The 56,442-nt window shown below is 71.7% G+C and carries 54 protein-coding genes (2 of these 54 running past the window's edge); 16 read left to right on the forward strand and 38 right to left on the reverse strand.

Translation table 11 applies throughout. From position 1 onward, the window contains the following. From AB5J73_RS06570 to AB5J73_RS06585, 4 genes are all read right to left on the reverse strand, one after another. Positions 1–953 carry the 5' portion of a DNA cytosine methyltransferase gene (locus AB5J73_RS06570; protein ID WP_370968807.1) on the reverse strand. 166 nt of this gene lie to the left of the window's left edge, so 953 of the gene's 1,119 nt are visible here — the first part of the coding sequence; its start codon is at positions 951–953; its stop codon lies beyond the left edge, outside the window. A 50-nt stretch (positions 954–1,003) separates the two neighbouring features. Further along, entirely contained in the window at positions 1,004–2,014 is a 1,011-nt protein-coding gene (locus tag AB5J73_RS06575; RefSeq protein WP_370968808.1) for a DNA cytosine methyltransferase, read from the reverse strand. A gap of 104 nt (positions 2,015–2,118) precedes the next feature. Beyond that, a complete protein-coding gene (locus tag AB5J73_RS06580) occupies positions 2,119–3,030 on the reverse strand; it encodes a hypothetical protein (RefSeq protein ID WP_370968809.1) in 912 nt (303 codons plus the stop codon). Positions 3,031–3,070: 40 nt separating this feature from the next. Further along, positions 3,071–3,613, reverse strand: a complete 543-nt coding sequence (locus AB5J73_RS06585; protein WP_370968810.1) for a hypothetical protein — start codon at positions 3,611–3,613, stop codon at positions 3,071–3,073. Between the two features lie 199 nt (positions 3,614–3,812). On the opposite strand from AB5J73_RS06585, the gene AB5J73_RS06590 reads away from it, so the two are divergent. Next, positions 3,813–6,704, forward strand: coding sequence for a tetratricopeptide repeat protein (locus AB5J73_RS06590; RefSeq protein ID WP_370968811.1), 2,892 nt, complete (start codon positions 3,813–3,815; stop codon positions 6,702–6,704). Between the two features lie 46 nt (positions 6,705–6,750). Here the strand turns inward: AB5J73_RS06590 and AB5J73_RS06595 are convergent, their stop codons facing one another. Together AB5J73_RS06595 and AB5J73_RS06600 are read right to left on the reverse strand one after the other, a co-directional pair. After that, positions 6,751–6,933 (reverse strand): hypothetical protein, encoded by a 183-nt coding sequence (locus AB5J73_RS06595; protein WP_370968812.1) that lies wholly within the window; start codon positions 6,931–6,933, stop codon positions 6,751–6,753. Between the two features lie 90 nt (positions 6,934–7,023). Next, positions 7,024–8,274, reverse strand: coding sequence for an MFS transporter (locus AB5J73_RS06600; RefSeq protein WP_370968813.1), 1,251 nt, complete (start codon positions 8,272–8,274; stop codon positions 7,024–7,026). 83 nt (positions 8,275–8,357) lie between these two features. Between AB5J73_RS06600 and AB5J73_RS06605 the strand changes: the two genes are divergently transcribed. After that, positions 8,358–9,206 (forward strand): LysR family transcriptional regulator, encoded by an 849-nt coding sequence (locus AB5J73_RS06605; protein ID WP_370968814.1) that lies wholly within the window; start codon positions 8,358–8,360, stop codon positions 9,204–9,206. On the opposite strand, the gene AB5J73_RS06610 is transcribed toward AB5J73_RS06605, so the two are convergent. Together AB5J73_RS06610 and AB5J73_RS06615 are read right to left on the reverse strand one after the other, a co-directional pair. After that, complete coding sequence (locus AB5J73_RS06610; protein ID WP_370968815.1) at positions 9,196–10,401, reverse strand: amidohydrolase family protein; 1,206 nt, start codon at positions 10,399–10,401, stop codon at positions 9,196–9,198. The genes AB5J73_RS06605 and AB5J73_RS06610 overlap by 11 nt on opposite strands. Positions 10,402–10,415: 14 nt before the next feature. After that, entirely contained in the window at positions 10,416–10,931 is a 516-nt protein-coding gene (locus tag AB5J73_RS06615; protein ID WP_370968816.1) for a heme-binding protein, read from the reverse strand. Between the two features lie 155 nt (positions 10,932–11,086). Here AB5J73_RS06615 and AB5J73_RS06620 point away from each other — a divergent pair, with 155 nt between their 5' ends. Then, entirely contained in the window at positions 11,087–12,187 is a 1,101-nt protein-coding gene (locus AB5J73_RS06620) for a sensor histidine kinase (protein WP_370968817.1), read from the forward strand. Continuing rightward, the gene (locus AB5J73_RS06625) at positions 12,184–12,807 is read left to right on the forward strand and encodes a response regulator (protein WP_370968818.1); all 624 of its coding nucleotides are present in this window, start codon (positions 12,184–12,186) and stop codon (positions 12,805–12,807) included. Before AB5J73_RS06620 ends, AB5J73_RS06625 begins: the two co-directional genes overlap by 4 nt. Here the strand turns inward: AB5J73_RS06625 and AB5J73_RS06630 are convergent, their stop codons facing one another. After that, positions 12,808–13,803 (reverse strand): aldo/keto reductase, encoded by a 996-nt coding sequence (locus tag AB5J73_RS06630; RefSeq protein ID WP_370968819.1) that lies wholly within the window; start codon positions 13,801–13,803, stop codon positions 12,808–12,810. Between the two features lie 47 nt (positions 13,804–13,850). Here AB5J73_RS06630 and AB5J73_RS06635 point away from each other — a divergent pair, with 47 nt between their 5' ends. Together AB5J73_RS06635 and AB5J73_RS06640 are read left to right on the forward strand one after the other, a co-directional pair. Beyond that, positions 13,851–15,167, forward strand: a complete 1,317-nt coding sequence (locus AB5J73_RS06635) for a PLP-dependent aminotransferase family protein (protein WP_370968820.1) — start codon at positions 13,851–13,853, stop codon at positions 15,165–15,167. 103 nt (positions 15,168–15,270) lie between these two features. After that, on the forward strand, positions 15,271–18,519 hold the full coding sequence (locus tag AB5J73_RS06640) for a GH92 family glycosyl hydrolase (RefSeq protein ID WP_370968821.1): 3,249 nt from the start codon (positions 15,271–15,273) through the stop codon (positions 18,517–18,519). Between the two features lie 45 nt (positions 18,520–18,564). Here AB5J73_RS06640 and AB5J73_RS06645 read toward each other — a convergent pair whose 3' ends face one another. From AB5J73_RS06645 to AB5J73_RS06665, 5 genes are all read right to left on the reverse strand, one after another. Next, the gene (locus AB5J73_RS06645; protein ID WP_370968822.1) at positions 18,565–19,476 is read right to left on the reverse strand and encodes an RNA polymerase subunit sigma-70; all 912 of its coding nucleotides are present in this window, start codon (positions 19,474–19,476) and stop codon (positions 18,565–18,567) included. 43 nt (positions 19,477–19,519) lie between these two features. Then, complete coding sequence (locus AB5J73_RS06650; protein WP_370968823.1) at positions 19,520–20,056, reverse strand: DUF4231 domain-containing protein; 537 nt, start codon at positions 20,054–20,056, stop codon at positions 19,520–19,522. A 39-nt stretch (positions 20,057–20,095) separates the two neighbouring features. After that, positions 20,096–21,154, reverse strand: coding sequence for a glycosyltransferase family 4 protein (locus tag AB5J73_RS06655; protein WP_370972969.1), 1,059 nt, complete (start codon positions 21,152–21,154; stop codon positions 20,096–20,098). Positions 21,155–21,241: 87 nt separating this feature from the next. Continuing rightward, positions 21,242–22,714 (reverse strand): protein kinase, encoded by a 1,473-nt coding sequence (locus tag AB5J73_RS06660; protein ID WP_370968824.1) that lies wholly within the window; start codon positions 22,712–22,714, stop codon positions 21,242–21,244. 138 nt (positions 22,715–22,852) lie between these two features. Beyond that, positions 22,853–23,653, reverse strand: coding sequence for an inositol monophosphatase (locus AB5J73_RS06665; RefSeq protein ID WP_370968825.1), 801 nt, complete (start codon positions 23,651–23,653; stop codon positions 22,853–22,855). Positions 23,654–23,682: 29 nt separating this feature from the next. Between AB5J73_RS06665 and AB5J73_RS06670 the strand changes: the two genes are divergently transcribed. Next, positions 23,683–24,381, forward strand: a complete 699-nt coding sequence (locus tag AB5J73_RS06670) for a creatininase family protein (protein WP_370968826.1) — start codon at positions 23,683–23,685, stop codon at positions 24,379–24,381. Here AB5J73_RS06670 and ribA read toward each other — a convergent pair. From ribA to AB5J73_RS06700, 6 genes are read right to left on the reverse strand one after another with little or no spacing between them, the layout of a single operon-like run. Continuing rightward, positions 24,370–25,020 carry a GTP cyclohydrolase II gene (ribA, locus tag AB5J73_RS06675; RefSeq protein ID WP_370968827.1) on the reverse strand — a complete coding sequence of 217 codons (651 nt, stop codon included), beginning with the start codon at positions 25,018–25,020 and terminating at the stop codon, positions 24,370–24,372. The two genes, AB5J73_RS06670 and ribA, sit on opposite strands and share 12 nt — an antisense overlap. A gap of 13 nt (positions 25,021–25,033) precedes the next feature. After that, positions 25,034–26,032: a YbhN family protein gene (locus AB5J73_RS06680; RefSeq protein ID WP_370968828.1), complete on the reverse strand. Its 999-nt coding sequence runs from the start codon at positions 26,030–26,032 to the stop codon at positions 25,034–25,036. Further along, positions 26,029–26,859, reverse strand: a complete 831-nt coding sequence (locus AB5J73_RS06685; RefSeq protein ID WP_370968829.1) for a methyltransferase domain-containing protein — start codon at positions 26,857–26,859, stop codon at positions 26,029–26,031. Before AB5J73_RS06685 ends, AB5J73_RS06680 begins: the two co-directional genes overlap by 4 nt. Then, a complete protein-coding gene (locus AB5J73_RS06690) occupies positions 26,856–27,923 on the reverse strand; it encodes a glycosyltransferase family 4 protein (RefSeq protein ID WP_370968830.1) in 1,068 nt (355 codons plus the stop codon). The genes AB5J73_RS06685 and AB5J73_RS06690 overlap by 4 nt, the downstream gene beginning before the upstream one ends. Beyond that, complete coding sequence (locus AB5J73_RS06695) at positions 27,920–28,318, reverse strand: 6-pyruvoyl tetrahydropterin synthase family protein (protein ID WP_370968831.1); 399 nt, start codon at positions 28,316–28,318, stop codon at positions 27,920–27,922. Before AB5J73_RS06695 ends, AB5J73_RS06690 begins: the two co-directional genes overlap by 4 nt. Before the next feature lie 31 nt (positions 28,319–28,349). After that, positions 28,350–29,312: a zinc-binding alcohol dehydrogenase gene (locus AB5J73_RS06700; RefSeq protein ID WP_370968832.1), complete on the reverse strand. Its 963-nt coding sequence runs from the start codon at positions 29,310–29,312 to the stop codon at positions 28,350–28,352. Positions 29,313–29,379: 67 nt separating this feature from the next. Between AB5J73_RS06700 and AB5J73_RS06705 the strand changes: the two genes are divergently transcribed. Next, positions 29,380–30,126 carry a CDP-alcohol phosphatidyltransferase family protein gene (locus AB5J73_RS06705; protein ID WP_370968833.1) on the forward strand — a complete coding sequence of 249 codons (747 nt, stop codon included), beginning with the start codon at positions 29,380–29,382 and terminating at the stop codon, positions 30,124–30,126. A 107-nt stretch (positions 30,127–30,233) separates the two neighbouring features. Here the strand turns inward: AB5J73_RS06705 and ligD are convergent, their stop codons facing one another. The 4 genes from ligD to AB5J73_RS06725 are packed head-to-tail and all read right to left on the reverse strand — an operon-like array spanning position 30,234 to position 34,586. Further along, entirely contained in the window at positions 30,234–31,190 is a 957-nt protein-coding gene (gene ligD, locus AB5J73_RS06710; RefSeq protein ID WP_370968834.1) for a non-homologous end-joining DNA ligase, read from the reverse strand. A 38-nt stretch (positions 31,191–31,228) separates the two neighbouring features. Continuing rightward, a complete protein-coding gene (locus AB5J73_RS06715; protein ID WP_370968835.1) occupies positions 31,229–32,806 on the reverse strand; it encodes a hypothetical protein in 1,578 nt (525 codons plus the stop codon). 49 nt (positions 32,807–32,855) lie between these two features. Next, positions 32,856–33,653, reverse strand: coding sequence for an oxygenase MpaB family protein (locus tag AB5J73_RS06720; RefSeq protein ID WP_370968836.1), 798 nt, complete (start codon positions 33,651–33,653; stop codon positions 32,856–32,858). A gap of 51 nt (positions 33,654–33,704) precedes the next feature. Continuing rightward, positions 33,705–34,586: a LysR family transcriptional regulator gene (locus tag AB5J73_RS06725; protein ID WP_370968837.1), complete on the reverse strand. Its 882-nt coding sequence runs from the start codon at positions 34,584–34,586 to the stop codon at positions 33,705–33,707. A gap of 90 nt (positions 34,587–34,676) precedes the next feature. Between AB5J73_RS06725 and AB5J73_RS06730 the strand changes: the two genes are divergently transcribed. Together AB5J73_RS06730 and AB5J73_RS06735 are read left to right on the forward strand one after the other, a co-directional pair. Then, positions 34,677–35,981: an FAD-binding oxidoreductase gene (locus tag AB5J73_RS06730; protein WP_370968838.1), complete on the forward strand. Its 1,305-nt coding sequence runs from the start codon at positions 34,677–34,679 to the stop codon at positions 35,979–35,981. 58 nt (positions 35,982–36,039) lie between these two features. Beyond that, a complete protein-coding gene (locus AB5J73_RS06735) occupies positions 36,040–37,212 on the forward strand; it encodes an acyltransferase family protein (RefSeq protein WP_370972970.1) in 1,173 nt (390 codons plus the stop codon). On the opposite strand, the gene AB5J73_RS06740 is transcribed toward AB5J73_RS06735, so the two are convergent. After that, positions 37,209–37,631, reverse strand: a complete 423-nt coding sequence (locus AB5J73_RS06740) for a nitroreductase family deazaflavin-dependent oxidoreductase (RefSeq protein ID WP_370968839.1) — start codon at positions 37,629–37,631, stop codon at positions 37,209–37,211. The genes AB5J73_RS06735 and AB5J73_RS06740 overlap by 4 nt on opposite strands. Before the next feature lie 100 nt (positions 37,632–37,731). Here AB5J73_RS06740 and AB5J73_RS06745 point away from each other — a divergent pair, with 100 nt between their 5' ends. Continuing rightward, positions 37,732–38,196, forward strand: coding sequence for a MarR family winged helix-turn-helix transcriptional regulator (locus AB5J73_RS06745; RefSeq protein WP_370968840.1), 465 nt, complete (start codon positions 37,732–37,734; stop codon positions 38,194–38,196). A 91-nt stretch (positions 38,197–38,287) separates the two neighbouring features. On the opposite strand, the gene AB5J73_RS06750 is transcribed toward AB5J73_RS06745, so the two are convergent. From AB5J73_RS06750 to AB5J73_RS06760, 3 genes are read right to left on the reverse strand one after another with little or no spacing between them, the layout of a single operon-like run. Beyond that, positions 38,288–38,647, reverse strand: coding sequence for a PLDc N-terminal domain-containing protein (locus AB5J73_RS06750; protein ID WP_370968841.1), 360 nt, complete (start codon positions 38,645–38,647; stop codon positions 38,288–38,290). Between the two features lie 39 nt (positions 38,648–38,686). Further along, positions 38,687–39,436: a hypothetical protein gene (locus AB5J73_RS06755; RefSeq protein ID WP_370968842.1), complete on the reverse strand. Its 750-nt coding sequence runs from the start codon at positions 39,434–39,436 to the stop codon at positions 38,687–38,689. A 41-nt stretch (positions 39,437–39,477) separates the two neighbouring features. Beyond that, positions 39,478–40,152: a GNAT family N-acetyltransferase gene (locus AB5J73_RS06760; RefSeq protein WP_370968843.1), complete on the reverse strand. Its 675-nt coding sequence runs from the start codon at positions 40,150–40,152 to the stop codon at positions 39,478–39,480. Positions 40,153–40,203: 51 nt separating this feature from the next. Between AB5J73_RS06760 and AB5J73_RS06765 the strand changes: the two genes are divergently transcribed. Next, positions 40,204–41,058, forward strand: a complete 855-nt coding sequence (locus AB5J73_RS06765; protein ID WP_370968844.1) for a PaaX family transcriptional regulator C-terminal domain-containing protein — start codon at positions 40,204–40,206, stop codon at positions 41,056–41,058. Here AB5J73_RS06765 and AB5J73_RS06770 read toward each other — a convergent pair. Beyond that, positions 41,045–41,440: a RidA family protein gene (locus AB5J73_RS06770; protein WP_370968845.1), complete on the reverse strand. Its 396-nt coding sequence runs from the start codon at positions 41,438–41,440 to the stop codon at positions 41,045–41,047. The genes AB5J73_RS06765 and AB5J73_RS06770 overlap by 14 nt on opposite strands. Positions 41,441–41,506: 66 nt before the next feature. Between AB5J73_RS06770 and AB5J73_RS06775 the strand changes: the two genes are divergently transcribed. Both AB5J73_RS06775 and AB5J73_RS06780 read left to right on the forward strand, forming a co-directional pair. After that, entirely contained in the window at positions 41,507–43,849 is a 2,343-nt protein-coding gene (locus AB5J73_RS06775) for a bifunctional salicylyl-CoA 5-hydroxylase/oxidoreductase (protein ID WP_370968846.1), read from the forward strand. Next, positions 43,846–45,009, forward strand: coding sequence for an acyl-CoA dehydrogenase family protein (locus AB5J73_RS06780; RefSeq protein WP_370968847.1), 1,164 nt, complete (start codon positions 43,846–43,848; stop codon positions 45,007–45,009). The genes AB5J73_RS06775 and AB5J73_RS06780 overlap by 4 nt, the downstream gene beginning before the upstream one ends. Here the strand turns inward: AB5J73_RS06780 and AB5J73_RS06785 are convergent. From AB5J73_RS06785 to AB5J73_RS06820, 8 genes are all read right to left on the reverse strand, one after another. Further along, positions 44,960–45,580, reverse strand: a complete 621-nt coding sequence (locus AB5J73_RS06785) for a DUF2306 domain-containing protein (protein ID WP_370972972.1) — start codon at positions 45,578–45,580, stop codon at positions 44,960–44,962. The two genes, AB5J73_RS06780 and AB5J73_RS06785, sit on opposite strands and share 50 nt — an antisense overlap. A gap of 172 nt (positions 45,581–45,752) precedes the next feature. Then, positions 45,753–47,156, reverse strand: a complete 1,404-nt coding sequence (locus AB5J73_RS06790; protein ID WP_370968848.1) for a GH1 family beta-glucosidase — start codon at positions 47,154–47,156, stop codon at positions 45,753–45,755. Between the two features lie 35 nt (positions 47,157–47,191). Beyond that, positions 47,192–48,184 (reverse strand): ABC transporter ATP-binding protein, encoded by a 993-nt coding sequence (locus tag AB5J73_RS06795; protein WP_370968849.1) that lies wholly within the window; start codon positions 48,182–48,184, stop codon positions 47,192–47,194. After that, a complete protein-coding gene (locus AB5J73_RS06800; RefSeq protein ID WP_370968850.1) occupies positions 48,181–49,164 on the reverse strand; it encodes an ABC transporter permease in 984 nt (327 codons plus the stop codon). The genes AB5J73_RS06795 and AB5J73_RS06800 overlap by 4 nt, the downstream gene beginning before the upstream one ends. Position 49,165: 1 nt before the next feature. After that, complete coding sequence (locus tag AB5J73_RS06805) at positions 49,166–50,146, reverse strand: ABC transporter permease (RefSeq protein ID WP_370968851.1); 981 nt, start codon at positions 50,144–50,146, stop codon at positions 49,166–49,168. Beyond that, positions 50,143–51,222 (reverse strand): ABC transporter ATP-binding protein, encoded by a 1,080-nt coding sequence (locus AB5J73_RS06810; RefSeq protein ID WP_370968852.1) that lies wholly within the window; start codon positions 51,220–51,222, stop codon positions 50,143–50,145. The genes AB5J73_RS06805 and AB5J73_RS06810 overlap by 4 nt, the downstream gene beginning before the upstream one ends. A 15-nt stretch (positions 51,223–51,237) precedes the next feature. Next, positions 51,238–52,908 carry an ABC transporter substrate-binding protein gene (locus AB5J73_RS06815; RefSeq protein WP_370968853.1) on the reverse strand — a complete coding sequence of 557 codons (1,671 nt, stop codon included), beginning with the start codon at positions 52,906–52,908 and terminating at the stop codon, positions 51,238–51,240. Between the two features lie 204 nt (positions 52,909–53,112). Next, positions 53,113–54,300 carry an ROK family protein gene (locus AB5J73_RS06820; RefSeq protein WP_370968854.1) on the reverse strand — a complete coding sequence of 396 codons (1,188 nt, stop codon included), beginning with the start codon at positions 54,298–54,300 and terminating at the stop codon, positions 53,113–53,115. 131 nt (positions 54,301–54,431) lie between these two features. Between AB5J73_RS06820 and AB5J73_RS06825 the strand changes: the two genes are divergently transcribed. Then, complete coding sequence (locus AB5J73_RS06825; RefSeq protein WP_370968855.1) at positions 54,432–55,667, forward strand: ROK family protein; 1,236 nt, start codon at positions 54,432–54,434, stop codon at positions 55,665–55,667. Here AB5J73_RS06825 and AB5J73_RS06830 read toward each other — a convergent pair whose 3' ends face one another. Then, complete coding sequence (locus AB5J73_RS06830; protein WP_370968856.1) at positions 55,668–55,820, reverse strand: hypothetical protein; 153 nt, start codon at positions 55,818–55,820, stop codon at positions 55,668–55,670. It lies immediately after the preceding gene. A 442-nt stretch (positions 55,821–56,262) separates the two neighbouring features. Between AB5J73_RS06830 and AB5J73_RS06835 the strand changes: the two genes are divergently transcribed. After that, a protein-coding gene (locus AB5J73_RS06835) for a family 16 glycosylhydrolase (RefSeq protein WP_370968857.1) crosses the window boundary here: on the forward strand, positions 56,263–56,442 show its beginning. 1,035 nt of this gene lie beyond the right edge of the window; the window shows 180 of its 1,215 coding nt (coding positions 1–180); the start codon lies at positions 56,263–56,265; its stop codon lies beyond the right edge, outside the window.

Raw genomic sequence — 56,442 nt, forward strand, 5'->3', positions numbered from 1 at the left:
CCCACCTGTTGTGACACGTCCTTGCCGGACCACGGGTAGTCACGGGGGAAAGTCTGCAGTCGGCCTGCGTCCCAGGGATCGAGGCGCGCGAGGTTTTTTCCGTCGGGTGTCTCGAGGCGGTTGCGGGACACCTTCCCCGTCACGGTCGCCGCCGGCTCGTCGGAATGGCGGCGCCCACGAGCCTTCGGGTCGCCCCCGGTTCCGTAGTTCGAGACGACCACAAAGTCGTCCGTGCGGTCGAGCGCCTCGCCCATGGTCACCCAAAGAGGTAAGTCGTCCGCTCCCGCACGCGGCGCGCTCCCCCTCCGAAAGCGGCGGTGGGTCGCTTTCGGCAACCGGGGCTTTTCGGTCGCGCCGAACCGGGCGATCAGAATCGCCCGACGCCGGGTCTGCGGAACGCCGTACGCTTCCGTGTGCAGGATGCCCGAGGTGGTTTTGTAACCGATCCCCTCGAGCGCTTCCTCCACCGCCTCCCAGACCGGCAACACCGCGGGTACCTGTTCGAGTACGACCGTCCGGTACGGACGCCCCAGGTGGTTGGCTCGCAGCGCCCAACGCAGCGGCTCCAGCACCAGCGCGGTCCGCTCGTCCTCCAGCGTCTTCAGCTCCGACCGGACGTCCTCTCCGGCCGCCATCCTCTTGACGAACCCGAGCACTTGGTCGAGAGCGCGGCGGCCTGCGCCACCGCCCGCGACGGTGTAGGTCTGACACGGCGGACCGCCGGTGAGGATCGTTGCAGCGGGAAAGTCCTCAGGTCCCAGGTCACGGACATCGGCTTGGTGGGTTCTCAGCCCAGCGGCACGGCGGGTCGCGCACGCCCCCGCGTCCCATTCGACACCGTCGGCGACGATGCCCAGCCAGTGAGCAGCGACGTCGAGGCCACCCGGGCCCGCAAACAGGTCGACGAGGTGTGGGCGCTCGCCGAAGTCGAGTTCCTGTTGCCGGGAGGTCATGGCGGGTCAGTCTATAGAGCCGCATCCGACGCCGGGGCTAGGCGCTCCGATCACGCGAGAGCCTTCCGCAAAGCCATTCCCAGCGCTCGCGCGACAGGCGGTGGCGAGGCGTTGCCGACCTGCCGATAGCGAGCCGTCTTCCGACCGGCGAACCGCCAATCCGGCGGGAAGCCCTGGAGACGCGCCGTCTGCTCCACGGTCAGCCTGACGAGCTGTGATCGTTCGAGGTCAGGACGCCACCGGTAGCCGGGGCCCGGTACCTCGTCGGCCAGTGAACCACCGTTGACGCCCATGCGCTGCCAAGCCGCCTTCGTACCCGAAGGTCCCAGATCACCGCCTCCGCGGTTCCACGATCCGCCCACCAGCGTCGGGGCCAGCCGATCGGCGTGAGCGGCCCACTCGGCCGCTTGGGGCCATCCCCGCGCTCCCATGGATTCGCCAAGCGCGTCGCCGACTGTGACCGGCGGTTCCAACACGCGGGCAGGCTCTTCGAAGGCATCCATCCGATCGCCCTTGAGCGCGACGAAGATTCCCTGACGCCGGTCCTGCGGCACTCGGTGGTCCGCAGCATTGAGGACGAACCAGCGACCGTGGTAGCCGAGATGCTCCACCTCTGCCATCACGAAGTCACGCGTCGGCTGGTACCTGTCCCGATCGGCCAGTTCTGCCATGTTCTCCAGCAGCAGCGCCTTCGGCTGCACGGCATGCATGAGCATGATCGTCGCTCGGATCAAAGCGATTTCGACTTCGCTGTCGGCTGGGCCGTTCACGGACGCTGCCGCCGGCACTCGAGGCAGCCCTGCCGAAAGCAGGTCGATGTCGTAAACCTGTTGGTCGTGCACCGGATCGAATTCGAGAAGATCGACACGGCGGACGTCCCAGTCCGGTCGATTCAGGTTCAACGTGTCACACGCTACTTCTCGGTTGTCGATCAGCAGCAAAGGATCGAAACCCGCTTGCTCGAGTCCGAGTGCCAGGCCACCCGCCCCGGCGCAGACATCCAGGAAGCCGAAACGACGGTCCCCGTGATGCGCGCGTCCCTGATCACCGTCGGTATCCACTATCGCCCCTCGCCGATTTTCGCGCACGACCCGAAGGACAAAGCTACGCTTCCTCGCCGGAGCACAGCCGCACACGGTGTCCGGCCTAGCGCTCGTGCGCTCGTTCAGGACCACCGAGCCCCGTACGCCAGGCCTGGGGTGAGGCGCTGGAAGCGCAGGTGGATCTCCCCCGACGAGTCGACCTCGTGCGGACGACCGCGGTAGGCCGGGTCCGACACGTCCCGCTGGAACGCTCCCTCCAGTACCCGGACCTCCGGCCGGCCGCCGAAGCGGACGCGCAGGTCGAACGACTCGCACGGCTGGCGAGGGACGCACACCATGTGCGGGTGCAACGCCGAAGGCGACGTCAGCTGGAACAGCACCGAGGATTCCCAGGACTCTCCTCGAGACAACGGACGCGGCAAGGAGAGGGCGAAGCCCCAGCGATCCGATGCCTCCATTCCGCGGTCCACCAGACGTCCGCCGTAAAGGACTGTCGCCGATACGTCGCGGCGGCCCGCGGGGAGTGAAACCGCCAGGTCCAGGGACGTGAGACCATCACGGTCGGCCACGATTCGGCGTTGCTCGAGGACCAGCGGAGCCTCTTGGTCGAGCACCATAGAGACCGAAAGTGACGTTGTGTGCCAGCTGTCGGGGGACGGCGTAGCCGACGGCGAAGACGAAGCCAGCTCCGCCAGGACCTCGATCGCCTCGTCCACCCGCCGCCGGACTGTCCGCGGGTCTCGGTCCAGGAGGGAAGCCGCCCAGCGGACCCGATCCTGGTACAGCGGCTGGCGGGCCTCCGACGAGATCGCGAAGGCCGCCAGCGCCGCTACGCGGAGGTCCTCCGGGAGGTGCGAAGCCAGCGAAGACAGCCGGCCCGAGACCTTCTCGCGGATCGCCACCATGCCGTCGTCCGCCGACACCGCGCAGGCCGTTCGCAAAGATGGGCCCACGCGGTCCTCCACCCGGCCCGCCAGGCCGCGGCCCTTGCGCAGGGTCTTCAGCTCCTGGATCAGCTCCGCGCGCTCCACCATCGTTCTCCTTCAGTGGGTCTCCATGGCCGGGTCACCCCCTTCAGGACAGCGTGCGGTTGCCCGGTGGACGGGAAGTGGACAGAACGTGCATCACCGAGGCGATCAGGGCTTTTCCCAGGCGGATGCCGTCGCGGCTCAGGTAGCAACGGAACGTGCCGATGCGGCTCAACGCCTCTTCGTCCGCGTCGCCCACGCCGAACGCCACCATTCGGGGGCGGTTGGCCCACGAAAGATCGACGAGCGAAGCGAAGGCCGCGGGCCAGGTCACCGGGTCCGTCGGCTGGCCGTCGGACAGGAAGAACACCAACGGGCGGTGGACCGGCAGGCGGTGGGCCGCCAGCACACGCGCGTCGGACTCGATCGACGTGCGCAGGAACGTGAACACCGGGCCGAAGTCGGTGCCCGCGGACGCCCCCGGTGCCGGGAGGTCGGCCAGCTCGTCCATCGGCAACAGGCGCTGGACCAGGGAAGGCTCGGCGCCGAAGCCGATCACGCTGCAGAGCACCCGGTCCAGCAACGACGCGTGGACCGCGCCGCGGAACTCGCGCAGGCCGGCGTTCAGCTCGTCGATGTGGTCGGCCATCGAAAGTGAGACGTCGCACGCTATGTAACACGGCAACACGTCGGACCCCATACCCGTTTCTCCTTCACCCCTGATTCGACCGGGCGGAGCTTGGCAAGCGCGCGTGTACCGAACGTGGAAAGAATGCGGATTTTCGAAACCCTGACGGCCGATTGCGCGATGTCAAAAGAGGACAGCAAGCTGACAGCGGGGAGGCCGCGTGGAGTTCCGGATGCTCGGCCCGCTCGAGGCGTGGCACGACGGCGCCCCGGTGCCGCTGGGTGACCAGCAGCAGCGGTTCGTCCTCGTCGTGCTGCTCCTGAACGCGAACAAGCCGGTGTCGAGCGCCCGCCTCGCCGAGATCGTCTGGACCGGCCGGGAAACCAAGCCCACCCTGGTACGCAGCTACGTGAAGCGGTTGCGCGACGTCGGCGTGAGCATCGAAACCACCCCCACCGGCTACCTCCTGCGCGTCGGCGAGGACCAGCTCGACACGCTCCGGTTCGACCGGTTGCGCGCCGGCGCCGGGCAGACCGACGACCCGCGCCGGAAGATCGAACTGCTGCGGGAGGCCGTCGAGCTGTGGCGGGGGCGGTTCCTCGAAGACATCGACATCGACCGCGTCGGCGGGCCGGAGGTCGGCTACCCGGAGGAGAGCCTCTCCGACGCCGTCGGCGACCTCGCCGAGCTCGAGCTGGGCGTCGGTGACCACCGTGCGGCGCGCGACCGGCTGCGGCCGCTCGTGCGGACCGACCCGGCCAGCCAGAAGCACGCCGAACTGCTCATGCGCGCCCTGCTCGCCGGCGGTGACCGGGTCGGCGCGCTGCGCGTGTTCCAGAGCACCCGCGACGCACTGGCCGGGCTGCGCATGGAGCCCGGACCGGTGCTGCGCAACCTCGCCGCGCGCGCCGAACACGGCGATCCGCCCAGCTCACTGCCGTCGCGGCCCGGGGCGTTCACCGGCCGGGCCGGGGAGCTCGCCAAGATCGAGACGGCCGCCGCGACCGGCAAGCGCGCCGTCTGGGTGAGCGGCGCGCCCGGTGTCGGCAAGACCGGCCTCGCCATCGAGGCGGCGCACCGGCTGCGCGACCGGTTCCCGGACGGCCAGCTCCTGGCCCGGCTCAACGGGTTCACCCCCGGCGTGCCCGAGACCAGCGTCGGCGACGCGCTCACCGAGCTGCTGATCGAGCTCGGCGTGCCGGCCGAGCAGATCCCGGCCACCGTCGGCCGGAAGGTCACGCTCTACCAGTCGACGCTGTGGGGCACGCGCACACTGGTCGTCCTCGACAACGCCGCGTCGGCGGAGCAGATCCGCCCGCTGCTGCCCGAAGCCGACGGCTGCCTGGCCGTCGTCACCAGCCGGCGGATGGGCGACACCGGCGAACCGGTCCGGCTGTCACCGTTGCCGGCGGACGAGGCCGCCGAGCTGTTCACCGCGCTGACCGACGCGCCGCGGGTGCGCGGGCGGGCGGCCGAAGTCGCGTTGATCGTCAAGCGGTGCGGTTTCCTGCCGATGCCGATCCGGGTGGCGGCGGCGCTGTTCCGGCGCCACGCCGGGTGGCCGCTGGAGCACCTGCTGCACCTGCTCGAACAGGGCGGCCCCTGGGGCGAAGACGACGGCATCGCCGCCGTCCGGGTCTCCTTCCAGCAGCTCGGTGAGCCGCAGCGCGCCATGTTCCGGCTGCTCGGCGGCCTGCCCGGGCCGGACGTCGACGTCGCGGGCGGCGCCGCGCTCGCCGGGTGCGGCGTCGCCGAGGCCCGGCTGCTGCTCGACGACCTGCACGAGGTGAGCCTGCTGGAGGAGGCGGCGCCCGAGCGGTACCAGATGCTGGACCCGCTCAAGGAGTACGCCGCCGTCGAACCGGCGCCCCGGCAGGCCTTGGTGCGGCTGCTCGACTTCTACCTGGTCACGCTCGCGGCCGCGGTCGGTGCCGCGTACCCGTTCGACCGGGCCCAGCTGCCGGCGTCGGACCGGTCCTGCCCGGTGACGCCGGTCTTCGCCGACGAGGCCGCCGGGCTGCGGTGGATCGCCGCCGAGCGGGACAACCTCGTGGCCGCGATCCGCTACGCCGCCCGGCACGACCTGCCCGAGCACACCTGGCGCCTCGCCGTGCTGCTCTGGCGCTACTTCAACACGACCAACCAGTTCGAGGACTGGATCGGCACGCTCGAACTCGCGTGGCAGACCGTGTCGGCCGACCCCGGCAACGACTACGGCCAGGCGCACGTGCTGCTCCGGCTGGCGACCGCGAACGACCGGCGCGGGCAGCTCGCCGAGGCGCTCGAACTCGCCGCGCAGGCGCTGCCGAAGTGGCGCCGCCTCGGTGACGCACGGGGTGAAGCGGCGACGTTGTGCGCGCTCGCCATCCCCACCATGGAGCTGGGCAAGCACGAGCAGGCGATCGCCCACCTCGAGGCCGCGCTGGAAAAGTACGAGCTGAGCGAGGACCGGCGGGGCGAGGCCCACGCGCTGAGCATGCTCGGCTACCTCAACGAACTGCACGGCAACCTCGAAGTCGCGCTGGGCCAGCACGAAGCCGCGGCGCGGATGCTGCGGGAAATCGGGCACGTCCAGGGCATCGCGCACGCGCTCAACAACCTCGGTTCGGTGCAGGAGAACCTCGGGCTGCTCACCGAGGCGCTGGCCAGCTACACCGAAGCGCACGCCCACGCCGCCGAAGTCGGCGACCACTGCGTCGAGGCCTACGCGCTGAACAACATCGGCAACGTGCACCGCCAGCGCGGCAAGTTCCCCGAAGCCGCGCGGTACCACGACAAAGCCAAGGAGGTCGCGGCGAACGTGCCGGACGCCGACCTGCGCACGCAGCTCTACCTCGACCGCGGCGCGACCGCGCTCGCGCGGGGTGCGCACCGGGACGCGCTCCTCGCCGGCCGGGCCGCCTTGGACCTGGCCGTCGGCGACGGGAACCGCACCTACCAGGCCCGCGCGCACCGCCGGGTCGCGGAAACGCTGCACGCGATGGGCGCCCACGACGACGCCGTCACGCATTGGGACGCCGCCGTGGCCGCGTTCACCGAACTCGGTTTGCCCGCCGCCGGTGAATTGCGTGCCGAACGCGCGGATTGGGACTGCGCCTGCGTTTCGCGGTGAAAGCGTTCCGGGCCGGCCGCCCCCGGCCCGGCCGGCCCGGCGTGCGTCAGCCGTGCCAGGGGTTGCCGTCGGTGCCCGCCGGCGGCGGGGTGGTGGTCGTGACCGGCGGCGGCGTGCTGCCGCCACCGTCCGCGAACGCCGTGGTGGAGCCGATCAGCGGCACCGCCGCGACGATGCAGAGGGCGAGCACGGGGCCACCGATTTTGGCCAGCTTTCTGGGCAAGGACATGACGAATCCCTCCTCGGGAATGGTTTTTTCAGGGGATTCCGGAGTGATTTCCGGCCCTGCAACCAGGATTCGTCAACCGGCTTGAACCGACTAGGGGTTTCCCGTTTCACGCAAGAACAGGAAACAGGAAACACCGCCGGCGAAAAGGATGGCGGCCGCGGTGGCCAGCGCGAAAGCCGTCGACGTTCCGGAGGTCAGCACGCCGAGGACGGCGACTCCCAGGACCGCGCCGGTCTGGCGGGACGCGTTCAGCGCGCCGCCCGCGATTCCCGCCAGTTCCGGCGGGGCCGACCCGACCACGGCGGTCAGCAGGGACGGGATCGCCAGCGAGACGCCGAAGCCCAGGGCAGCCAAGGCCAGCACCGAAAGCGCCGCCGGTGGGGCGCACGCTTGGAGCAGCGTTCCCAGTGCCATCAAGGAAAAGCCCGACACCGCGGGGGTTCGCGGGCCGACGCGGGCGACCAGGCGGCCGGTGAAGATCGGGTTGAACGCCGTCGGGACGGTCAGCGGGAGGAACGCCAAGCCCGTCGCCGATGGGGCGTAGCCGCGGGTTTGCTGGAAGTACAGCGACAGGACGAACAGGACGCCCGACAGTCCGAAGTTCACGATCGCGCCCGCCAGGAGACCCCCGGACACGAGCCGTCGCGGGAGCATCGCGTCCGGCCGGCGTTGGGCTCGGACGAACACGAGCGCCGCCACCGCCGCGGGCAGCAGGGCCCAGAAAGCGGCTTCGACCAGGGCATACGTCAATGTCGACAAAGCAATGATCGCCGACAGCTGGCTGACCGGGTCCAGCCGGCGCGGCTTGGGCGGCGTCGACGGCGCGGACCGGGACAGCACCAGCGCGATCAGCGCCACCGGGACGTTGACCACGAAGATCGCGCGCCAGCCGAACGCCTCCGTCAGCACGCCGCCCAGCAGCGGCCCGGCCACCAGGCCCGTTCCGCTCACCGCCGCCCACACGCCCATCGCCCTGGCACGTGCGGAAGGCACGGGGTGGGCTGTCGCGATCAAGGACAGCGACGACGGCACCAGCAGGGCTCCGGCCACGCCCAGCAGGGCGCGGAGGGCGATCAAGAACGCCGGGGACGCGAGCGCGGACAACCCCGACAGCACCGCGAAGGCGACCAAGCCGGTGAAGAACACCCGGCGGGCGCCGAACCGGTCCGACCACGCGCCCGCCGTCAAGAGGAACGCCGCGAACGTCAGCGTGTAGCCGTTCGAAATCCATTGCTGGTCCGCCAACGACGGCGAGAGCGACGGCAGCGCGACCGTCACGATCGTCGTGTCCAGCATGACCAGGAAGTAGCCCAGCGAAAGGCCGGTGAGGAGTCTTGGCACACCTCGAAGCTTGGACGCTCGGTGACACCGGTGGAAGCAGGGAGTTACGATGGGTGGTATCGGGAACTCCGATGGGGGATGCCATGGAACTGCGCCACCTGCGCACCTTCCGCGTGGTCGCGCGGACGCTCAACTTCACCCGCGCCGCCGGGGAACTGCACTACGCGCAGTCCAGCGTCACCGAGCAGATCCAGGCGCTGGAAGCGGAACTCGGGTCGAAGCTGTTCGACCGCGGGCGGCAGCTCCGGCTCACGGGCGCCGGGGAACGCCTGATCGACTACGCCGACCGGATGCTGTCGCTCGCCGAGGAAGCCAAGGCCGCGGTCGAGGAGAACCCGGGCGAACCCGAAGGCGAGCTGACCGTCGGCGCGCTGGAAACCCTGTGCGCGCACTGGATCCCGGAAATCTTCAGCGAATACCGGGCCAAGTGGCCGCGCGTGCGGCTGACGCTGGAAGAAGGCGGCCGCGGCGAGCTGTACCGAGCCGTGCGGCAGTCCGAAGTGGACGTCTGCTTCACCTTCGGCAGCCCGCCGGCCGACCCCGCGTTCGCGAGCGAAGTCCTCGGGGAAGAACCGCTCGTCGTCATCGTCCCGCCCGGACACCCCTTGGCGGAGAAGGAAACCCTGGTGCCCGAGGACCTGCGGGGAGTCGGGTTCCTCGCCACGCCGAAGGGGTGCGGCTTCCGGGAAATGCTGGACCGGCTCGACGGGCCCGTCGTCGAAACCGAGGTCGGCAGCCTCGCCGCGCTCGAGCGGTGCGTGGCCGCCGGGATGGGGTGCGGGCTCGTGCCCGCGCTCGCCGGCCGCGGCGCGGCGGTCGCCGTCCCCCTCGCCGGGGAGACGACCGCCGTCACCATGACCTGGCGCAAGCGGGACGAGCACAAGCCGAACGTCGCCGCGCTGCTCGCCACCGCCGGTCGCGTCAGGGCTTGAGCACCTCGAGACCGTCGGCCACGACGACGCCGTCGTGCAGCACGGTCCGGTCGCGGCCGCGGTCCATCACCGCGCTGGTCGGGGTTTCGCCGTCGACCAGCACCAGGTCCGCCCGGTCGCCGGCGGCCAGGCCCGGCCGGTCGCCGAGGCCGGCCAAGCGGGGGACGTCGTGGCTCATGATGGACGCGCCACCCATCGTCGCGACCGCCAGCGCCAGCTCGATGTCCGCGTCGCGGCGGAACCCGCGGGTGAACGCCAGCTGCCAGGTCCGGTCCAGCAGATCGCAGTTGCCGTACGGGCTCCAGTAATCACGCTGGCCGTCCTCGCCCAGCCCGACCCGCACGCCGGCGGCCACGAGGTCCAAAAGGGACAGCTGCCCGGCGGCGGACGGCGCCACCGTCGTCATCGCGACGTCGAGCTCGGCGAAGTCGTCGATCACCCGGCGGCTGACCGACTCGGAGATCGAGCCGAGGTCGTAGGCGTGGGACATCGTGACCTTGCCCCGCATGTCGAGCGCCCGGACGCGGTCGAGCACCAGGTCCGTCGAGAACAGGCCGAGGTGGCCGGGCTCGTGCAGGTGGATGTCGATCTCCGCCTGGTGCTTCTCGGCCAGGCCGAAGACCGCGTCCAGGTGGCCCTTGGGATCGCGGTCCACAGTGCACGGATCGATGCCGCCGATCACCGTCGCGCCGGACCGCATGGCCGCGTCGAGGACGTCCAGGGTGCCCGGCTCCCGCAGGATGCCCGCCTGCGCGAACGCCATGACGTGCACCTCGGCCTGGCCCGCGAACTTCTCCCGGGCGGCCAGCACGGCGTCGAGCTTCTCGAGCTCGCAGTCGACGTCGACCTGCGCGTAGCTGCGGACCCGGGTCGTGCCGTTGGCGATCATCCGCTCCAGCGTGCCCGCCACCCGCTCGGGCAGCGGGACCTCCGCCGAGCGCCAGTTCTCCCGGTCGTTCGTCATCATCGCCCAGACGCCCGGACCACCGGTGTGCGGCCGGAACGGCAGCCCGATGCGCGTCGAGTCGAGGTGCACGTGGACGTCGCTGAACGCCGGGAACAGCAGGCGGCCCCGGCCTTCGACCGCGCCGGGGACCGGCGCCGGATCGTGCGGGCGGACCGCCGCGATCCGGTCGCCGGTCAGCTCGACGTCACTGCGTTCCCCGCCCCAGGGCCGGACATCTCGGATCCACATGGGAGCCACGCTAGTCACTTGCCGAGCGCGTCCACGCCGGCCTGGGCGAACGACTCGTCCTGCGCGCCGGAGGGCGCACCGGCGACGCCGATCGCCGCGATCGGGGTGGTGCCCGCGGTCACCGGAACGGCGCCGGCCAGGAACAGCGTGCCGTCGATGTCCTTCAGCGTCGGGGTCTGCTGGAGGCGCCCGGCCAGTTCGGACGTCTTCGCGTTCCACGAGACCGCCGTGAACGCCTTCTGCTGCGCCGAGCTGTAGGACTGCGGGCCGGCGCCGTCGCCGCGCAGGGTCAGGACGGTGTTGCCGTCGCGGTCCACCACGGCGACCGACACGTGCTGGCCGGCCTTGGTGGCGGCGTCCAGCGCGGCCTGCGCGCCCTTCGAAGCGGCCGCGATGGACAGGTGCGAGGTCTGGATGGTGTTCTTGCCGCCCGCCGGGGCCGCGGTGGCCGAGACGGCACCGACGGTGGTGGCGCCGACGGCGGCCAGCCCGGCGACGGTGGCGGCGATGCGGGTGCGGGTCGAGATCACGGTCTGCTCCTCTGGTCGGGGTTCGATGGCTCCAGCTTCCGCCCGCCACCGGGTCCTTTTCGTCATCAAACCGATCGACACCGAGGTCATCCGTTCGGCTGATGCGCGAGCATCGGGGCTGATCAAGGCTGGTTCTGAAGCCGAAAGGAGCGAGCATGGACGGCATGAGCGGAGCCGACGCCGACACGCGATGGCTCGCCGCCGTCATGCACTCGGCGTTCCTGCTGCTGGTGCTCGCGTCGGCGGTGCGGTTCCTGACCCGCCACGAAGGCACCCCCCTCCAGCCGTGGGTGATCGGGTTCACCGCGGCACTGGTCGTCGCGTACGGCGCCGGCTTGGTCGTCGAGCGGCACCTGGTCTGGCTGACCGTCGTGCTGGCGCTGTGGATCGTCCTGGTGGTGCTCGCCCCCAGCTTCGCCTGGTCGGCGATCCCGCTGCTGGTCACCGGCCTGCGCACGCTGCCGACCGGGCAGGCGCTCGCCCTCGTCGCCGTGATCACGGCGCTGGTCGTCGTGTCGCAGAACCGGCTGGCCGACGGCTTCGACCCGAACCTGACCATCGTGCCGATCGCCATCGCCGCGGTCACCGCCGCGGTGATCACCTTCATGCGGCGGCAGGCCGAGCGGCTGCGCGAATCCGAGCGCCGCGCCGGCGTGCTCGCCGAGCGCCACCGCGTGTCCCGGGAGCTCCACGACGCCCTCGCGCAGGGCCTGTCCAGCCAGGCGATGCTGCTGCAGGCCGCCGACCAGGCGTGGGAGCGGCCCGAGCTGGCCCGCGAGCACCTGCGTGCCGCGCAGCGCGTCGGCGCGGGCAACCTGTCGGAAGCACGCCGGCTCGTGCAGGACCTCGCGCCCGCCGACCTCGCCGACGCCACGCTCGAAGCGGCGTTGCGCGCGGTCGCCGGCCGGGCGGGGCTGCCGGTGACGGTCCGCATCGACGGCGACGAGCGGCCGCTGCCGGAGCGCGTCCAGTCCACTGTGGTCCGGATCGCCCAAGGCGCGCTGGCGAACGCGCGCGAGCACGCCGAGGCCGGCAGCGTCGTGCTCACCCTCACCTACCTCGACGACCAGGTCGTGCTCGACGTCGCCGACGACGGCCGGGGGTTCGTCGAGCGAGCACCCGGAGGTGACCGGGGGCACGGGCTGCCCGCCATGCGGGTCCGCGCCCAGCAGCTCGGTGGCAAGCTGACCGTGGAGTCCGAGCCCGGCCAGGGCACGGTCATTTCGGCCGCGATCCCCGTGGAGGCAGCGCAGTGACGATCCGGGTTCTGGTCTGCGACGACCACGCCGTCGTCCGCGCCGGGCTGAAAGCGCTGCTCGCGGGTGCGGACGGCATCGAGGTCGTCGCCGAAACCGCGAGCGGGGAGGAAGCCGTCGCGACCGCCGCCGCCGTGCACCCCGACGTCGTCCTGATGGACATCCAGCTCGGCGCCGGCATCGACGGGATCGAGGCCACCCGCCGGATCCGGAGCACCCCCAGTGCGCCCCGGATCCTCGTGCTGACGACCTACGACACCGACGCGGACATCAGCCGCGCGATCGCCGCCGGGGCCACCGGCTACCTGCTGAAAGCCGGGTCGGCGACCGAGCTGTACGCGGCGATCGAGGCGGCCGCGGCCGGGCGGACCGCGGTGTCCCCGCCGGTCGCCGACCGGATGATGGCGCGGCTGCGCGCCCCGCGGCCCACGTTGACCGCACGGGAACTGGACATCCTTCGCCGGCTCGCCGAGGGGCTCGGCAACCGCGAGATCGCCCGTGCGCTGTTCATCAGCGAAGCGACGGTGAAGACGCACCTGAGCCGGATCTACGGAAAGCTCGAAGTCGACACCCGGGCCGGCGCCGTCGCGGTCGCCAAGGAACAACGGCTGCTGGACTGATCAGGCGTTGTCCAAAAGGGACACCTGCGCCTCGGTCAGGTCCAAGGTGAACGCCGGGGCGATCGACTCGTAGTGCTCCCACGTCCGCGGGCCGATCAGCGGGATCACTCCCTTGTGGAGCAACCACGCCAGCGCCACCTGGTTGCCGGAAGCTCCCAGCTCGGAAGCCACCTCGGCCACCGCGGCCAGCCGCGCTTCCGAGTCCGGACCGGCGTACGCACGCCAGATCGGGGTCGACTCGCGGTACGCCGCGTCGTCGTAGATCCCGCGCAGCAGGGCGGAATACGCCGCCAGGGAGACGTCCGGGTGCCGGGCGAGCCAGTCCAGCAGCTCGCCGCCCGCGATCGAGGGCACGTCGGCACCCGTCGGGCGCAGGTACGAGTGCTGGACCTGGACCGCCACCGGGGCCGCCCACCCGTTGGCCAGCGCCAGTGACCGGATGCGCTCCAGCCGCCACGCCCGGACGTTGCTCCAGCCCGTGTAGCGGACCTTGCCCGCCCGGACCAGATCGTCCAAAGCGGACAGTGTCTCCTCCAGCGGCTCACGGCGGAGGTCGACGTGGACGTAGTACAGGTCGATGTGGTCCGTTCCCAAGCGCCGCAGGCTTTCCTCCGCCGAGCGCCGGATCACCGCGGCGCTCGCGCCTTCGTAGGTCCGCTCCCGGGCGACCCAGTCCGTCGTGCCGTCCGCGCGGGCGGCGGCGCGGGCCGCGGGCAGGTCCGTGGGCTGCGCGGAGACCTTCGTCGCCAGGAAGACGCGGTCCCGCCAGCCCTTCAGCAGCTTGCCGAGGAGCGCTTCGCTCTCACCGCCGGTGCAGGACGGCCCCGCCCACCACGCGTAGCAGTTCGCCGTGTCGAGGAAGTCGCCACCGGCGTCGAGGTACGCGTCCAGGATGCGGGCCGACGCCGGTTCGTCCGTCGACGTGCCCATCGTCATGCAGCCCAGCGACACCTGGCTGACGTGCTGACCGGTCCGGCCCAGTTCCACCTTCTTCATGGGAACGAACCTAAGCGAGGATCGGTCCGGTACTACAGTCCAATGACGTGGCCGGATCACAGACCAATTGGGGCGTCCTGCTGGAACTGACCGGGCCGGGGCCGAAGCACGAACAGCTCGCGCGCGCCCTGCGCAAGGCGATCCGGGGGCTCGAAGACCGGGTCGCCGTGCCGCCGAGCCGTCAGCTCGCCGCCGATCTCGGCTGCTCGCGGTGGGTCGTGACGCAGGCGTACGCCCAGCTCGTCGCCGAGGGGTACCTCGACGGGCGCACCGGATCCGCCACGCGCGTGCGGCGGGTCGGCGACGCCGTCGCGGCCGAGCCGCCGGTCCGGCGGACGCCGCCGCGGTACGACCTCGCCCCCGGGCTGCCCGACCTGCGGCACTTCCCGCGGCAGCGGTGGGCGGACGCCGTGCGCGGGGTGCTCACGACCGTGCCGCACACCGACTTCGGGTTGCCCGAACCGGGCGGCCACCCCCGGCTGCGGCAGGTCCTGAGTGCTTACCTGCGGCGGGTCCGCGGCGCCGAGACGGACAACGTCGTGGTCTGCGGCGGTGTCACCGACGGCGTCACCCGCGTTTGCCGCGCCCTGCAGGAGAAGGGCGTCACCCGGCTGGCCGTCGAAGATCCCGGGTGGACGCGGCTGCACCGCGCGGCCGCGGCGGCCGGGATGGCGATCGATCCGGTGCCGGTCGACGAGGAGGGCATCGACGTCGGCCGGATCCCGGGCGGCACGCGGGCCGTGCTCGTCACGCCGGCGCACCAGTTCCCCACCGGCGTCGTCCTTTCGCCCCGGCGGCGCGCCGAACTCCTCGCCTGGGCAAGGGAAGCCGACGGGCTCGTCCTCGAGGACGACTACGACGCCGAGTTCCGGTACGACCGGCGGCCGGTCGGCACCGTCCAGGGCACCGATCCGGGCCGGGTCGCGCTCTTCGGGTCCGTCAGCAAGACGCTCAGCCCGGCGCTCGGGCTCGGCTGGGCGGTCGTCCCGCCACAGTGGACGCTCACCGGACACGCGCCGCCCGTGGTCGACCAGCTGGCGCTCGCCGGGTTCGTCGGGAGCGGCGGCTACGACCGGCACCTCCGGGCCGCGCGGCTGCGGTACCGCGCGCGGCGCGACCGGCTCGTCGAGGCGCTCGGGCCCGCCCGGCTCTCCGGCGCGGCCGCCGGGCTCCACCTCGTGCTGCACCTCGACCGGGACGCGAAAGCCGTCGTGCGGGCGGCGCACGAGAACGGCGTGAAGGTGGCCGATCTCGACGACTACCGCGCCGCGCCCGGCGAGCCCGCGCTCGTCCTCGGCTACGGCAACCTCGCCGACAACGCTGTCGGCGAGGCCGCCCGGTTGCTGCGTCAAGCGGCCGGTTGAGGTCTTCCAAAAGCCGCATCCAGGTGGCAAGGTGGCTCACCGACCGCGGGCCTGACCGCCGGTCGACGTTTGACAACGTTGTCATCTCCTGGGAGGTGCGCCCATGTGGTCGCAGAGCAGACGGATCGCCGCCGCGGTGGCCGCGGGGGTGGTGGTCGTCGGCCTGGCCCCCGCCGCGGCGCAGGCCGCGCCCGCCCCGGCGGATCCGGTGAGCCTGGTCAACCCGTTCGTCGGCACGCAGAACTTCGGCAACACGTTCCCCGGCGCGAGCGCGCCCTTCGGCATGGTGCAGGTCAGCCCGGACACCGGCGGTCAGGGCGGCTACGACTACCTGCAGAACGCGATCTACGGCTTCAGCCAGACGCACCTGTCCGGCGTCGGCTGCGGGGTGATGGGCGAGCTGCCGATCATGCCGACCACCGGCGCCGTCGACAGCGTGGACAAGAACGCCTACAAGTCCGAGTACAGCCACGACGACGAGCACGCCGAGCCCGGCTACTACCGCGTCGGCTTGAAGAAGTACGGCGTGAACGCCGAGCTGACGGCGACCGCGCGCACCGGCTGGCAGCGCTACACGTTCCCCTCGACCGGACAGGCGAACGTCCTGTTCAACACCGGCCAGGCCAACCAGTCCGTGAAGGACTCCGAAATCCACGTCGTCGGCGACCGGACGCTGGAAGGACGGGTCAAAGCCGGCGGGTTCTGCGCCGGGCACGACGAGCACACCGTCTACTTCACCGCGACCTTCGACCGGCCGTTCAGCTCGTTCGGCACCTGGCGCGATTCGACGCGCACCCCGGGCAGCCGCGACGCCGCGGGCACCGGCGGCAACGGCGCGTGGGCCGGCTTCGACGCGACCACCGACCACGACGTCGTGCTCAAGGTCGGCCTGTCCTACACCGGGCTCGACGGCGCGCGGAAGAACCTCGCCGCGGAGACGTCGGACAGCTACGACTTCGACGCCACCCGCGCGGCGCTGCACCAGCAGTGGGCCGACCGGCTCGGCGCGATCAAGATCGCCGGCGGCACCACCGACCGGCAGACGGCGTTCTACACCGCGCTCTACCACGCGCAGCTGCACCCGAACCTGGCCGGCGACACCGATGGCGCGTACACCGGGTTCGACGGCAAGGTGCACACCGCGAGCGGCTACACGCCGTACCAGAACTTCTCGCTGTGGGACACCTACCGGCCGCAGAACCAGCTGCTCGAAATGCTCGAACCGCAGGTCGCGCGGGACGTCGCGCTGTCGGTCGTGGCCATCGGCCGCGACGGCGGGTGGCTGCCGCGCTGGGCGCTGGCCGAGAGCGAAACCAACATCATGACCGGCGACCCGGTGACGCCGTTCCTCGTCGAGGCGTGGTCGAAGGGCCTGCTCGCCGGGCACGAAGAAGAGGCGTACGCGCTGCTCAAGAAGAACGCGACGAGCACCCCGCCCGCCGATTCGCCGTACAACGGCCGCTCCGGCGTGAACCACTACAACGACCGCGGGTACATCCCGAGCGGCCTGGAGCTCGGCAAGGACTGCGCGGCCAAGGGCGGGGACAACGACTGCGAGCACCCGGCGTCGGCGACCATGGAGTACGCCGCGGCGGACGCGTCGCTCGCGCTGATGGCCCGCGGGCTCGGCCACCAGGCCGACGCGAAGCTGTTCACCGACCGCGGCCAGTGGTACCGCAACCTGTGGGACTCCTCGATCCAGCAGTTCCGCCCGCGCACCACCGAGGGCACGTTCCTCACGCCGTACAACCCGGTCGACGCCGACCACCAGTTCCACGAAGGCGGCGCCTACCAGTACCAGTGGCTCGTTCCGCAGGACCCGGCCGGGCTGGTCTCGCTGATGGGCGGCCGCACGTCGACGGAGAAGCGGCTCGACTCCTTCTTCGCGTACGGCAACCTCTTGCAGGACCCGGCGGGCACCGCGCGGAAGGACTGGATCGCGAGCCCGTACGACTACTACGGCAAGGCGACCTACAACCCGAACAACGAACCCGACCTGCTCGCGCCCTACATGTACAACTGGGTCGGCGCGCCGGCGAAGACGGCGACCGTCGTCCGCGCGGCGATGACGTTGTTCACCACCGGCCCCGACGGCATGACCGGCAACGACGACCTCGGCACGATGTCCGCCTGGTACGTCTTCTCCTCGCTCGGCCTGTACCCGACGATGAGCGGCGCGAACTTCCTCGCGGTGTCGAGCCCGCAGTTCGAGTCGGCGACCGTCCGGATCGGACAGTACGGGCGCCTCCAGGGCGGCACGCTGACCGTGAACGCGCCGGGCGCTTCTGACGCGAACCGGTACATCCAGAGCGTGTCGCTGAACGGCCGTGACGTCCGGCAGACGTCGCTGGACTGGTCCGCGCTGGCGCACGGCGGGACGCTTTCGCACAAGCTCGGGTCCAAGCCGTCCTCGTGGGGCACGTCGCCGGGCGCGACACCGCCTTCGGTGAACAACGCGGCCGGTGACTCGCGGCGGCACGTCGACGCGTCGCTGCGGCAGACATCCGTGGTGATCCCGGCGGGGACGGCGCAGCAGGTGCACCTCGACCTGGACGTGCTGGCCCAGAACCCGGCGCTGCAGCCGGTGACGGTTTCGGTGTCCGCGCCTTCGAAGTGGAAGGCCCAGGTCCAGCCGCTGCAGCTGATCTGGTCGGGGCGGCTGCCGGTGCAGAAGACCGCGCCGATCACGGTCACGGTGCCGGCCGGGACCGCGCCGGGGACGTACCCGGTGCAGGTCAAGGTGTCGGGGCTGGGCGCGAACAGCGTTTCGCGGTCGGCGACGGTCGAGGTCCGGACGCCGTCGGTGTGCGCGTCTTCGGGCGCGCAGTGCGCGGTGGACCTCGCCCGCGACCTCAACCACGACGGCACGGCCACGGTGGCGGCGTCCACGGAGGGCAACTTCGACGGCGGCGGCTGGAGCTACGACGCTTCCCTGCTCCCGGCGGCGGGCCCGGTGGTCTGGGACGGCGTCACCTACGCGGCGCCGGACGCTTCGGGGACTTCGCCCAACTTCGTGGAGGCCCGCGGGCAATCGCTGCTGCTGCCGGCCGGGCAGCACGCCGCGCTGAAGCTGGTCGGGGCGTCGCACAACGGGCCGGTGTCGACGACGCTGACCGCGCACTACACCGACGGGACCAGCGCCGATCTGGCCGTGACCTTCGGGGACTGGGCGGGGTCCGGTTCGCCGGTCGTGCTCGAGATGCCGCACCGGATCAAGGCCGGCAGCGGCGTCGACGGGCCGCCGGTCCGGCTGTTCGGGATCTCGGCCGCGTTGGACGGCGGGAAGACCGTCCAGTCGGTGAGCCTGCCGAACGACCCGAGGGTGGAGATCTACGCGCTCACCCTGGCCTGACCACCGGTCGTGAGTGAGAAACAGGGTTGGAACACTGTTTCTCACTCACGACCGGCCGCGGGGGGGGAATCGGGCGACCAGGTCGGGGAAGCCGAAGACCGTGATGCGGGCGATGCCGCCGCGGGCGGTGGTGAGCACCGCGAGCCCGAACGGCTCGCCGCGGTACCAGGCCGCCGCCGCGGGCTGGCCGTTCGCCCGGGCCGGGGTCATCCGCCAGTCGCCCGGCTCGCCGATCACGTGGCGCAGGAACGCCAGGCACGTCCGCTTCCCCGCGAACCACGACCGCGACGGCACCGGCTCGATCACCGCGTCCTCGCGCAGGATCCGCTCCAGCGCGGCCAGGTCGGAACGGACGAACGCGCTCACATAGCGGTCCAGCAGCGCGAGCTGCTCCGGCTCGGTCAGCGTCCCGGCCGGCGCACCGGTGTCCAGCCGCGCGCGGGCTCGCTGGAGCGTGCTCTTCACCGCCGCGACGCTCGTGCCGAGCATCTCCGCGACCTCCGCCGCCGGGAACGCCAGCACCTCGCGCAGGATGAGAACCGCACGCTGCCTCGGCGGGAGGCGCTGGAGGCCGGCGATCAGGGCGAGGCGGACGCCGTCGCGGGCCACCGCGATGGCCGCCGGGTCCGCGGACTCCGGGGTGATCAGCGCGTCCGGGATCGGGCGGGGCCAGGCGTCGCCCGGCTCGGCCGGGGACGGCGGGGTGTCCGGGTCGGTCGCGGGCGCGCCCAGGCCGGACGGCAGCGGGCGGCGGGCGCGCTGCTCCAGCGCCGTCAGGCACGCGTTCGTCGCGATCCGGAAGAGCCACGTCCGCACCGACGCGCGGCCCTCGAACCGGTCGTACGCCCGCCACGCGCGCAGGTACGTCTCCTGCACCACGTCCTCGGCCTCGTCCGGGGTGCCGAGCATGCGGTAGCAGTGCGCCAGCAGCTCACGCCGGTACGGCTCGAAATCCACGACCACACCTTTGCCGACCGGCGCGGACGGCGAAAGGAATCGCTCAGGCCCGGATCTCGGGCGACTGGGGTGGCCGGTCGAGGCGGCGGAACTCGACCCACTGGCGGCTCGCGTCGGCCCACGTCACCTGGTGCCGGTCGAAGAACTCCTGCAACCGCGCGCGGCTCAGCTCGGCCGTCGGCGTCCCGACGAGGTAGTAGTCCATCTCGTCGCGGATCCGGTTGAGGTTGTAGCGGGTCTCCTCCATCAGCACCCAGCGCGAACGCCAGTTGAAGAACGTTTCGAGCCCGCCGAGCACGGTGACCAGCGCGACCATCGGCAGGGCGATCGACGCGCGGGCCGGGATCTCCTGGATGCCGAGCACCACCGTCGACGCCGCGGTGAGCAGGAGCGCGGCCACCCGGACGATCGACGCGCGCTGCCGAAAGCGGCGTTTGCGCGTGTCGGCCCAGTCCATGTCGGCCGACACGAGATCGCGGAAGCCCAGGAGCTGGTCGCGCAGCGGGCGGTCCGGCTCGCGCCCGGCGACTTCGAGGAACCCGCGTTCGGAATCGAGGTGGTGGTCGGGTGGGGACGCCATCGCGCCAGGTTGGCGGAGCCGCGCCCGCCGCGGCAAGCGTCAGGCGACGATCCGGGGTTCGGACGCCAGCCGCGAGAGCACGTGGGTGAGCCGGCGCGCGGCCACGTCCCACTCCTCCAGCGCGCTGCCGCGGCCCAGCGCCGCCGTGCGCAGGGAGCGGCGCAGTTCCGGGTCGGCGTACCAGCGGTGCAGCGCGTCCGCGAGCGAGAACGGGTCGTCCGGCTCCACCAGCAGGCCGGGGACCTCGCCGTCGGCGTCGACGCCGAGCGCGTCGTACACGCCGCCGACCTCGGTCGCCAGCACCGGGATGCCCCGGGCCAGCGCCTGCGCGACGAACATGCCGGACGTCGCCGCGCGGGACGGGATGACCAGCAGGTCCGCCGCGTTGTAGGCGGCGCCGAGGTCGACCGCGTCGCCGGCCAGGGTGATCCGGCCGCCGAGCCCGAGGCGCTCGATCGACCAGTGCAGCTCGTCGACGTATGCCGGGTCCGCGGCCAGCGAGCCGGTGAAGACGCAGGAAAGCGCGAGGTGGTCCACCTCGCCGAGGGCCTGGACCAGCAGGTCCTGGCCGTTGCGGCGGGTCACGTCGCCGACGCAGAGCAGCCGGGAGACGCCGTCGGCGCCCGCCGCGAGCGGGGCCGCGTCGGTGCCGGGCCGGGCGACGTAGACGCGGCCGGGGTCCAGGTCGTGGCGGTCGATCAGCAGCCGGGCGAGCCACGGGCTGGTCGCGACGACCATCCCGGCCATCCGCAGCGTCTCGCGCTCGCACGCGTCCAGCTCCGCGGCGTGCGAGGGATCGAGGCCGGGCTCGTCGGCCAGCGCCTGGTGCACCAGCACGGCCAGCCGCAACCGCCGCGCGTGCGGGACGACGATCTCCGGCACGCCCGAGGCGATCATGCCGTCGAGCAGCACGACCGTCCGGTCGGGCAGCGCCGCCAGCGACCGCGCGAGCCGGCGTCTCGACGCCGCGTCCGGCTCCGGCCAGTCGCCGTCGATCGGCAGTTCGAGCACCGGCTGCCCGACGGCGGGCAGGTTCTGGCACATGCGCTTGTCGTACGTGTCGCTGCCCGGTGGGGCGGCCGGGAGGATGAACACCATCGGGTCGGCAGGCCTCATCGCTCAACCTCCAGCGTGGATCGACGGCGGGACGCCTCATCCGTCACACGCGGCCGGAGCCGTGATGGTTCAGCTCTGGGCGTCGATCTTCCAGACGCCGCCTTCCTGGACCAGCGTGAAGGTGTCGGTCTCGCCCTTGCCGCCGTCGTAGAGGACGTGCGCGGTGACCCGGCCCGGGCCGATCTCCCGCACGCTGTCGGCCTTCACCGACTTGTACTGCCGCCAGAAGTTCTGGTAGGTCGCCAGCGTCTGCTTGCGCGACGCCTTGAAGCGGTCCGTGAGCAGGTTCCACGCCTCCGCTGTGTTGTTCGGGAGCAACGCGTAGTAGGCGCTGAGGGCGTCGGCGGCGGTCTTCGTCGAAGCCACGCTCGAAACCGGCGGCGAGGTGGGCGGGGCCGACGTCGTGGGCGTCTCCGACGCGGACGACGGTGCCGGGGACGGCGACCCCGACGGGGTGACCGAAGCCGAGGTGGATGGCGGTGCCGACGCCGGCGGGGCCGCGTTGTCGGCCGGCGGCTTCTGGCGGACGACCAGCAGGATCGCCACCACGACCGCGACGCACAGCAGCGCCGCGCCCGCCCCGACGGCGATCAGGCCCTTGCGCGCGCCCGGCGACACGGCGGCGACCTCGCCCGCGGGCACGGCAACCGCGGCGGGCACCGGCGGCAGCGCGGGCGGTTCGGTCTCCGGGAGCGTCGCCGCGAGCACCGACTCCCCGGGCTCCGCGTCCGGCAGCAGCGCGACCAGCTCCCGCTCGACCTCGTCCATCGACGGCCGTTCGGCCGGTTCGGACGCGAGCATCCGCAGCAGCAGCGGGGTCAGCCTGCCCGCCTTCTCCGGCGGCTCGATCTCGCCGCTGGACGCCTTGTAGAGCAAGGCGATCGGGTTGTCGGCCGTACCGTACGGCGGCTTCCCTTCGACCGCCGCGTACAGCGTGGCGCCGAGGGAGAAGACGTCGGCGGCGAAGCTCGCGTCTTCGCCGCGGGCCACTTCCGGCGCGAGGTACGCGGGCGTGCCGGCGATCTCGCCGGTGGCCGTCAGCTTGACGTCACCGATCGCGCGGGAGATGCCGAAGTCGGTGATCTTCGCCGTGCCGTCCTCGGAGACCAGGATGTTGGCCGGCTTCACGTCGCGGTGCACGACCCCGACGCGGTGCGCGCCGGCCAGCGCGGAACTGATCTGCGCGCCGACGCGGATGGCGTCGTCGACCGTCGTCGGCTCCTCGCGGATCAGGACCGCGAAACTCTTCGACGGCAGGTATTCCATGATCAACCACGGCCGGTCCTCCTCTTCGAGGACGGCGAACACGGTGATCGCGTGGGAATGCTGCAGCCGGGCGGCGATCCGCGCCTCGCGCATCGCGCGGTTCTTCGCCTCTTCCGTGCGGTGCTCGTCATGGTCGTGGGGCAGCAGGAGTTCCTTGATCGCCACGGTGCGGTCGAGCTTCTCGTCCTGGGCCCGCCACACGGTGCCCATCGCGCCGCCGCCGATCGGCTCGAGCAGCCGGTACCGATCGCGGATCCGGCGACTTTCCACGAGCATCCACCATTCTCCGAAGTGGCCGAGAGATCCGGTCAGCATGCCAGCCGCGGCGGCCGACCGGTACCAACCTAACCGAAAACCTTGCACGGGCAGTGCAATCGCGCGCTGTGGCGCCGCCCACCCGGATACCCGCGAATACTAACGAACAACCCCGAACGCACGATCAAGTGCGTCCACGATCTCCTTGCGCAGCCCGGCGCCGACGGCGATCGTCGCCGCGGAACCGACCGTGTGCTCGCTGCCGTCGCGGTCGACGACGGCGCCGCCCGCCTCGCGCACGAGCAGCACGCCCGCCATGGTGTCCCAGGGGTTGTTGGACAGGATCAGTGCGGCGTCGAGCTTTCCGTCCGCCGTCCACGAGAGGTCGACCGCCGCGGTGCCGAGCATCCGGATCTTCTGCGCCCGCGCGCCGAGGTCGGTCAGCAACGACAGCCGCGCGCGGTTCTTCTCCTCGGCGAGTTCGCCGATCGCGAAGTCACCCACCGCGATCATGGCGTCGGACATGTCCGTCGCCGTCGACGCGCCGATCCGCTCCCCGTTGGCGAAGGCCCCTTCGCCGCGCGCGGCGGTGTACGTGACGCCGAGGTACGGCAGGGCGATCGCGGCGACCGTGCTGTGCTCGCCGTCCACCAGGGCCAGGGAAATCCCGCAGAGCGGAATCCCGCGGGCGAAGTTCGCGGTCCCGTCGATCGGGTCGAGGGCCCACCAGCGCTCGCCGCCGGCCCCGCTGCGGCCGCGCTCCTCGCCGAGGAACCCGATTTCCGGGGTTTCGGCGGCGAGGAACTCCCGCAGCGCGTCCTCGACGGCGGTGTCGACGTCGGTCACCAGGTCGCGATCGCCTTTCGCGGAAACGGAAAAGGTCGGGCGCGACCGGACGATCCCGGTCGCCTTCGCCACGGCTTCGCGCGCGACGGCCAGCAGTGCGGCATGCTCGGTCATGCCACCCAACATAGAGAACGGACGCGCTCATGACCGATCTGTTCCCGCTCGCGACCACCGCCGACGAGCAGGAGCGGCGGGCGTCGGTCGCGGTGCTGCCGATCGGCAGCTTCGAGCAGCACGGCGCGCACCTCCCCCTGGCCACCGACACGGTCATCGCGGCGACGCTGGCGAAAGCCGTCGCCGGTGCCTACCCCGTGCTCCACCTGCCGCCGATCACGATCTCGTGCTCGCACGAACACGCGGGGTGGGCCGGCACGGTGAGCGTTTCGGCCCGCACGCTGCACGCCGTCGTCACCGATGTCGCCGAGTCGCTCAAGGCGTCCGGCGTGGACCGGCTCGTGCTGGTCAACGGGCACGGCGGCAACTACGTACTGTCCAATGTGGTCCAGGAGGCGGGCGGCGCGATGGCGTTGTTCCCCGGCGTCGCCGACTGGCAGGCGGCGCACACCGCGGCCGGCCTGCGGACGTCGCTGGACGACGACATGCACGCCGGCGAGCTGGAGACGTCGATCCTGCTGCACGCGCACCCGCACCTGGTCCGGCCCGGCTACGAGGGCGCCGACCACGTCACCGACCGGGAGCACCTGCTGACGCGGGGCCTGCGGGCGTACACGGAGTCGGGGGTGGTCGGCCGTCCCTCGCTGGCGACCGCGGCGAAGGGGCACGTCCTGCTGGACACGCTGGTCCAGCGTTTCGCCGGTGTCTTGGACGCGTTAGGCGCCTGAGAAAGCCTGGTCCAGGTGCGGGAGCAAGTGGGCCATCCGCTCGGCCTTCGTGCGGAGGTAGCGCAGGCTCTCCGGGTTCGGCGGAACCAGCAACGGAACCTGCTCGCTGATCCGGATTCCGTAGCGCGTCAGCTGTTCGACCTTCTCCGGGTTGTTCGACAGCAGCCGCACCGACCGGACCCCCAGGTCCTGCAGGATGCCCGCCGCCGCGTGGTAGTCGCGGGCGTCGATCGGCAGGCCGAGCGCGACGTTCGCGTCGACCGTGTCGAGGCCTTCGTCCTGCAGCCGCATCGCCTTCAGCTTCGCGAGCAGGCCGATCCCGCGGCCCTCGTGGCCCTGGACGTAGACCAGCACGCCCGAGCCCTCCTCGACGATCCGATCCAGCGCCGCCGCCAGCTGGTCGCCGCACTCGCAGTGCGTCGAGCCGAAGACGTCGCCGGTCAGGCACTCGCTGTGCACGCGGGTCAGCGTGCCCAGCTCGCTGATCTCGCCGTACACCAGCGCGACCTGCTCGGTGCCGGCCCGGTCGAGGTAGCCGACCGCGCGGAACGTCCCGTGCCGGGTCGGCAGCCGGGTCTCGACGACCCGCTCGACCACGGCCCGGTGCGGCACGTCCCCGATGACGTCGCTTGCGGTCATCTTCTCCACCTCTCTAACCCCGCACTTTCACGTGAAAGTGCGGAGCTGGTCGTGCGGCACTTTCACGTGAAAGTGCCGTCCGGCGCACCCCGGCGACGCTCCGGACGAGCAGGACACCGGCGCCGGGCAGGCTCGCGACGAGCGTGAGCACGCCGTAGACGACAGCGACGGTGACACCTTGGGCGGCCCCGAGCCCGGCCGCGCCGAAGAGCAGGGCGCAGACGCCCTCGCGCGGGCCGAAGCCGCCGATGTTGAGCGGGAGACCCATCGCGAGCAGCGCGAGGACCATCAGCGGCACGAGCTGCCCGACCGGCGCGTCGACCCTGGCGACGCGGGCGGCGACGACGAACAGCGCCAGGTGCCCGGCCAGCGTCGCGGCCGACAGGAAGCCCACGCCGGGCCAGGTCTCGCGGGTGAACAGGCCGAGCCGCAGGTCGGCGAGGGTGACGGCGAAGCCGCGCCGGACCTTCGACGGGCTGTGGATCCAGCGCCCGCCGAACAGCCGGCCGGCCACGACCGCGGCGACGGCGGCCAGCACGACCACCACGCCGGTGACCACGACGACCTCGCGGAACGCGTCGGGCACGACGTCCGGCGACCCGAGCACGACGGCGACCGCGGACGCGATCAGCACGAACTGGCCCGCGGTGCGCTCCAGGACGACCGCACGCACGCCGCGCGGCACGTCGCCGGCGTCGCGGCCGTGCTGCACCGCGCGGTGGACGTCGCCGAGGACGCCCGCCGGCAGCACGCCGTTGAGGAACAGCGCGCGGTAGTAGTCGGCGACCGCGGTGGGCAGGGAAAGCCGCAGGCCGAGCCGGGTGGCGACGATCTGCCAGCGGCCCGCGCTGAACAGCGTCGTCGCGAAGCCGATGCCGAGCGCGGCGAGCACGCCGGGCATGCTGATCCGGCCGAGGCCGTCGAGGAAGGCGGCGCTGCCGAGTTGCCAGACGAGGACCGCGAAAATGCCGGCGGCGCCGAGGACGCGCGCCCAGGCCAGTGCGCGCTTCACGCCGCCGCCTCCAGGCTCGGCGGCAGGACCAGCAGGTCGCCGTGGTGGATCACCGCGTGCAGCTCGCCCGCCGCGGCCATTTCCCGCCGTCGCTGCAGGTAGACGTCGGTGACCGGGCGCAGCTCCGGCAGCTGCTCGACGGCGGCGCCGACCCAGCCTTCGAGCCACTGCCGCTGCAGTTCCGCCTGATCCGGCCCGAGCCGCCACGCGCTCTCCGCGCGGACGACCGTGGCGCCGAGCCTGCCGAACGCGGTCGCGGCGACGTCCACGGCGGTGGGGCCGAGCAGCCGCCGTCCCCCGGTGAGCCGCCGCTGGTGGGCGTTGAAGGCGGCGGAGATGGCGGGGTCGAGCGGGTCGGCGGGCGAGAGCTCCACCTTGCCGGTGACCGACAGCATCAGCAGCGCCGCGCAGCCCGCTTCGACGACGGCCGTGGCCAGCGTCGTGACCTCGTCCCTGGTCAGCAGGTCGAGCAGCGCGGACGCGGTGACCAGCGACGTCCCGGCGAGGTCGGCGGCGCGCAGCGCGGTGACGTCCCGCCGCTCGGCCTCCACCGCGACCGGGCTGCCGTCGAGCGCGGTGGCCGGCAGGCCGGTGCGGGCCCGGTCGAGCAGTTCGGCGTCGTTGTCGTGCAGGATCCAGCGCTGGGCGCCGGGCAGCCGGGCGGCCAGCCAGCGGCCGAGCGAGCCGGTGCCGCAGCCGAGGTCGCGGATGACGACCTCTTCGCCGGCCGCGAGGTGCTCGCGCAGCGCGTCGACGAGTTCGGGGGCGCGGGCCGCGGCGTCGGCGGGTTCCCGCAGGTAGAGCCAGTCCGGCGCGAACGCGGTCATGCCGCCGCCTCCTGCCGCTGCACGATGTCGGCGATCCGGCGGGCGGTGTCGTCCCAGCCGGTCAGGGTCTCGCGGCGCAGCTTCGCCGCGGCACGCAGCCGCGTCCGCAGCTCGGGCTCGGTGAGCCAGCGGCGGAGCGCGGCGCCGAGCGCTTGGACGTCGTCGCCGGGGACGAGCATCCCGGGCACCGAGCCGTCGGGCGCGACGCCCAGGGTGTCGGGCAGCGCGTCGACGTCGGTGGTCAGCACCGGCACGGCACGGGCGAGGGCTTCGGTGACGACCATGCCGTAGGTCTCGGCGCGCGAAGGCAGCACGAGCAGGTCGGCGGTGTGGTAGGTCGCGTCCAGCGCCGGGCCGGTCCGGGGGCCGGTGAGGGTGAAGCGGGCGCCGAGCCGGTGCTCGCGCAGCCGCTCGACGTACTTCGTCTCGCGCCGGATCCCGCCGACGCACTCGCACGTCCAGCGCAGGTCGGCGACGGTTTCCAGGGCCTGGGCGAGCACGCCCTGGCCCTTGCGCGGGGTCACGTTGGCGACGCAGACCAGCCGGGACACCCCGTCGGTGCCGATCGCGGGCGGCGCCGGGTCGACGCCCGGCGGCACGGCGTGCACGCGGTGCGGGGCCAGCCCGTGGTGGCCGATCAGCCGGCGCGCGGCCCACTCGCTGGTCGCGACGACCGAGCTCGCGGCCCGGAGCGTCTCGCGCTCCAGCGCGTCGAGCTCGGCGGCGAGCGCGGGCGGCAGGCCCGTCTCGTCGGCCAGCGGCAGGTGCACCAGCACCGAGAGCGAGAGGCGCCGGGCCTGCGGCACGACGACCTCGGGCACACCGCACGCGACCAGGCCGTCGAGCAGCACGGCGGACCCGGTGGGCAGCGCGGCGAGCAGGTGGCCGAGAACCGCGCGGGCCTCGGTGTCCGGTCGCGGCCAGGAACCGGCGACGGCGATCTCGTGCACGTCGAGCCCGGCGGCGGTGAGCCGGTCGCACATCCGGCGGTCGTAGGTGTTGCCCCCGCTGGGGACGGACGCGTCGTCGACGTCCCCGGGGAGGACCACGTACAACGCGGTCACAGCGCACGCTCGTAACTCGCCCAGGCGACGTGCGATTCCTTCAGTGAGACGGCGATGCCTTCGAGGCCGCGTGCGCCTTCGCCGAGGCGTCCGGCGTGCACGGCGTCGGCGAGGCGGTCGGCGATGACCTTCGCGAGGAACTCGGTCGAGGTGTTGACGCCCTTGAACTCCGGCTCGTCGTCGAGGTTGCGGTAGTTCAGGTCGCTCAGCACCACCTTGAGCTCTTCCGTGGCCTTGCCGATGTCGACGACGATGTTGTCCTCGTCGAGGTCGGCGCGGCGGAAGGTCGCATCCACCACGAAGGTCGCGCCGTGCAGGCGTTGCGCGGGACCGAAGACTTCCCCGCGGAAGCTGTGGGCGACCATCACGTGGTCACGGACGGTGATGCTGAACACCAAGACCTCCGATGCGTTCGGGTGGACGTGGTCACTGCGGCTGATACATGACACGGAGGCAGAGCGCGGAAAGTTCATTCCCGGCCAGTCGGGGTAGCACGGACGGCAGATCTTCAAACGCGCACTCGCCGCTGACCAGCGCTTCGAACGCCGGATCGGCCAGCAGCTCCAGCGCGACGGCCATCCGCTGGGCGTAGCTCCGGTCCGCTCGCCCGACCGTCCCGACCTGGCTGCCGCGGATCACCAGGCGCCGTGAGTGGAAGTGTTCGCCGAGCGGGACGCTCACCCGCCGATCGCCGTACCAGGACAGTTCGACGACTTCGCCTTCCGGCGCGAGCAGCTCCAGCGCGCGGGCCAGCCCGGCTTCGCTCGCGCTCGCGTGCACGACGAGGTCGCAGTCGCCGTGGGCGCGCTCGGGGGTCGAGAAGTCGACACCGAGCGTCTCGGCGACGTCGGCGCGCGACGGATCGACGTCGACGAGCTGCACCCGCGTGGCCGGGAACCCGCTGAGCAGTTTCGCGACGCTCGCGCCGACCATCCCGGCGCCGATCACGGCGATCCGGTCGCCGAGCCGCGGCCGCGCGTCCCAGACGGCGTTGACGGCGGTCTCGACAGTGCCGGCCAGGATCGCGCGACCGGGCGGGACGTTGTCCGGCACCGGCGTCACCGCGCTCGCGGGGACGACGTACGCGGTCTGGTGCGGGTAGAGGCAGAAGACGACCCGGCCTTCGAGGTGGGCCGGGCCGCGTTCGACGACGCCGACGTTGAGGTACCCGTACTTGACCGGGCCGGGGAAGCCGCCGTCCTGGAAGGGCGCGCGCATGACGTCGTGCTGGCTCGCCGGGACGCCACCGCGGAAGACGAGCGTTTCCGTGCCGCGGCTGACGCCGGAGCAGAGCGTGCGGACGAGGACTTCGTCCGGTCCCGGCTCGGGCAGCCGCTCCTCCCGCAACTCCCCGACACCGGGCTTTTGAACCCAGAAAGCCTGTTCCACGTGTTTCTCCTCAGCGGGCGACCGGAGGCTGGTGTCGCCACCCTATGAGCAATTCGCGGAGTCGACGATGATCAAACAGGACCTTCTCCTGCGCGCGGTGGTGCCGGCGTGGGTGCTCGCCGCGGGGGTCGTCGCGGGCCTGTCCCCCCTCGCCTGGGCCACCGGGCTCACGTTCGGGATCGCCCTCGTGCTGCTCACGGAATGGGGCCTGCGCCGCGCCGGCCGCGCCGCGTTCGGCCCGGCGGACTGGATCACGTTCGCCCGCGCGACGCTCGTCGGGTGCGCCGCGGAACTGATCGCCGACGGCGGTCTTTCCGCCGCCTGGCTGGTCGGGCTGACCGGCGTGGCGCTCCTGCTGGACGGCCTCGACGGCCAGGTGGCCCGCCGCACCGGCACGACGTCGGAGTTCGGCGCGCGGTTCGACATGGAGGTCGACGCCTTCCTGATCCTCCTGCTGTGCGTCCAGGTGTCCCGGGCGCTCGGGCTGTGGGTGCTGGCGATCGGCCTGATGCGGTACGTGTTCGTGGCGGCGTCGTGGACGATGCCGTGGCTGACCGCGCCGCTGTACCCGAGCATGGCGCGCAAGACGGTGGCCGCGGTGCAGGGCGTGGTGCTGGTGGTCGCGGTGTCCGGGCTGCTGCCGGTGCCGGTGGTGGTCGCGCTGGTCGCGGTCGCGCTGGGGTCGCTGGTGTGGTCGTTCGGCCGCGACGTCGTGTGGCTGGCCCGGCACCGGGTGGCCGCCGAACCGACCCGGATCGTCCAGTTCCCCCGGCCCTTCCACAGCCCGGCCTGGCGCGGCAACCAGGCGGCTTAGCCCGGCGATGCCCCCAATGTGGCGTTCGGTGCGTCCAGCGCACCCAATGTGGCGTTCGGTGCGTTGGACGCACCCAACGCCACATTGGGGCGCTTGGGACCGGCGGCTCAACCCGACTCGCGGGCGGCTCGGGCGCGGCGCTTGCCTTCGTGCATCGCCACCACTCGGGCGATCGGGATCGTGTGCCCCTCCGCCACCAAGTCCGCCGGCAGCACAAACGGCTCGGGCATCTCCGCCGTCCACGGATCACCGGCCGCGAGCAACTCCGGCGCCGTGTGCACCGTGAAGTCGGCGGGCTTGACGCCGTCGAGCTCGGCCCAGGCGACGGGGAACGACACCGGAGCGCCGGGACGGTGGCGGGGGCTGTAGACCGAAATGACCGTCGCGCCGCCCGCCCGCGTCGAATCGAGGAACACCTTGCCCTCCCGGCGCTCCCGCACGAACTCCGTGGTGCCGAGCGCCGGATCGATCCGCTCGGCCCGGGCCGCGACCGCCCGGGTCGCCGCCGCGATGTCCTCGGTCGATTGCCCCGGCGCGAGCGGCACGAAGACGTGCACGCCCTTGGACCCGCTGGTCTTCACGGCGCCATCCAGGCCGTCGTTGCGCAACGCTTCCCGAACCAGTTTCGCGGCCCCGACGGCCAGCGAGAACGGGCCGTCCTCGGGCGGGTCGAGGTCGAGGATCAGGTGCGTCGGGCCGTGCTCGGGCCCGCCGCGGTAGAGCGACGTGTGGTACTCGATCGCCCGCTGGTTGCCGAACCAGATCAGCGTGCGGAGGTCGTTGCACAGCGCGTAGGAGACGTCCCGCTTGGACGTCTCGGCCCACACCGACACCCGCTCGACCCAGTCCGGGGTGTACTTCGGCAGGTTCTTCTGCATGAACGGGCCCTGCCCGCGCAGCACCCGCAGCACCGTCAGCAGCCGGTCCCGCAGCTCCGGCAGCATCCGCTCGGACACGGCTTCGAGGTAGTCGAGCAGCTCCCGCTTGGTCACCCCCGCGTCCGGGAAGACCTCCTGGTCGAGACTGCTCAGCTTGACCCCGTGCCGAACCTCTTCGCCGCTCATCGGCCCACCTTCGCGCCTCGCGCGCGAGGCGGTCAACCTCAGAACGGCAGCTGCGAACGGAGCCGGTCGAGCCAGCGGTCGACGGTGTCCTCGGCCCGGTCGTAGTCGTTGGCCTTGCGAGCCGCGTCCGCGCGCTCCTGGACGTGCTGGCCGATCGTCGCCGCGTACTGCGGCAGCGCGTACACGTTCTGCCAGTACCCGGCGCGCATCTCGACCGTGGACACCTTCTCGTAGCCCGCCGTCGCCTTGGCGAAGTCGAAGCCGTAGCGCGTCCCCGACGGCTCCGGGCCGTTCGCGGTCACCACGATGACCGTCGGCCGCGCCTTCATGACGACCTCGGTCGGGTCGGCGCCGCGGGCGATGGCCGCGTCGTTGAGCCCGATGTAGTCGATCGAGTTCCAGCCGCTGTAGTACGGGATCGCGCCCGCGTCGGTGACGGCGAGGCTGCGGGCGGCCGGCGGGACGTCGGCCTCGGCCAGGCCCTTGCCGATCGCGATGTGCGCGCGCTGCAGGTCCGGGCCGTAGTTGGCGATCACGCCGAGGTCGGGCGCGGTCGCGCCGCCGACGGCCGACCAGCCGACCGCCACCAGCCCGAGCAGCGCGCCCACGAGACGCGGCTTCAGCGTCCCGGCTGCGAGCCCGGCGCCCAGGCAGAGGACGGGGATCGCGTGGTCGGCGAAGCGGTCGAGGTAGTCCATGGTCGGGCCGGACACCGCGTACGTCACGTAGGTGACGGCCACGGTGACCACCAGCAGCACGCCCATCGCGCGCGTCGCCCGGCGGATCACCAGCGACAGCGTGAGCAGCAGGAGCGGGAGCAGCAGGAACGCCGTGTGCTTGGTCCACAGCCAGCCGGAGTCGAGGTGGCCGAACTTGACGTAGAAGGTGTTCGGCAGCAGCTGGCCGTAGAACCGCCAGCGCCAGACGAAGTAGCCCGCGCCGACGACGACCGCGGCGAGCGTCCACCAGCGCGCCGGCGCGCGGCCGCGTTCCTTCCAGAACCACAGCGCGACGACCGGCAGCGCGGCCAGCACGCCCTCGGGCCGCAGCATGCCGAGCAGGAGCAGCAGCACCGGCGGTTCCCACGTCCGGACGCGCTCGTTCGCCAGCACGCGCAGGCCGAGCACGACGATCCGCAGCAGCACGGCGGCGAACGCGGCCGTCTCGAGGCCCGCGGTGATGTGGAAGTAGGTCGGCAGGAAGACGACGTACGCGCCCGCGCCGACCAGGACGCCGGTGAGCCCGGCGCGGCGGTGGCCTTCGCGGATCAGCAGGTAGAGCGTCGCCAGGCCGAGGACCAGCGACGTCAGCTTGGTGAACAGCGGCAGCGCCGGCCCGAGCCACGCGCCCAGCCCCGACCAGACGACCCAGGCGAAGTTCGTGAAGCCTTCGACGCGCGGGCCGTCGACGTTCCACACCGGCCCGTGCCCGGCGGCGAGGTTCGCCGAGTAGCGGAAGCTGATGAACGCGTCGTCGATCGTGAAGAACCAGGCCGCCCAGGCGCCGGCCAGGAACACCGCGAGCAGGACGAGCGAGACCACGATCAGCGGCGCGCGGCGGGCAGGCCGGGTGGGCGCGGTCTCTTCGGCCTGGACGTCAGCCTCGATCGCCGTCATGGAATCCCCTCGGGTGGCTTTGCCGACCCGACACTGTAGCCGGGGCGGCTCAGACCAGCGGACGCCCGGTGCGCAGGCGCAGGCGCAGGTCCCACAGGAAGAGGTTGAACGGGAACCGACGCACCGGCGCGGGCAGCACCCGCACGACCCGGCCGACCGCGCGGAGCAGCGCGTCGAACCGCCGCTGGTCGGCGCCAGTCCACGGCAGCCGCATCTCGTCGCGGAAGCGCTGCGGGAGGAACCCCGTGGTGACGAAGCGGTGGAACCGCCGCCCCGGCGCGGCCACGACCGGGTGCAGGAACCGCAGGTCGACGATGTCGGTGAGGTAGCGGCGGACGGTGTCGTCGATGCCGACCTCGGCCAGCCCGGCCGCCCAGTACGCCTCGAAGGCCTCGCGATCCGCGGGCCACATCTCGTCGCGCACCTGCAACGTCGTGCCGAGCGAAGCGGCTTCGCGGTAGAAGCGCGCCGGCTCGCCGCCGACGAACGCGAGGTAGACGTCTTCGAACCCCTTGTACAGGCAGGCCGCGACCCACAGCTGGAGATCGGTGTCGAAGGCGTTGTAGGCGACCGGGCTCTCGGGGGTCGAGTGGACCTGTGCGTGGGCCTCGTTGACACCGCGGCGGTAGGCCGCGCGCTCGGCGTCGGTGCCCATGGTCGCCACGGCGAGGTAGGTGAGCGTGGTCCGCGTCCGCTTCGCCGGGTGGCGGAAGAGGTTGCCGCTGTCGACCCGGCTCTCCAGCACGCCGTACCCGACGGGCGCGCGGGCGAGCTGCATGATCACGTTCGCGCTGCCGGCCAGCAGCCCGGCGCCGACGACGGCGTCGCGGAGGGCGGTCTCGGCCATGGGCTCGCCTCCCTGGGTCACCTCCAGGAAACCGCGCCTGTTGACGTCATGTCAAGAGCGGTAGGCGGCCCGGGCGAACGCGATCAGGGCGCGCGCCGCCGGGCTGAGCGGGCCCTCCGTCCGCCACGCCAGCGCGAGCACGCCACGCAGGCCAGGGCCCGTGATTTCGACGATCCGCAGCTCCGCCCGGTGGTACCGGCCCAGCGACTCCGGCACGATCGCCACGCCGAGGCCGCGCGTCGCGAGCTGCACCAGGACGTTCGGATCGGCCGCCTCGAACGCGATCCGCGGGGTCAGCCCCTCGCGCGCGAAGGCGGTGTCGAGGGCGGTGCGCAGGCCCGTCCCCTTCGGCAGCGCCATCAGCGGCAGGCCGTCGAGGTCCCTGATACCGACTTCGGCCCGGTCGAGCGGGCCGTCCGGCGCCGTGACCGCCAGGAACGGCTCGTCGAGCAGCACCTGCGTCGCGATGCCCGGCGGCGGGTCCGTCGAGAGACCGACGACCGCGAGGTCCAGGCGTCCTTCGCGCAGTGCCGCGAGCATCTCCTCGGAGTTGGCTTCCGACAGCGTGATCTCGACGGCCGGATAGCGCTCGTGGAAGCCGGCCAGCAGGTCCGGCAGCCGAACCGGGCCTGCCGAGGTCACGGCGCCGATCGCGACCTGGCCGCGGACCAGCCCGGCCAGCTCGTCGACGGCTTCGCGCACACCCTGCACGGCCGCGAGCGCGGCCCGGGCGTGCGGGAGGGCGGCGGCGCCGACGTCGGTGAGCCGGACCGTCCGGCCGGAGCGGTCCAGCAGCTCCTGCCCCAGCTCCCGCTCCAGCCGCCGGACCTGCGCGCTCACCCCGGGCTGGGCGACGTGCAGCCGTTCGGCCGCGCGCGTGAAGTTGCCTTCCTCGGCTACCGCCACGAAGTACGCGAGCTGGTGCAGTTCCATAAGCACTGATTCTAGCTCGAAGAAAAATCAGATCTTGGACTTCTGATCGAATCGGCCCGAAGCTGGAAGCAGCGAACGAAAGGAGCCGAAATGCACACCCTCCGCCCAGGTCAGGACGGTTACCCCGAAGAAGTCGCCGGGTTCCAGACGGCGGTGCCCAGCTCGCCGGCGGTGGTCGTCGCCGCGGAAAGCGCCGAGGACGTCGCCGCCGCCGTGCGGTACGCCGCCGAGCACGGGCTGCCGGTCGCCGTCCAGGCCACCGGGCACGGCCTCACCGCGGGGACGGACGGCCTGCTGATCAGCACCCGCCGGATGACCGGCGTGGAAATCGACGCCGAAGCCCGGACGGCTCGCGTCGAAGCGGGCGTGCGCTGGGGCGCGGTGATCGAAGCCGCCGGGGCGCACGGCCTGGCGCCGCTCAGCGGCTCGTCGCCGGACGTCGGCGTCGTCGGCTACACGCTCGCCGGCGGCTTCGGGCTGCTGGCCCGCCGGTACGGCCGCGCGGCCGACCACGTCCGCGCCCTCGACGTCGTCACCGCCGACGGCGAATTGAAGCGCGTCGAGCCCGGCTCCGACCTGTTCTGGGCGCTGCGCGGCAGCCGCGACAGCTTCGGCGTCGTCACGGCGATGGAGTTCGACCTCTTCCCGGTGGACCGGCTCTACGGCGGGAGCCTCTACTTCGGCCCCGACGACGTGCCCGCGGTGCTGCGGGCGTGGCGGACGTGGTCGGCGGCCGCGCCGGACGCGCTGACGACGTCGCTGGCCATGGTCGCGTACCCCGACCTCCCGGTGCTGCCGGCGCCCCTGCGCGGACAGCACATCGCCCAGGTCCGCGTCGCCTACCTGGGCGAGGACGGCGCCGAACTGGTCGCCCCGCTGCGGGCCGCGGCGCCGGTCCTGCTGGACACGCTGAAGACCATACCGTTCACCGAGTCCGGGTCGATCGCGGCCGAGCCGCGGGAGCCGCACGGCTACCACGGCACCAACGCGACCGTCTCGCAGCTGAACGACGCCATGCTCGACGCGGTCGTCGAGCACGCCGGCCCGGGTGCGGCCACGCCGCCGGTGCTGATCATCGACCGGCTGGGCGGCGCCCTCTCCCGGCCGGCGGCGACCGCGGGCGTGGGCTGGGACAGCTCGGCCGAGTTCGTCGTCCGGGCGCTGTCGCTGGTCGGCGACGGCGGGGTCGCGGCCGTCCGGAGCGGGCACGCGAAGCTGTTCGACGCGCTGGCGCCGTGGACGACCGGGCGGCTGCTGCCCTTCGTGTACGGCGAGCACGCGGCGATCGAGGGGGTCCACCCGGCCGCGGACCTGCGCCGACTCGGGGAGCTGAAGCGCCGTTACGACGTTCGGAGCACCTTCCGGGCGGTCGGACCGGAGGCAAAGAGGGGGTGAGCGGACGTCCTATACTCGCCCGGACGATCACACCGACGGGGGAACCGACTTGCGCACGATGAGCCACGAGGACTACCTCGGCATGCGGCGGTTCCCCGGCCTGGACGGCCTCCGCGCGATCGCCGCGACGATGGTGATCTTCTTCCACTTCGGCGGACCGAACTGGACGTGGCTGTCGGGCTGGGTCGGCGTCTACCTGTTCTTCGTGCTCTCCGGGTTCCTGATCACGACGCTGCTGCTGCGCGAGCAGGACCGGACCGGCCGGATCTCGCTGTCGAACTTCTACATCCGGCGCGTGTTCCGGATCCTGCCGCCGTACCTGGTGATCCTGGGCGGGATCGTCGCGTTCGTGGCGCTGCGCGGCGAATTCCACGCCCGCGACTTCCCGAACGCGCTGAAGTTCTACCTGACGTTCCTCAACGAGTTCCTGCCGTCGTTCACCAACGGCACGGACAACTTCTTCAGCGGCTCGTGGACGCTGGGGATCGAGGAGAAGTTCTACCTGGTCTGGCCGTTCCTGCTGGTGTTCCTCGGGATCGGCGCGGCGAAGCGCAAGTTCCTGCTGGTCGGCGCGGCGATGGTCGTCCTGCTGGCCCTGGTCCCGCTGACCACCGGCGGCTGGCTGCTGCACGGCGCGAACGTGCCGATCTACCGCTCGACGGTGCACTACTTCATCCTGGCGGCCGGCTGCCTGCTGGCGATCCTGCTGCACTACCGCCGGGGCTACGCGCTGCTGAAGCCGCTGACGCACCCGCTGGCGGCCGTCCCGATCGTCGTGGGGTTCGTCGTGTTCCACACGAACCTCGACACGCTGTGGAACAGCTCCGGCCAGAACCTGTGGCTCCTGGTGGCGTACGCGTTCGCGGCGATGCTGCTGCTGATCGTCCTGGTCAGCCCGGGTCCGACGCGCTGGCTGATGGGCACGGCCCCGCTGCGGTTCGTCGGCGAGCGGTCGTACTCGCTGTACCTGCTGCAGGGACCGGTGCACTTCGTGGTCATCCAGGCGGTGCCCGGCCTGGCCCGCAACCACACGACGAGCGCGGTGGTGGTCTTCCTGGTCGGCCTGGCGATCGCGGACCTGATCCACCGCTGGGTCGAGAAGCCGCTGATCGACGTCGGCAAGCGGCTCATCACGCGGAAGGAAGAGCGGCGCGCGGAGCGGGAGGCGGCCCGGCGGCCGGCCGAGCCGCGTGTCGAGCCGGAGCCCGCTCCCGCCGCGGCCGCGTCCTAGCGTTCGAAGACGATGATCGGGATGATCCGGTCGGTCTTCTTCTCGTAGTCCGCGAAGCCTTCCGCGTGGGCGACCATGCCCGCGTACAGGCGGTCGCGCTCGGCGCGGTCGGCGATCACCGTCGCGGTGGCCTCGAACTTCTCCGTGCCGACCTCGAGCGTGACCTTCGGGTTGGCGACGAGGTTGTGGTACCAGGCCGGGTTCTTCGGGGCGCCGCCCATGGACGCGGCGACGACGTAGCGGTCGCCGTCGGTGGTGTACACCAGCGGGGACAGGCGGGGTTCGCCGCTCTTCGCGCCGATCGTCGTGAGGAGCAGCACGTTCTTGCCCTCGAAGTAGCCGCCGACCACGCCCTCGTTGGCGCGGAACTCGTCCACGACCTGCTTGTTGAAGTCGTTCATGTCGGCTGGTGCGGTCATGGGGATCCCCTGTTCTGGCCGGTACGCTCGATCCGCGAGGTACGCTCGGACGAGCCGAAGCGTTTGCTTTGCAAACAAAGCTACCGACCGGAGGTGAGCGGTGTCAACGCAGCCCGGCCCGAGTGTCGAGGACGGCGTGCGGCAGCTCCTGCTGCTCATGCCGCGCCTGGTCGGCCGCGCGAAGCGGACGCCGGTGCCCGCGGAGCTCGACGGCTGCGCGCTGGCGCCGCGGCACCTGTCGCTGCTGTCCTACCTGCTCTTCGACGGCCCGATGACGGTCACCGAGCTGGCCACCCGCCTCCAGGTCGCCCCGACCACGGCCAGCCTGATGGTCGGCGACCTCAGCCGCCAGGGCGTGCTGAACCGCGACGAGGACCCGGCCGACCGCCGCCGCACCATCGTCAGCATCACCCCGGACAAGCGCCCGGCGGTCGACGCCTGGCTGGCCCGCGGCGCGAAGGCGTGGAGCGACGCGTTGACGCCGCTGAGCCCGGCCGAGCGCCAGCTGGTGATCGCGACGCTGGAGGCCTACGAACGCGGCACGTGCGAAGGCCCCGGCTGCTAGCGCCCCAATGTGGCGTTGGTTGCGTCAGACGCACCGAACGCCACATTGGGTGCGCTGGACGCACCGAACGCCACATTGGGGCGCTTGGGGCTCAGTCCTCGCCGCGCTTTTCGCGGGCCAGCTTCCGCTGCGCCTCCGCGCGTTCCCGGCACTTGCGCAGGAACTCCTCGTCGTCCTCCGCACTCGTCGCCGCGAAGCGACCGGGGCGGTCGTACTCCGGGTACGCCGGTGCGTTGCGCTCGTACGGCCCACGCGCCCGCGTCACCTGCTGCGGCCGGCCTGCGACCAGCCAGATGATCGAGCCGACCAGCGGCACCACCAGGACGAGCAGCAGCCACAGCCCCTTCGGCAGGTTGCGGCAGGACGACTCGTCGGTCGTGATCACGTCCACCAGGCAGAAGATCCACAGCCCGAGCGTGACGATCCCGAGCAGTCCGTCCAGGTACAGCAATTTCCGCGCCTTTCCCCCAAGAAATGAACGCGGTAAGTCTTAGCAGAGCCCGTCGGCGGTTCGGCCGCGGGTCACCCACAGCTGGGCGGGCATCCGGAGATTCGGCGACGACACCCACACCGTCTTCGTTTCTGTCAGGCGAAACCCCTGCAGTGCCTGGAAAACGCCGGCCGCGAGGGCCGTCGCGTGCCGCGAACCCGGGCAGGCGCGGGGTCCGGCACCGAACGGCGTCCCCTCGAGCGGGACCGGAACGTCGGCGCCGTCGATCCGGCGGCGGGTGGACAGCACCGGCTGCCCGACCGGTTTTCCGGACAGCCACGCGGAAAGCTCGTTGCCGATGAGCCCCGCGGTGGCGTCGCACGCCTGGACGAGCAGGCCGATCCGGGCGGCCGCGCGTTCGTCCGCCCCGCCGCACGCCTCGATCAGCCGTCCCAACGCCGCTTCGGCAGCCGCGCCCGGGGTTACGTGGGGGTGGTAGGCGGCCGCGACCAGCGCCACGTCCGCGGAGACGTCGGGCAGGCCGAGCGCCGAAGCGAGCACCCCGACCGGGACCGGACGCGCGACCTCCGCCATCACGTCGAAATCGTCGAGCGCGGCCACGATCCCTTGCGTGCGCGCGAAAGCCTTTTCTCGCAAGTCGCCGATCGGCTCGAGCAGGGACACCGCGAGGGCGCGCCGCCGGACGTGGTCGGGACCATTGCTGAACCGGGCCACATTCGCGCGCAGCCACGCGACGCTCCCGGTCGGGACGTCAGTGGGAACGGGCGGCACCGGAGCGGAAAGCGTCATGCGACGAACGTAGCCACGGGACACTTCGTCCCCGGCCGAAGTCAGAGGAGCGAAACCGGGAACCACGTCGCTTGCGGACCACCACACCGCACGGGCCGCGGGACGGCGTGCTGGAACCACCACGCCTCGGTGACGCGGCCGTCCGGGAGCCGGTACGTCGGCGGCCCCGCCACGCGGGCGAGCCCGGCGGCCTGCAGCGAACGCGCGCTCGCGACGTTGCCGACCTCGGCGCCGGCCCGCACCCGAGGCAGGCCGAGGTGGTCGTGCGCCAGCACGAGCCCGGCCGCGAAGAGCACCCGGCCGTTGCCGCGGCCGCGGTAGTCCGGGGCGAGGTAGCCGCCGGTCTCCGGGCCGCCGTCCTCGCCGGTGTGCACGCTCACCAGCCCGACGCAGCGGTTGGCCTCGACGTCGATCATCACCAGGTCGACGGACTGCGGGTCGGGTGACGCCCAGTCCGGGCCGGTGCCGGGCACGACCCGCAGCGCGTCGGCCCGCGCCGGTTCGGCGACGACCGAGTCGGCCTGCCAGCCCAGCCACCGCTGGGCGGCCGGATCGCTGCCGCACGCGACCGCGGCGGCGTACTCCCACGCGGTCGGGGTGCGGAAGAGGAAGCGCCCGGCGCGCACGACGTGGCCCTGCCGGTCGCAGGTCCGCTTGGTCATCAGGCGGCCGCGGCGGGTGAGCCGGTCGAAGATCCCCTTGGTGGCTGGCAGCATCGCGGCGAAATCGTAGCGGAGCGGCCGGGAGGCGAGTTGTATTGTGGCCCGATGACGGCCGTACCCGACGCAACCGAACTGGACGGCTCCGGCCGGGCGGCCCAGCCGCGTCAGCTCATCGTGACGGTGTACGGCCTCTACTCGCGCACCGAAGGCGGCTGGCTGTCGGTCGCCTCGCTGATCGACCTGCTCGCGGCCGTCGGCGTCGACGAACCGGCGGTGCGCTCGTCGATCTCCCGGCTGAAGCGGCGCGGCATCCTCGAAGCGGTCCGCCGCGACGCGACGGCGGGCTACGAACTGTCCGGCGAAGCCCGCGAAATCCTGCGCGAGGGCGACGAGCGGATCTTCCGCCGCGACCGCGCGACCCCGGCCGACGGCTGGCTGCTCGCGGTGTTCTCGGTGCCGGAGACCGAACGCCACAAGCGCCACCTCCTGCGCACCCAGCTCGCCCGGATGGGATTCGGGACGGCGGCTTCGGGCGTCTGGATCGCGCCGGCCCACCTGCACGGGGCGGCCGCCGAGGCACTCACCCGGCTCGGCCTGGCCGGGTACGCCGACCTGTTCCGCGCCGACCACCTGGCGTTCGGCGACGTCGCCGCGAAGGTTCGCGACTGGTGGGACCTCGACCGGCTGGACGAGCTGTACACGACGTTCCTCGACGAGCACGGCCCGGCACTGCGCCGCTGGCAGCGCCGCGAGCCGGCGGCCGGCGCGGAGGCGTTCGCCGACTACATCCGCGTGCTGACCGGCTGGCGGCGGATGCCCTACCTCGACCCAGGGCTGCCCGCGGAGTTCCTGCCCGCCGGCTGGTCCGGAATCCGCGCGGCCGAGCTGTTCTTCGAGCTGCACGCACGCCTGGAAACCCCGGCACGCACCTACGTCGCCAAGTCGATCAACCTCTGCTAAGCACCGCGAACCCCTGGACCTCGACCAAGGCCTCCTCGTCCCAAAGCCGGGAAACGCCGATGCCCGCCATCGCCGGGTACTCCGTGCCCGCGAGCCGCTTCCAGACCCGGCCGATCTCGCGCGCGTGGGCGCGGTAGTCCGGCATGTCGACGATGTAGATGGTCACGCTGCACAGGTCTTCCGGGGAACCGCCGGCCGCGCGCAGCGATGCCAGCAGGTTGCCCAGCGCGCGCTCGAACTGCTCGACGACGCCGTCGCCGACGATCCGGTTGTCCTCGTCGAGCGCGGTCTGGCCGGCGAGGAAGACGACCCGGCCTTCGGCCACCACCGCGTGCGAGAACCCGGACGGCTTGCCCAGCTCCGGCGGGTTGATGCGTTCCATGGGCCCACCGTACGGCATCTTTCGCGTTATTGACGGTCGTAGTGGTGACGACATACCCTGGACGGCGTGCGTATCGCGGTCATCGGCGGCGGCCCGGCGGGCCTGTACTTCGCCGCGCTGGCGAAACAGCTCGGTCCCGGCCACGAAATCACGGTCTGGGAGCGCAACGCCCCGGACGACACCTTCGGCTTCGGCGTCGTGTTCTCCGACGAGACGCTCGGCGGCATCGAGCACGCCGACGCGGCGGTGCACGAGGCCATGAAGGCCGAGTTCGCGCGCTGGGACGACATCGACGTCCACTACCGCGGCACTGTCACCACCTCGGGCGGCCACGGCTTCGCCGCGATGAGCCGCAAGCGCTTGCTCGGCATCCTGCAGAGCCGCTGCGGCGAACTCGGCGTCGGGCTGCACTTCCGCGAGGAGGCGCCCGCGGACCTCTCGGGATACGACCTCGTCGTCGCCGCCGACGGCCTCAACTCCGCGGTCCGGAACCGGTTCGCCGAGACGTTCCGCCCGAGCGTCGAGACCCGCCGGTGCCGCTACATCTGGCTGGGCACGGACCTGGTGTTCGACGCCTTCAAGTTCTACGTCCTCGAGACGCCCGCCGGGATCATGCAGATCCACGGCTACCCGTACGGCCGCGACGGCAGCACGTTCATCCTCGAGGTCCAGGAGGACGTCTGGCAGCGGACGTTCGCCCCGGTCGCGGCGGCTTCGCTGAAGCCGGGCGAGAGCGACGAGAAGTCGATCGCGCTGATCCGCGAGCTGTGCGCCGACGTCCTGGACGGTCACCAGGTCATGGCGAACAACTCGAAGTGGGTTTCGTTCGGCACGGTCCGCTGCGAGACGTGGGTGCACGAGAACGTCGTCCTCCTCGGCGACGCGGCGCACACCGCGCACTTCTCGATCGGCTCCGGCACGAAGCTGGCGATGGAGGACGCGCTCGCGCTGGCCGCGTGCCTGCACGAGAACGACGGGGTGGCGGCGGCGCTCAAGGCCTACGAGCTGGAACGGCGGCCGGTCGTCACGTCGACGCAGCGCGCCGCGCAGGCCAGCCTGGAGTGGTTCGAGAACATCGCGCAGTACGCGCACCAGGAGCCGCCGCAGTTCGCGTTCAACATCCTCACGCGCAGCCGCCGCGTCACCTACGACAACCTCCGCCTGCGCGACCCGGAGTTCGCGACCGAGCTGGACCGCTGGTTCGCGATGTCGCTCGGCACGACGTCGCGGCCGCCGATGTTCCAGCCGTTCAAGCTCGGTTCGCTGGAGCTGCCGAACCGGATCGTCGTGTCCCCGATGGACATGTACTCGGCGGAAGACGGCGTGCCCGGCGACTTCCACCTGGTGCACCTGGGCAGCAAGGCACTGGGCGGCGCCGGGCTGGTGATGACCGAGATGGTCTGCGTCTCCCCCGAAGGCCGGATCACCCCCGGCTGCGGCGGGCTGTACACGCCGGAGCAGGAAGCCGCCTGGAAGCGGGTGGTGGACTTCGTGCACGCGCAGTCGCCCGCGCGCATCGGCGTCCAGTTGGGACACTCGGGCCGCAAGGGTTCGACGAAGCTGATGTGGGACGGCATCGACGAGCCGCTCCCGGCGGACAACTGGGAAGTCTGCGCGCCTTCGGCCTTGCCGTACTCTCCGCGGAACCAGGTCCCGCGTGAACTGTCCACATCGGACCTCACCGAGATCCGCGACCAGTTCGTCGCGTGCGCCCAGGCCGCCGCCCGCGCCGGGTTCGACGTCCTCGAACTGCACTGCGCGCACGGCTACCTGCTGTCGTCGTTCCTCTCCCCGCTGACCAACCTGCGGACCGATTCCTACGGCGGCTCGCTGGAGAACCGGCTGCGTTTCCCGCTCGAAGTCTTCGACGCGGTCCGCGCCGCGTGGCCCGCCGAGCGGCCGATGACCGTCCGGATCTCGGCGACCGACTGGTGCGAGGGCGGCGTCGACGCCGACGACGCGGTCGAGATCGCGCGCGCGTTCGCTTCCCACGGCGCCGCGGGCATCGACGTCTCGACCGGCCAGGTCGTCAGTGAGGAACGCCCGCAGTACGGGCGTAGCTACCAGACGCCGTACGCGGACCGGATCCGCAACGAGATCGGCGAGGAGTACGGGATCGCGGTGATCGCGGTCGGCGCGATCTCGTCGTACGACGACGTGAACTCGCTGATCCTGGCCGGGCGCGCGGACCTCTGCGCACTGGGCCGAACCCACCTCTACGATCCACAGTGGACGCTGCACGCGGCGGCCGAGCAGGGTTACCCGATGGCGTGGCCGAAGCCGTTCGCCGCGGGCAGCCGCAAACCCCAGACCGGCCGCAGCGACGGGCCGGAGCCGCGCCTCGACCTCGTCCGGTCGGGGCCGGCGGGGACCGCCCATGCCCGCTGGCGACCGGGAGCCGCGCGATGACCGCTTTCGCTTTGACCGCCGAGCAACAGGCCTTCGCCGCGGAAGTCCGGCGGCTGGCCGAAGACCAGTTGCGTCCGCTCGCCGAGTCCGGCGTGGAGGGTGCGGTCAACCGCCCGCTGCTCAAGGCGATGGGTGCGCTGGGACTGCTGGCCCGGCTGTTCCCCGGCGTCGCCTCGGGTACGCCGTCGCGGCAGGCGGCGGCGACGGACCTGTGCATCCTGCGCGAGAACCTGGCGATGGTGAGCACCGAGGCCGAGACGGCGCTGGCGTTGCAGGGCCTGGGAACCTACCCGGTCCTGCAGTCCGGACAGGACGAGCAGGTCGCGAAGTGGCTGCCCGCGGTGGCGGCCGGCGACGCGGTGGCGGCGTTCGCGCTGACCGAACCGGACGCCGGTTCGGACGCGGCGGCGCTGTCGCTCTCCGCGGAGCCCGACGGTGACGGCTGGCGGCTCACCGGATCCAAGATGTGGATTTCGAACGCGCCGGAAGCCGACTTCTACACGGTTTTCGCCCGCACCACCCCGGACGCGGGTTCCCGCGGCGTCAGCGCGTTCGTCGTCCCGGCCGACCGCCCGGGCCTCGGCGGCGAGCACCTCGACCTGGTGAGCCCGCACCCGATCGGCACGGTCACGTTCGACGCCGTCGAGGTCCGGCGCGAGGAACTGCTCGGCGAGGAGAACCGCGGCTTCGCCGTGGCGATGCGGACCCTCGACCTGTTCCGCCCGAGCGTCGGCGCCTTCGCCGTCGGCATGGCACAGGCGGCCCTCGACGCCACAGTGGACTACACGGGTGAGCGGAAAGCCTTCGGCGGCCCGCTGATCAAGCAGCAGGCGGTGGCCCACGCACTGGCGGAGATGGCAACGCGCACGGAAGCCGCGCGCCTGCTGGTCTACGCGGCAGCGGGCGCGTACGACGCGGGCGAGCAGAACCTCGGCGGCCGCGCGGCGATGGCGAAGCTGTTCGCGACCGAGGCAGCCCAGTTCGTCGTCGACTCGGCGGTCCAGCTGCACGGTGCCCGCGCCCTGCGCCGCGGGCACCTGCTGGAGCACCTCTACCGCGAGGTCCGCGCCCCACGCATCTACGAAGGCGCCTCGGAGATCCAGCGGACGATCATCGCCCGCTGGCTCGCTTCGGCGTCCGGTCGAGCCACCACTGGCTGAGCAGCAACAGGGTCAGCACGCTCAGCACGGCCGAGACCGTGGCGGCGCTGAGGATCATCGTCTCCTTGTCCCCGCCGCGCGGCAGGACCAGCAGGAACCCGAGCGGGGACAGGGCTCGCGTCATCAGCGTGTTCATGCACATGGCGAAGCTGCGGACCATCCACTTGCGGTGGTCGGCGAACCGGCGCTCCCGAACCGCCCGCCACCCGGCGATCGTGAACCCGAGCCACAGCAAGGCGGCCACGACGTCCAGCGCGGCGACGACCGGCCCGAACGGGCTGACCGCACCGATCACCGCCGCCATCACGGCGGCGGGAACGGCCCCGGCGAAGACGTAGACCCGCCCGACCCGGCGGTGCACGACCGGGTGCGTCCGCCGCAACCACGGCCAGACCTGCAGGATGACGCCGACGATGGCGATACTGCCGAAGGCGATGTGCGCGACGAGGAACCAGTAGTGCGGCGCGAACCCGGCGGGCGCGGGCACCCGCGACCGCCCGGGATCCAGCGTGAGGTACGGCGGTACGGAATAGGCGAGGAACGCGGCGACGATCAGGCCGAGCGGCGCCACCCACGGCCGCCGCCACCAGCTCGGTTTCCCCGGCGCGGGCGCCGGTCTGATCTCCGTGCGAACGGTCATGACCACCCCCAGGATCGACTACCGATCCGAAGGTAGGGAGATCCCGGGGGCGGGACCATGGGGTGAGCCACCACAACCCTGGTGGGGCTCACCCCACCGCCGTTCAGCTCCCCCGCACCCGCCGGACGGTGTCGCGGTAGAAGTAGCCGCTCTGCTTGATCGTCCGTTCCTGCGTCTCGTAGTCCACCCGGATCAGCCCGAACCGCTTCGCGTACCCGTAGGCCCACTCGAAGTTGTCCAAAAGGGACCAGGCGAAGTACCCGCGCACGTCCGCCCCCGCCTCACGGGCCGCTGCCACGGCCGCGATGTGCGAAGCCAGGTAGGCCGTCCGCTGCTCGTCGCGGACGAAGCCGGAGGAGTCCGGGTCGTCGTCGAAGGCCGAGCCGTTCTCCGTGATGTACATCGGGAGGCCCGGGTAGTCGCGGCCGAGCCGCGTCAGCAGTTCCGTGAACTTGCCCGGCAGGATCTCCCAGCCCATCGCCGTCGTCGGCTCGCCGAACGGGACCACTCGCGAAGCCGGCGCCCCCTCCTCGTCCACGGAAGAGCCGTTCTCGTCCACGCCGGAGAACTGCTGGCCGAAGTAGTAGTTCACGCCGAGGAAGTCCAGCGGCGTCGAAATGATCGACAGGTCGCCGTCCTGGACCGGGAGCTTCACCCCGCGGTCGGCGAGGTCCGCCACCACGTCTTCCGGGTACTGCCCGTGAACCAGCGGGTCCAGGTAGACGCGGACGCCGAGGCCGTCCGCCTGGCGGGCCGCGCGGACGTCCTCCTCGGAGTCCGTCGCCGGGTCGGCCGTGCACATGTTGAGCGTGATGCCGAACTGCGTGTCCGCCGGGGCGGCCTCGCGCATCCGCTGGACCGCCAGCCCGTGACCGAGCAGCAGGTGGTGCACCGCGTGCAGGCCGGCCGCGTAGTCCCGCCGCCCGGGCGCCATCACGCCGTGGACGTACCCGTGCATCGCCGAGCACCACGGCTCGTTCAACGTCGTCCAGTGGCGGACCCGGTCGGAAAGCCGGTCGAACACCAGCATCGCGTAGTCCGCGAACCGGTACGCCGTGTCACGCGCCGGCCAGCCGCCCGCGTCCTCCAGCTCCTGCGGCAGGTCCCAGTGGTACAGCGTCAGCCATGGCGTGATCCCGCGGCTCAGCGTCTCGTCGACCAGCCGGTCGTAGAAGCCGAGGCCCGCTTCGTTGACGCCGCCGCGGCCGCGCGGCTGGACCCGGGGCCACGCCACGGAAAAGCGGTAGGTGTCCGCACCCAGTTCGCGCACCAGCTCGATGTCCGACGGCATCCGGTGGTAGTGGTCGCACGCCACGTCACCGTTGTCGTTGTTGTCGATCGCCCACGGGACCTGGCAGAAGGTGTCCCAGATGGACGGTGTACGTCCGTCTTCCGCAACCGCGCCTTCGATCTGGTACGCGGCGGTGGCCACGCCCCAGCGGAAGTCCGGCGGCAGGGTGTCGATCAGCGCCTGCTGGTCGGCGGTCGCGGCGGTGGTCTCGGTCAAGGCAGCACTCCTCCAGTGGTACCGGACTTCGGCGTTCAGGGGGTGGCGACGGGGTGCAGCCAGCACGCGACTTCGCGCGCCGGGTCACCCGGGGTGCCCAGCAGCGGGACGCGGTCGGGGCACGGCTCGAACGCCTTGGGGCAACGCGGGTGGAACGCGCACCCGGACGGCATCCCCCGCGTGTCCGGCGGCGAACCGGGGATCCCGGACAGCTCTCGCCGCGGGCCCCGCAGCGCGGGGAACGAGTTCAGCAGGCCGTGGCTGTACGGGTGCAGCGCGTCCCGGTAGAGGTCCGCGGCCGGCGCCTGCTCGACGATCCGGCCGCCGTACATGATCGCGATCCGGTCCGAGAACTCCACCAGCAGCGAAAGGTCGTGCGTGATGAACAGGACCGAGAAGCCCAGCCGTTCCCGCAGTTCCACCAGCTGGCCGAGGATCTGCCGCTGCATCACGACGTCGAGCGCCGTGGTCGGCTCGTCCATGATGACGACCCGCGGCTCGAGCGCCAGCGCCATCGCGATCATCACGCGCTGCCGCATGCCGCCGGACAGCTGGTGCGGGTAGGCCTCCAGGCGGTCGGCCGAAATCCCGACCAGCCTGAGCAGGTCGCGCGCCCGCGCCACCCGGCCCGGGCGAGACGTGCCCGGCTCGTGCGCCTTGATGACGTCGACGAGCTGGGTGACGACCTTGTGCACCGGGTTCAGCGAGTTCATCGCGCCCTGGAACACGATGGACGTCTCCGCCCACCGGAACCCGCGCAGCTGCTTGTCCGTCAGCTTCAGCACGTCGTAGGGCTCGCCGTCGGCCGGGTGGTAGATCACCTCGCCGCCGCGGATGACGCCCGGCGGGGCGAGCAGCCGCGTCAGCCCGTAGGCCAAAGTGGACTTCCCGCTGCCGCTTTCCCCGGCCAGGCCGAGCACTTCGCCGCGGTGCAGCGTCAGGTGCACGTCCCGGACCGCGCGCACGGCCTCGTCGCCGACGCCGTAGTCGACGTCGAGGCCCTTGATCTCCAGTACCGGGTCCATCATGGCTTTTCCTCCCGCCCGAGCACGGGCGTGAAGCCCACTCGCATCCGGTGCGTCTTCCCGTCGGCGCCGCGCACGCGCGCCTTTCCGCTGCCGCGCAGGCGCGGGCTGACGAACTCGTCGATGCCGAAGTTGAGCAGGGACAACGCGGTGCCGAGGATCGCGATCGCCAGCCCGGCCGGCACGAACCACCACCACGCGCCCTGCGCGAGGGCCTGCTGGCTCTGCGCCCAGAACAGGATCGTGCCCCAGTTCCAGTTGGACAGTCCCGAGACGCCGACGAACGCCAGCGTGATCTCGGACATCACGGCGAAGATCACCGTGCCGACGAAGCTGGACGCGATCACCGCGGTCAGGTTCGGCAGGATCTCGAAGAAGATGATCCGCCACGTCGATTCGCCGGTCGCCCGCGCGGCTTCGACGTATTCCCGGCCGCGCAACGAAAGCGTCTGGGCCCGGAGTACCCGCGCGCCCCACGCCCACGACGTGAACCCGATGATCACCGCCACCAGGATGTCGCCGCCGGTGGGCACCGCGCTGCCGATGATGATGATCAGCGGGAGCGCCGGGATCACGAGGAACACGTTGGACAGTGCGGAGAGGCCCTCACCGGTGTTGCCACCGAGGTAGCCGGAGGCCACGCCGACGACGACGGCGAGGATCGTCGCCACCACCCCGGCGGCCAGCCCGACGAGCATCACGCTGCGCGTGCCGACCACGACCTGGCTGAAGATGTCCTGGCCGAGGTGGGTCGTGCCGAACCAGTGCCGTCCGGACGGTCCCTCGAGCAGGTCGCTGCTGCGCGCGGACGGGTCGTACGGCGCGATCCACTCGCCGATGACCGCGATCACGAGGAAGAAGACGATGACGGCCAGGCCGGTGGCGGTCTTGCCGCCGGTCAGGAACCGGAAGCGGCGCCGGCGCGCGACCACGTCGACGGGGAGGGCTTGGGCGGCTTTGACGTCCGCCGCGGGTACGGCCATGTCAGCCCTCCTTCCGGGTGCGCGGGTCGAGCGCGAGGTAGGCGACGTCGGCGAAGAGGTTCGCCACGAGCACGGACAGCGTGATGATCAGGAAGATGCCCTGCATCAGCGGGTAGTCCTGTGAGCCGACCGCCTGGAACAGCTGGAAGCCGACGCCCGGGTAGGAGAAGACGATCTCCACCAGCAGCGTCCCGCCGACGATGAAGCCCAGTGCCAGCGCGAAGCCGGACACGCTCGGCAGCAGTGCGTTGCGCGCCGCGTACCCGACCATGACCCGGCGCTCGGGCAGGCCCTTGGCGTGCGCGACCGTGACGTAGTCCTCCGAAGCGACGGTGACCATCATGTTGCGCATGCCCAGGATCCAGCTGCCCATCGAGCTGATCAGGATGGTCAGCGCGGGCAGCAGGCTGTGCTGGACCGCGCTGCCGATGAACCCGCCGTCCCAGCCGGGCACGACACCCGGGTCGTACCCGCCGGACGACGGGAAGAAGCTGCCCGGACCGGCCAGCAGCGTGAGCGCGATCAGGCCGAGCCAGAAGTACGGGATCGACGAGAGGAACGTCGTCACCGGCAGCAGGCCGTCGACCCAGGAACCGCGCTTCCAGCCGGCGACCACGCCGAGGCCGGTGCCGATGGCGAAGCCGACGACCGTGGTGATGCCGACCAGGATGATCGTCCACGGCAGGCTGTCGCCGAGCAGCTCGGACACCGGAGTCGGGAAGAACGTGAACGAGATCCCGAGGTCGCCGCGGAAGAGCTGGCCCCAGTAGTCGAAGTACTGGGAGATCAGGCTTTCGTTCTTGTCGAGTCCGAACAGGACGTACAGCGACTGGACCGCGTCCTGGCTGATCATGCCCTGGTTCTTCGCGATCAGCGACTGCACGGGGTCGCCCGGGATCAGCCGCGGGATGAAGAAGTTGATGGTGACGGCGGCCCAGGCGGTGAAGACGTAGAAGAGCAGCCGTTGCAGCAGATACCTCATCGGGCGGCCCCGTCGTACAGCCAGCACGCGGCCCAGTGCCCGGGCGCGTCGTCGACGTCGAACCGCGGCGGCAGGTCGGTCTTGCACCGCTCCATCGCCACCGGGCAGCGCGGGTGGAACCGGCAGCCGGCCGGCGGGTCGATCAGGCTCGGCGGCTCGCCGGCCCCGCGCTCGGCCGGCACCTCGCCCGGGTCGAGCTCGGTGCTCCCGCCGGCCAGCCGGTCGGGATCGGGCGCGGAGTCGATGAGCAGCCGGGTGTACGGGTGCGCCGGGTGCTGCGTGATGGTCTCGCTGTCGCCGCCTTCGACCATCCGGCCCGCGTACATCACCATCGTCTCGTCGGCGAAGTAGCGCGCCGACGCGATGTCGTGCGTGATGTACAGGATCGCCAGGTGCAGGCGTTCCTTGAGGTCCCGCAGCAGGTTCAGCACGCCGAGCCGGATGGAGACGTCCAACATGGACACCGGCTCGTCGGCCAGCAGGGCTTCGGGGTCGGCGCCGAGCGCCCGCGCGATCGCCACGCGCTGGCGCTGGCCGCCGGACAGCTCGTGCGGGAACTTGTCGATGTACCGCTCCGGCGGCGTCATCTGGACGCGGGCGAGCAGGTCGTGCAACGACTTCTCGAGGTCGTCGCCCACCCGGCCGTGGATCTTCAGCGCCCGCGTCAGGTGGTAGCGCACGGTGTGCACGGGGTTCAGCGACGCGAACGGGTCCTGGAAGATCATCTGCACCCGGCGGGCGTAGGCGCGGAACGCCTTGCCGCGCTTGACGTCCACTGCTTCGCCGTGCAGCCGGATGTCGCCGCCGGTGCGCGGGTAGAGCCCCGCGAGCAGGCGCGCGACCGTCGACTTGCCCGACCCGGACTCGCCGACCAGCGCGGTGACCCGGCCCCGCCGCAGCGTCAGGGTCACGTCGTCGACGGCCTGGATGCTGCGCTTCGGGCCGCTCAGCGCCGCGCGGCCCTTGCGGCGAACCGGGAAGTGCTTCGTGAGCCCCGCCGCTTCGAGAACGACGGGGAGGTCCCCCTCCGACCCGACGGCGACGGGGTCGGAGGGGGACTGCTCGGTCGTTGCCACGGACTCCGCCATCGATCAGGCCGCGGGCTTCAGGTGCAGGACGATGTCGAGCGCGTTGCGCAGCGTCGGCTGGGCCGGCGCGTACGGGTTGGCCTCGTCCGGCCAGCCCGTCCAGTTCTTCGTGCTGTACTCGCCGCCGGAGTTGGCCGCCGAGGTCGGGACCATCGGCTGCTGGTCGATCATGATCTTCTGCAGCGTCGCCATCGCGGCGGTGCGGGCGGCGTCGTCCTCGGCGTTCGCGTACGTCTCGAGCGCCTTGGTCGCCTCGTCGTTCTTGAAGCGGCCGTAGTTGCCGTTGATGCCCCCCTGGCCGGTCGGCTTGTAGCGGCTGCCGTCCATCACGTCGCGGTACAGGTCGTACGGCGTCGCACCGTCGTTGGTCCAGTGCATCAGGCCTTCGAAGTCACCGGTGTCGACCGACTTGATCCACGCGTCCTGGTTCATCTTCTCGACCGTGGCGGTGATGCCGATCTGGGACAGGTTGTCCTTGATGATCTCCAGGTCGGTGATGTAGTCCGACCAGCCCGACGGAACCGTGAGCTTCAGGGTGACCGGCTTGCCGCTCGGGTCGGCCAGCTTGTCGCCGGTGAACTTGTAGCCCGCGCCGGTCAGCAGCGACTTGGCACCCGGGACGTCGACCTTGACCGTCTGCCCCTTGTACTGCGGCGCGATGAACGGGTCACCCGCCGGCGTCGGGATGCCGGTGACCTGGTCGTTCTTCGGGTAGAAGTAGCCGGCCTCACCCTGGTTGAAGATGTCGTCGCGGTTGATCACCTTGCTGACCGCCTGGCGCAGCTTCGCGTCGTTCCACGGCGCCTTCTCGGTGTTGAACCACAGGCCGTGGACGGCCAGCTGCGCGGGGAACCACAGCTTGTAGTGCTGCGGGTCCTTGCTGGTGTAGACGGCCTTGTAGTTCGGGATGAAGACGAAGCTCCACTCCGACGCGCCGCTGACCAGCGCGTTCACCTGAGCGTTGTTGTCGGTGTAGGAGGTGTAGCGGATCTCCTTGACCTTCGGCGCTTCCTGCCAGTAGCCGTCGCGGCGGACGACGATCATCGTCTGCGGCGTGGCCGACTTCAGCGTGTACGGACCGGTGCCGATCGGGTTCTTCACGGTGTCGAGCGCCGGGTCCTTGATGCCCTGCCAGACGTGCTTGGGCACGACGAGGGTCTGCAGGATCTTGAGCTGGTTGACGAACTGGGAGCTCTCGAAGCCCAGCGTCACCTGGTTGCCGGCCGCGGCGATGTCCTTGTACGGCACGGCGTCGACGTTCAGCGCCTTGTTGTCGCGCAGCAGCTGGAACGTGTAGGCGACGTCCTCGGCGGTCATCGGCTGGCCGTCGGAGAACTTCACGCCGTCACGGACGGTCAGGACGAGCTTCTTGTAGTTGTCCGTCCAATCCCACTTCGTCGCGAGCCACGGCTTGCCGGGCTCCTGCGGCTTGACGCGGTTGTGCATGACCAGGGGCTCGTAGATCATCCACCGGTAGCCCATGTTGGACAGCGCGGACGTCTCGAGGAACGGGTTGTTGTTCTCCGACTGCGGGCCGTCGGGCTTGCCGACGTTGAGCACGGCGTCCGGGTTGCCTTGCGCGGCGTTCGAGCTGCCGCTGCCCCCGCACGCCGTCAGGCCGCCCACGGCCATGACGGCTACCAGCGCTGCGACGATGGAGCGCTTGACTCGCATCGGTCCTCCTAGTCATCGACGACTTCCGTTTGTCGACTGGTAGCGAGCCCCGACCGCCGGCGACCGAACGACGTCGAGAAGTCAACCCGGGTGACTCGGGTCACGTCAATAACACGGCGGTAACGTTTTGTACCTAAGTTTAAGTACTGAAAGAACTGGCGGTCTGGACCTGTTCCGGCGATTACTCCTTGCGACGCAAGGAAATCAGCCGGTCCGGCCCCCGCTGGCGAGCAGTTGCGCGATGGGCAGCGTTGCCGCGCCGAGCGCGACCGCCTCGGGTCCGAGCCGGCCGAGGACGACCTCGGTGCGCCCGGCCAGGTAGTCGAGCGCGTGGCGGCCGACGGCGTCGCGGACGGCGGGCAGGATCGCCGGGCCCATGATCGCGCCCGCGGAGCCGGACAGCACGACCCGGTCGGGGCTGAGCAGGTTGATCAGGTTGGCGATGCCGATCCCCAGGTACTCGCCGGTTTCGGCGAGGACTTCGGCCGCTGGGCCGCCCCCTCCGGCCGCCGCCACGATATGCGCGAGTTCGATGTCGCTTTCGTCCCCGATGACCGGTTGCTTGCCGACACGGGCGGCGTAGTGCCGGACGACCGCCTCGGTGCCGACGTAGGCCTCCAGGCAGCCGTGCGAGCCGCACCGGCAGGGCGCACCACCGGCCTTGACGACGGTGTGGCCCCACTCGCTGGTCGTGATGCCGGGGTGCGACCGCCCGGCGGTGGCGACGGCGGCCCCGACCCCGACGCCGAGCAGGGCGACGATGGCGCGTTCGGCGCCCCGGCCGGCCCCGCGCCAGGTCTCGGCCTGTCCGAGGGTGCGCGCCCGGTTGTCGAGGTGGAGAGGGGCTTCGATGTGCGGGTGGATCAGGTCGCCGAAGGCCACCCCGCGCCAGCCGAGCGTGGGTGCGTGCACGATCCCGCCGTCGCGCACCGCGCCGGGCACGCCGATGCCGACGCCGAACACCGCGTCCGGTTCGCCGCCTTCGAGCACCTCGGCGATGCCCGTCCGCACCAATCCGGCCACTTCGTCCGGGTCGAGCCGGGTGCCGACGAGCGGGTGGCGCACCGTGCCGAGGGTGCCGAGCGCGCAGTCGAAGAGGCCGACCTCGACGTGGGTTTCGCCGACGTCGACCCCCACGACGTGGCCGAAGTCGGGCCGCACGGCCAGCAGCGTCCGCGGCCGCCCGCCGTCCGATTCGACCGAGCCGGCCTCGGCGACGACGCCGTCGGCGATGAGTTCGGAGACGACGTTGGTAACGGTGGCGGCCGACAGTCCCGATTCAGCTACTAGTTCCAGCCTGCTGACGGGGCCGCGGAGGTACAGAGAGGAGAGCAGTGCCGCGCGGTTGTGCCGTCGGAGGTCTCGGGTTGTCTGACGCACCACCTGGGTCACCTGGGGGATTGTGCCAGACACCCACCGTGCGACCATCAGTTCGGGACTTAGTTCACCACTTAATACATAGCCACAACTTACGGTGATCAGGCATCCTGGTCGAAGCCGGTAAGAGTTCAGATGGGTTGCCCATGGCGAGCAAGCGCACCACCGTCCGTGATCTGCGGCGGCACAACCGTTCCCTGCTGCTGTCGAAACTGTACTTCGACGGCCCGCTGTCGCGGCACGAACTCAGCCAGCTCACCGGATTGAGCGCCGCGACGGTCAGCAACGTGACCGCGGAACTGGGCGAGGAACGCCTCATCACGGAGGCCGGCCAGGTGGAGTCCGACGGCGGCCGCCCGCGCGTGCTGCTGCGCGTCGACCCGGCGTACGGGCACGTGGCCGGCGTCGACATCGGCGAAACCGGCGTCAAGGTGGAGCTGTTCGACCTGGCGATGAACCGGCTGGCGACGGTCGAGCACCCCCTCCCGAAGGCCCCGGACGCGGCGACGGCGGTCGAACAGGTGACGTCGGGGTTGCGCGAGGTGTTCGCGACGGCGGGCATCGACGAATCGGCCGTGCTGGGCGTGGGCATCGGCGTCCCGGGCACGGTCGAGCAGGGCTCGCGGGTGCTGGTGCACGCCCCGACGGTGGGCTGGGACGCGGTGCCGCTGGTGTCGCTGCTGCGCGACGCCGGCGTGGGGTTGCCGCTGTTCGTGGACAACGGCGCGAAGACGCAGGGTCAGGCGGAGATGTGGTTCGGCGCGGGCCGCGGCGCCCGGCACGCGGTGATCGCCCTGATCGGCTCGGGCGTCGGCGCGGCGGTGGTGACCGACGGAACGACGTACCGCGGCTCGACGAGCAGCGCGGGCGAGTGGGGCCACACGACGATCGCGTACGGTGGCCAGGAGTGCCGCTGCGGCGCACGCGGTTGCCTGGAGGCGTACATCGGCGCGGGCGGCGTCCTGGCCCGCTACCGGCGGGCGCGCGGCAAGGACGTCTCGGGCGAGGACGAGCAGGCCCAGTTCACGGCGCTGCTGGAGGCGGCCCCGCGCTCCAAGACGGCGGCCCGCGTCCTCGACGAGACGGCGGGGTACCTGGGCGCGGGGATCGCGAACTTGATCAACTTGTTCAACCCGGAGCGGATAGTGATCGGCGGCTGGGCGGGGTTGGCGCTGGGCGAGCAGCTGCTGCCACGCATCCGCGCGGCGGCCGGGGAGCACGCGTTGCGGCATCCGTTCAGCCAGACGTCCATCCAGCTCGGGTCGTTGGGCTTGGACGCGGTGGCGACGGGGGCGGCGACGTTGCCGGTGGCGGATTTGCTGGCGCAGGGGGCCACGTCCCGGCTGGCGAAGCCGAGCGCACCGGATTCGGACGCGGCGTAGTCAGCTGCGGCGGGATTTGAACCAGGCGCCGCAGACGAGGTAGAGCGTGCTGGTGTGCGCGAGGGCCATCCACACACCGCCCGCGGCGTCGAGCAGCATGATCAGGGCAACGCCGAGCGAGCCCGGCGGCATCGACGGCTTTCCTTCGGTCACGTTCCCCCCTTCGGTCTTCGGATGGCCTCCGGGCCCGCGCTCTCAGCGCCTGCTCGATCGGGTGACCGCTGTAGTGTCGCGAATGACTCATTGGGGACCTCGGAGGTCCCCAATGAGTCATTCGCGACGTTGGTGAAGCCCAACCCACCCGTGCCCCGATGAGCGGAACACCTGATCAGGCCAGCTCACCGCCCCACACCCGCCACTCCCTCACCCTTAATTCGGGTTGAAAAAAAATGACCGGCCGAGTGTTGCCCGGCTTGTCTGGACCATGCATACTTTGTTGCCAGGCACAACAAAGCGCCCGTCCCCGAGCCACCCCGCCCCGGCTCGAGGGCCAACCCGCGCCTGCCGCCGCCCCGGCATGCGAGGCACCTCCCCTCCCCGCGTTCCGTGCTGCGCGCGGAACGCCGTCCCCCCAACGGTGAGAGAGGCGACAACGATGTCCACCTCAAAACTCCGCAAGAGATGGGCGGCGCTCTTCGCCGCCTGTTCGCTGCTCGTCCTCGGGCAGCAAGCACTGACCGCACCGGCCGCCGAAGCCGCGGCCACCTTCACCGATGACTTCAACGGGCCCGCCGGGTCCGCCGTCGACGGGTCGAAGTGGCAGCTCGAAACCGGC

Origin of the sequence: Amycolatopsis sp. cg9, assembly GCF_041346945.1 — a bacterium.
Lineage (GTDB): Bacteria > Actinomycetota > Actinomycetes > Mycobacteriales > Pseudonocardiaceae > Amycolatopsis.

Coding starts and splice junctions, on each gene's coding strand:
- AB5J73_RS06580 (WP_370968809.1), bottom strand. CDS start 3,030: ATGGTGGAGCGCGCGGAGCTGATCCAGGAGCTGAAGACCCTGCGCAAG.
- AB5J73_RS06585 (WP_370968810.1), bottom strand. CDS start 3,613: ATGGCCGACCACATCGACGAGCTGAACGCCGGCCTGCGCGAGTTCCGC.
- AB5J73_RS06595 (WP_370968812.1), bottom strand. CDS start 6,933: ATGTCCTTGCCCAGAAAGCTGGCCAAAATCGGTGGCCCCGTGCTCGCC.
- AB5J73_RS06605 (WP_370968814.1), top strand. CDS start 8,358: ATGGAACTGCGCCACCTGCGCACCTTCCGCGTGGTCGCGCGGACGCTC.
- AB5J73_RS06610 (WP_370968815.1), bottom strand. CDS start 10,401: ATGTGGATCCGAGATGTCCGGCCCTGGGGCGGGGAACGCAGTGACGTC.
- AB5J73_RS06620 (WP_370968817.1), top strand. CDS start 11,087: ATGGACGGCATGAGCGGAGCCGACGCCGACACGCGATGGCTCGCCGCC.
- AB5J73_RS06630 (WP_370968819.1), bottom strand. CDS start 13,803: ATGAAGAAGGTGGAACTGGGCCGGACCGGTCAGCACGTCAGCCAGGTG.
- AB5J73_RS06640 (WP_370968821.1), top strand. CDS start 15,271: ATGTGGTCGCAGAGCAGACGGATCGCCGCCGCGGTGGCCGCGGGGGTG.
- AB5J73_RS06650 (WP_370968823.1), bottom strand. CDS start 20,056: ATGGCGTCCCCACCCGACCACCACCTCGATTCCGAACGCGGGTTCCTC.
- AB5J73_RS06655 (WP_370972969.1), bottom strand. CDS start 21,154: ATGGTGTTCATCCTCCCGGCCGCCCCACCGGGCAGCGACACGTACGAC.
- AB5J73_RS06660 (WP_370968824.1), bottom strand. CDS start 22,714: ATGCTCGTGGAAAGTCGCCGGATCCGCGATCGGTACCGGCTGCTCGAG.
- AB5J73_RS06665 (WP_370968825.1), bottom strand. CDS start 23,653: ATGACCGAGCATGCCGCACTGCTGGCCGTCGCGCGCGAAGCCGTGGCG.
- AB5J73_RS06670 (WP_370968826.1), top strand. CDS start 23,683: ATGACCGATCTGTTCCCGCTCGCGACCACCGCCGACGAGCAGGAGCGG.
- ribA (WP_370968827.1), bottom strand. CDS start 25,020: ATGACCGCAAGCGACGTCATCGGGGACGTGCCGCACCGGGCCGTGGTC.
- AB5J73_RS06685 (WP_370968829.1), bottom strand. CDS start 26,859: ATGACCGCGTTCGCGCCGGACTGGCTCTACCTGCGGGAACCCGCCGAC.
- AB5J73_RS06705 (WP_370968833.1), top strand. CDS start 29,380: ATGATCAAACAGGACCTTCTCCTGCGCGCGGTGGTGCCGGCGTGGGTG.
- ligD (WP_370968834.1), bottom strand. CDS start 31,190: ATGAGCGGCGAAGAGGTTCGGCACGGGGTCAAGCTGAGCAGTCTCGAC.
- AB5J73_RS06715 (WP_370968835.1), bottom strand. CDS start 32,806: ATGACGGCGATCGAGGCTGACGTCCAGGCCGAAGAGACCGCGCCCACC.
- AB5J73_RS06720 (WP_370968836.1), bottom strand. CDS start 33,653: ATGGCCGAGACCGCCCTCCGCGACGCCGTCGTCGGCGCCGGGCTGCTG.
- AB5J73_RS06725 (WP_370968837.1), bottom strand. CDS start 34,586: ATGGAACTGCACCAGCTCGCGTACTTCGTGGCGGTAGCCGAGGAAGGC.
- AB5J73_RS06730 (WP_370968838.1), top strand. CDS start 34,677: ATGCACACCCTCCGCCCAGGTCAGGACGGTTACCCCGAAGAAGTCGCC.
- AB5J73_RS06735 (WP_370972970.1), top strand. CDS start 36,040: ATGAGCCACGAGGACTACCTCGGCATGCGGCGGTTCCCCGGCCTGGAC.
- AB5J73_RS06740 (WP_370968839.1), bottom strand. CDS start 37,631: ATGACCGCACCAGCCGACATGAACGACTTCAACAAGCAGGTCGTGGAC.
- AB5J73_RS06755 (WP_370968842.1), bottom strand. CDS start 39,436: ATGACGCTTTCCGCTCCGGTGCCGCCCGTTCCCACTGACGTCCCGACC.
- AB5J73_RS06760 (WP_370968843.1), bottom strand. CDS start 40,152: ATGCTGCCAGCCACCAAGGGGATCTTCGACCGGCTCACCCGCCGCGGC.
- AB5J73_RS06765 (WP_370968844.1), top strand. CDS start 40,204: ATGACGGCCGTACCCGACGCAACCGAACTGGACGGCTCCGGCCGGGCG.
- AB5J73_RS06770 (WP_370968845.1), bottom strand. CDS start 41,440: ATGGAACGCATCAACCCGCCGGAGCTGGGCAAGCCGTCCGGGTTCTCG.
- AB5J73_RS06780 (WP_370968847.1), top strand. CDS start 43,846: ATGACCGCTTTCGCTTTGACCGCCGAGCAACAGGCCTTCGCCGCGGAA.
- AB5J73_RS06795 (WP_370968849.1), bottom strand. CDS start 48,184: ATGATGGACCCGGTACTGGAGATCAAGGGCCTCGACGTCGACTACGGC.
- AB5J73_RS06800 (WP_370968850.1), bottom strand. CDS start 49,164: ATGGCCGTACCCGCGGCGGACGTCAAAGCCGCCCAAGCCCTCCCCGTC.
- AB5J73_RS06805 (WP_370968851.1), bottom strand. CDS start 50,146: ATGAGGTATCTGCTGCAACGGCTGCTCTTCTACGTCTTCACCGCCTGG.
- AB5J73_RS06815 (WP_370968853.1), bottom strand. CDS start 52,908: ATGCGAGTCAAGCGCTCCATCGTCGCAGCGCTGGTAGCCGTCATGGCC.
- AB5J73_RS06825 (WP_370968855.1), top strand. CDS start 54,432: ATGGCGAGCAAGCGCACCACCGTCCGTGATCTGCGGCGGCACAACCGT.